Origin of the sequence: Sphingopyxis selenitireducens, from assembly GCF_051550705.1 — a bacterium.
GTDB lineage: Bacteria > Pseudomonadota > Alphaproteobacteria > Sphingomonadales > Sphingomonadaceae > Sphingopyxis.
This window is the reverse complement of record NZ_JBPULG010000003.1, coordinates 628,360-684,144: the sequence shown is the minus strand read 5'-3', so window position 1 is coordinate 684,144 and position 55,785 is coordinate 628,360. Positions and strand designations below refer to the sequence as shown.

Here is a 55,785-nt window from a genome sequence, read left to right as displayed (position 1 = left end):
TTGACCCGCTCCCCCGCCTTGACCCGCTCGATGATCGCGCTTTCCTCGTCGTGCCTGTCCTCGGGGATCAGTTTCAGGATCGACTGTCCGACGATCTCGCTGGCCGAGTAGCCGAACATCCTCTCGGCCGCCGGGTTCCAGCTGGTGATGATGCTATCAAGCCCTTTGCTGATGATCGCATCATCGGATCCTTCGACAAGCGCGGCGAGATGCGCACCGGTTTCGATCACTGCCACGGACGGGCCGCGATCTGGGTTTTCGGGCTCGATCACGACTTCATCCTGCATTGACAACAGCCCCTGCCCCACTATCCCGAATCGAGAATTTCGACTGTTCGAGAAACCCTTGAACTCTTGATGCGTTCCGCCGACACTGCCAAGCGCCCTGCCAGTTGCCGAGCGTCTGCTCCCATCCGATCCATGACACAGGGCCACCGCCATCACCGGACCGAACATAAATGCTCCCGCGCGCTGCACCGCCCTCGTCGCCGAGGATGAATGGCTCGTACGCATCAACATCGTCGAGGCGCTCGAAACGGCAGGATTTACGGTGCGCGAGGCGGAATCAGCCGAAGATGCGCTGCTGCTGATCGCCGAAGCGCTGCCGCAGGTGCTGGTGACGGATATCCGCCTCGCCGGAGCACTCGACGGCTGGTCGCTTGCCGAGGAATATCGGCGCGGCCACCCCGCCGGAGGCGTCGTCTATGCCTCGGCAAATGTGCCGCTGACGACGCGCCAGGTCGACGGCAGCTTTTTCTTCTCCAAGCCCGTCCTCATGACTGCGCTTGTCGATGCCTGTCTCGGCCTTTGCGGCGACCAGAACCATACGCCTTCCTGAAAGGACCGGACGGCGAGCCCGACGAATGACAATCCTCGCGCGTTCAACGAGGCAGCGGGGACCGGGTTCAGGCGGCTGCGGCGCCGGATGGCACGGGGGAAACCACTGGCCCGTGAGCCTTGGCGGGAGCGCCGTGAAGTTTCCAGAGATTAATCTCGGTCTTGCTCATCCGCACGAGCAGGCGGTCGCCATCCCAAAGCTCGACCTCGCAGCAGCTTCGCTCGTTCAGCGCCGCCTGGAACGCCTGATAGGGATCGTCGGCCTGGAAATCGACGCGGCGCGGCGCCGTGCTGTCGTGGGTGAACAACAGGAGATGAAAAGGACGCATAGATGCTCCTGTCGTGTCGGGAGCAGGCGCGACCCGGCTCTCGGTAAGGGATCGATCGGCAGGCCGTATGCAACGGATGGGACTACGGCATTATGCCGGAACCACGAGAAGCCGATCTGGGTGGAGCCGCAGCCGAGTCTTGATTAGCATATTTCCCCAGGTGCAAGCCGGTTAATCGCTATGATCGAGATCAACCCGAGGCCGCTCACCGTGGTCCGGAAGCGACAAACCGGAGCAGAGGGAGTGCACGCTGCCTCGCCAGCCATGCCGGCATGCGAATTCCCGCCCGGTCAATGCTGATCGGCCATTACATGGCCTTCGCGCGCGCGCAGCCAGTTGTGCAGCCGCGTCGCCGCCGCCGCGCCATGTCCCGTGGCGGTACTGATCTGGTCGAGTCCCGCGAGAACATCGCCGGCACCATAGACCCCGGGCATGAGCGGCTCGGCAAAGGCGTCGGCGGGAAGGCAGCGATTGGCGTCGCCTTCGAGCCCCAGCCTGGCCAGCAGTTCGCTCCGCGGCTGCGACCCAAGCGCGGGATAAAGCGTATCGAAGACGCGCGGCGCCTGCGCGCCCGCGAGCTGCACCTCGATCCGTCCGTCGCTGTGAACAAGGCGGAGCAGCTGCCGGTCCTCGATCCGGACGTCGCTTGCCTCGAGCTCGGCGCGCTGTCCTTCGGTCAGGGCGACCTGCCATTTGGGGATCAGCGTGACGTCGTCGGTATATTGGCGGAGGAACATCGCCTCGGCGGCACCGTGGAGATCGGATCCCAGCACCGCGATGCTGCGGCCGCGATGCTCATACCCGTCGCAGATCGGGCAGTAGCGGACCGCCCCGCTGCGCACCGCCGCGTCATGCTCTCCAGCCTCGACGACCGCCTCGTTTGTGACGACGCCCGTCGCGAGGATCAGGCCGCGCGCCGAGAGGCGGCGACCGTCCTCGACCTCGGCCGTGAACTTATCGCCGTCCCCGGCACCCGACAGACGCTCGACGCGCCCGACCTCGATCACCGCGCCATAGCGCTCGGCCTGAACGGTCAGGCGCGCCACGAGGTCCGCGCCCGATATGCCCTCGGGAAAGCCCGGCACGTTCCACGCCATGGGGGCGCCGAGCGCCCGCGAGCGGCCGTCGTGGAGCACGCGGACGCGGCGGCGATAGCGCGCCAGATAGAGCGCCGCGGTGAGCCCCGCGGGGCCTGCGCCCACGACGATTGCATCGCAATCGAGCGCATCCTCGCGCTCGCGCTCCGGCGCGCGCGCCGACCTCGACCCTGCCCCGCCTTTTCCGCCGCCTCCCGGCGCGCCGTCGCCGCCCGCCTTCATCGCTGCTGCGGCCTGATATCGTAAGAGGCGACGCGCACGTCGGCGGTGAGCGCGGCGGCGAGCGCGTCGGCACAATTCTCGTCATAGCCCGCAGCGATGGCGGTGAACCCCGGCGCGCCGCCGCTGCGGCGCTGTTCGACCGTGATCGCCTTCAGACCCTCGGCGGCGAGCAAGGCCGCCACCTCGCTCGCGGCGATTTGCGTCCCCGGTTCATATTCGAGCGTGATATGCGCAATGCGCCGCTGCGGCGCGTGGCGCTCGGTCCAGGTTACCGCGGCGAGCACGAAGAAGGTCGCGACGCCCCCGAAGATCGCGAGCTCGTAGAAACCGACCCCGAACAATATGCCGAGCGTCGCGGTCATCCAGAGTGACGCCGCGGTGGTGAGGCCGCGAACATTCAGCCCTTCGCGAAATATGACCCCGCCACACAGGAAGCCGATGCCGGTGAGCACGCCGTGCGCCATGCGGACGGGATCGATGCGGACGACCTCGGTGGGCGTATCGGTGAGCCACTCCATCTGGTGCACGGCCGAGAGCATCAGCAGGCAGCAGGACAAGGCGACGAGAATATGGGTGCGTAGCCCGGCGGGGCTTGCGCGATATTCGCGCTCGCCGCCGATGATCGCGCCAGCGATCACTGCGCCGAGGATCGGCCAGAGCAGGTCGGGATCGAGGAGGTCCAGCTCAGACACCGCGCATCAGTCCAGGGATTAGCGGCAAAAGTTCGCGCGCGAGATAGCCGAGCGGCCCCATGGTTTCGCCGAGGCGGCGCCCGGCCTCGCCGTGCAGCCAGATGCCCCATGCCGAGGCTTCGAGAGGCGTGAGCCCCTGCGCGCCGAGCCCCGCGATCAGCCCCGCCAGCACGTCACCCGACCCGCTGACCGCAAGCCCGAGACCGCCGCCAGCATAGGCAAGGCATTTGCCCTCGGCGATGAGATGGCTGGTCGCGCCTTTCACCATCACCGCGGCGCCGAACCGGTCTGCGGCCTTGGCGAGCGCCGCGAGGGGATCGGCCGCTACCAGATCCTTCTCGATGTCGAGCATCGCAGCGAGCTCGCCCTCGTGCGGGGTCAGGACCATGTGCCCGGCGCGCGCGCGGATCGCCTCGGTATGCGCCGCGGCAGCACGGAGCGCGAAGGCGTCGAGCAGCAGGAACATGTCTCCGGGCAGCTCCGGCAGCAACGCCTCGAGTAGCATCTGGACGATATCGGCATCGATCATCGCCGGCCCGAAGACGATCGCATCGTGCAGCGCCATTTCGGCGATCAGCAGCTTGGCCGCCTCGGGCGCGATCTCGCCGGCTTGGGTTTCGGGAAGCGCGGCGACCGCGCAGGAGGGAAAAGCGATGCCGATCGGGATCGCGGCCGAGGCGATCGTCGCGATGGTCACCTTCCCTGCCCCGGCCCGAAAGGCGGCCTCGGCGGTGAGCAGCATGCCGCCGGGTACGCGCCGGCTGCCACCGACCACCAGCACCCGGCCGCGCCCATTCTTGTCGACATTGTCACGATGATCTGGGAGCGGGTTCGCCTTGAGCCACGCGCTATCGAGCGGCACCACGTCAGCCACGCGCGGCCACCATCGCATCGGGCTCGCTAGTCACCGGAACCTCGCCCTCCATCGGCGCGGTCACATTATAGCGGGACAGTACGAGATTGCCGTCGCGGCCCGCTTCGGGATCGAAGCGATATTCGGTGGTCGCGCAGTTGGCGACGTCGCCCTGCTTGTCGATCGCCAGAATCTCGGCCTCGCCGAGATTCTCGATGATCGTGCGGAGGCAAAGCACGACGACTTGATGTGCGACGATCATCACCCGGCGCCCGCCATAATGGAGCGACACGGTATCGAGCAGCGAACGGAGGCGGAGGATCACGTCGCACCAGCTCTCGCCGCCCGGCGGGCGATGATAGAATTTGCCGAGCGCAAGCCGGAACTCCGCCTGCTCGGGGTGCGCCGCCTCGATGCCGAGCCGGGTCAGTCCGTCGAGAATGCCGAACTCCTTCTCGCGAAGACGCTCGTCGATGCAGATTTTCTCATCTGGGGCGCATCCGCCAGCGCCGCGAAATATCTCGGCGGTCTGCACGGCGCGAACATAGGGCGAGGCCAGCATGATCTCGGGACGGCCATCCTCTTCTCCTGAAGCGAACCATGAGCCAAGCGCCCGCGACTGCTCTTCGCCGAGCTTCGATAGCGGGACGTCGACGTCGCGATGGTCGAGCGCAATGCGAAGCTCGCCCGCGGCATCGGCAGCATCGCGCGCAACATTCCCGGCGCTCTGGCCGTGGCGTACCACCCAGAGGACCGAAGGCCAACGCGGCGTCATCGAAAATCCTTCCTCGTCATCGAGACGCTAACGCCTCCGGCGCCAAACTCGTTGCCTTGCGTTTGCGCCTCGTCCGCCGAGCGATCCCCGGGACCGCCGGGGCGCCCCTCCTTCCCGGCAACTGCGGAAGCTACTTGGACCGCGATGCCCGTCCGTGCCTGTCCGCGACCGGGAGCCGGGAGAAACGCGGCAAGGAACTTCGACCGCCGTCGGGCGATTTTGATGCTTGCCGGCCGCCGGCGACAGCCCGCAGAGGACAAAAGCATGAAGAAACTCGTCGCCTTCGATCTCGACGGAACCCTTGCGGAAAGCAAACAGCCGCTCCTCCCCGAGATGGGGGCTGCGCTCGCTAAGCTCCTGAGCGTTGCCGAGGTCGCCGTGATCTCCGGCGGCGACTGGCCGCAGTTCGACAAGCAGGTCGCGAGCCGCCTTCCGGCAGACGCCGATCGCGACAGGCTCTGGCTGATGCCGACGACGGGCACGAAGCTTTTCGTCCACCGCGCCGGCGCTTGGACGCCGCTGTACGCCGAGCTCTTCGAAGAGGAAGAGAAAGCGCGCATCCTCGCGGCCTTCGATGCATCCCTCGAGGCGACGGGTTTCGTGCCCGAGGAGGTCTGGGGCGAGCGTATCGAGGACCGCGGCAGCCAGATCACTTTCTCCGCGCTCGGCCAGCGGGCGCCGATCGAGGCCAAGGAAGTCTGGGACCCCGATTTCGCAAAGCGCCGGATGATCCAGGCGGATCTGCGCACGCGGCTTCCCGGCCTCTCGATCAATATGGGCGGCGCAACGTCGATCGACATCACCCGCGAAGGCGTCGACAAGGGCTATGGCCTCAAGAAGCTCAGCGCCGCGAGCGGCATCGCCCTCGGCGACATGATCTTCATCGGCGATGCCATCTTTCCCGGCGGCAATGACTATCCAGCAAAGCTGCTCGGGCTCGACACCGTGCGGGTGCGCGATCCGCAGGAAACGATCGCGGTGATCGAGGGTATCACCGCGTGCCTCGCCTGAGCGAGCCGCAGCGGCGCAGCGGCAGCCTAGGCCGATAGCGCGGACTTCGCCAGCCGCGCCGCGGGACCCGAGCGCGTCCACTGCTGGAGGCGAACCGCCAAAAGCGTATAACTTCGATCAACCCTTGGCCTCCGGGCGCAACAAGCAGGGGGAGCGCGGGGTTTCCGAAATGGCCCGTTCCGGGCCGCATGGAAAGGATGCGTCATGGCACAGAATGACAAGAAAGACGGCAAGCAGCAGGGCGGCTCGTCCGGCAAGGGCAGCCAGCAGCAGCAGGACGGCGGCAAGAGCCAGTCGGGCGCCGGCAAGCAGTCGGGAGCCAAGGACCAGGGCAAGCAGAGCCGCTGAACGCGGGTCCCCTCCCCGCGCGAAAGACCGGGCCGCGGCAGCTGCCGCGACCCGGTCTTTCGCGCGGTTCAGAAGGTGGCGCGTCCGACGACCCCCAAGACAGATCGAGGACAGATCGAGGAGAGACAAGATGAAGAATTGGATAGGAGCTGCGGCGCTTGCCGCGCTCGTCGCCGGATGCGGCGGCCCCGACACCAGCGAAGCGGACCAGACGGCCGCTCCGGCGGACACGGCCCTGTCCGCGCCCGACGCTGCGCCCCCCGCCGCCTCCCCGGCGGCGAGCACGGCCGACTATATCGCCAAGGCCGGTGCCGGCGATCTCTGGGAGATCGAATCCTCGAAGGCACTGCTCGCCAAGTCGAAGGATGCGAAGGTCAGGACCTTTGCCGAAATGATGATCGATCATCATGCCAAGTCGACCGCCAAGGTGAAGGCGGCGGCCGAGGCCGCCGGCGCCGAGGTCCCGGCGCCCAAGCTCGATTCCGACCAGGAGAAAATGCTCGCGGATATCAAGGCCGCCGATTCGGCGGGGATCGACAAAATCTATCTCGGCCATCAGAAGACGGCGCATGATGCCGCGCTTGCGCTGCATCAGGGCTATGCCGCGTCGGGCGAGGCGATAGCGCTCAAGCAAGCCGCCGCCGAGATCGTTCCCGTCGTCGAGGCGCACCGCACCGAGCTCGGCAAGCTCGCGCCCTGAGCGCCGACGCCATCATCATGACGACAAGACCGGGCGGGAAATCCGCCCGGTCGTTCGTCATACCATCCCAGATAAGGATCACCAATGACTCAACGGATCAGCCCCCGCAGCGGCGCCGCTTTCCCGCTTCCGCGAGGTGCCACCCTTTGTGTGATCGATCCCGAAGGCGGTCAGGTCAGTGATCTGCTGGCCTTCAGTGCGGCAGATCCGCGCGAGGCGATCTCGAACGGGCGGACCTTCGACTATGAGGAAAGCATCCGCCTGACGGAAGGCAACCGCCTCTGGTCGAACCGCTCGAACGCGCTGCTCGAGATCGTCGAAGACAGCTGCGGCGTGCATGATTTCCTGCTGACGCCGTGCAGCGAGGCGACCTTCCGTCATTTTTATGCCGACAAGCCCGTCCATCGCGGCTGCTTCGGCAATCTCGCCGAAGCGCTCGAACCCTATGGAATTGCCGCCGACGCCATCCCCGTCGCCTTCAACCTGTTCATGAATGTGCCGGTCGGCAGCGATGGCAAGATCCGCGTCCTCCCGCCGACGACGAAAGCCGGCGATTTCATCCGTCTTCGCGCGCTCGACGACCTCGTCATCGGGCTGACCGCCTGTTCGGCCTATGACAGCTGCGGCGGCAGCTTCAAACCGATAGACTACAGGATCGAATGAAACAGAGAGCGGTCGGTCGGCAGCAGGAGATTGCAGCGCGCCAGCCCGACCGCACCAGATCTTCGCGACCGCCTAGCGGCTTCCTCCAACCGGCGCATCCGCCCCCTTGCCAGGCGGCGGCGTCTCGGGCTCGGCGGCGCGCCCGCCGCCGCCCTGCGGATCGCTGTCATAATCCTCGGCATTGCCCTTGCCGCCGGCGCCCGCGCCGCTTCCGCTAACCGGACCGCTGCCGGTGCTGCGGCGCCGTCCGCGATTGGCGGCGCCCGAGACGTCGCCTGCCTCGCGTTCGGCTGCGGGATAGCGATCGGGCGTCGTCGTCCCGACATTCTCGCGGCGTTCGACGGGCTCTTGCGGCAGCGACCCGTCGCCGGCGGATGCACCGCGCTTGCTGTCATCGGTATCGGTCATGAACGTCTCCTCTTCGCGGCTTGGGGCCTCATAGGCCTGATCAGTCTTGATTTCCCGACCCCGGCTCGGCAAGCTTTCGGTGCATTTCGGCCGTGGTCGCTTCGCTGAGAACGCCCGACGCCAGAACCTGTGCCTTGTTCTTGAGGCCGTGGACGACAGCATGCTCGCCCGCGAGCAGGGCATCCCAGCCCGTTTTCGCGACATCGGCGGGATCGTCCTTCTCCGACTGGCCCACCTTGGTGTCGAGCATGCCGGCGCGCTCGAAGAACCGGGTGTCGGTCGCGCCCGGCTTGAGGCACGTGATGGTGACGCCGCTGTCTTTGAGTTCGTTGCCTATGGCGGCGGCGAAGCTGTCGACGAAGGCCTTGGTGCCATTATACACCGCCTGAAAGGAGCCGGCGAGATGACCGGCGATCGAACCGGTGATCAGCACCTTGCCTTCGCCGCGCGCAACCATCGCCTTCAGGACCGGCTGAATCAGCAGCAGCGTGCCGGTGATATTGGTGTCGATGACGTGCCGCCATTCGGCCACCGGCTGGTCAAGAAAACCGTGCCCGAGGCCATGGCCCGCATTCGCAACGAGAATGTCGATCGGCCGTCCACCCGCCGCGGCCACGAGCCGTTCGACCCCGGCAGGGGTCGCCAGATCGGCCTCGACCGCCTCGACCTCGACGCCCTGGGCGAGGAGGCCTGCGGCGGCATCGACGAGCGGCTCATCGGCCGCGACGATGAGGTCGTAGCCATCCTTTGCCGCGAGAATGGCAATCTGGCGGCCGATCCCGCTCGAAGCGCCGGTGATGAGGGCAAGTTTACGCTCAGGCATGTTCCATCTCCTGCCGGGCAGTAATGGCCCCCTTTTCGAGGCCGGGCTTGAGGACGATCTTGGTGTAGAGATTCTGCTCGTCGTGCCAGTGCCGGTACATGTCGGCGGCGTCCTCGAGCGGCGCATGGTGCGAGATGAGCGAGACGGTATCGAACTTGCCGCCCTGGATCATATCGAGAAGCTCGCCCGAATAGCGCTGGACGTGCGTCTGGCCGCTCTTGACGGTGAGACCCTTCTCCATGAGCTGACCGAGCGGAAATTTATCCGCGAAGCCGCCGTAAACTCCGGGGATCGAGAGCCTGCCACCCTTGCGGCACGCAAGGATCGCCTGGCGCAAGGCATGGATACGCTCGGTCGACGAGAGCATCTTGACCTTCACCTGGTCGAGGATGTTGTCGACTGTGAACCCGTGGCTTTCCATGCCGACGCAGTCGATGCAGGCGTCGGGTCCGATGCCGCCGGTCATCTCGGCGAGCGCCTCGCGAACGTCGACCTGGGTGTAATCGAGGATCTCGGCGCCATATTTCTTGGCGAGCGCAAGACGCGTCGGGAAATGATCGATCGCGATCACGCGACCGGCACCGAGCAGCAGCGCCGACTGGATCGTGAACAGGCCCACGGGTCCGCAGCCCCATACCGCGACGGTATCGCCGGGCTCGATGTCCGCGTTGACCGCCGCCTGCCAACCCGTCGGGAGGATGTCCGAAAGGAAGAGCACGTCATCGTCGGCCAGGTCGTCCGGAATGACAACCGGCCCGACGTCCGAATAAGGAATGCGGACATATTCGGCCTGCCCTCCGGCATAGCCGCCGGTCAGATGCGCGTAGCCGAAGGCCGCGCCCATCGCGTGACCCATCATCAGCTCGGAGGCATCGCGCGTTTCAGAGGGGTTGCTGTTGTCGCAGGCACTGTACTGCTGCTTCTCGCAGAAGAAGCACTGGCCGCAGCTGATCGTGAAGGGAATGACGACGCGCTGGCCGCGCTTCAGCGTCGAGGAAGCGCCCGTCTCGACGACTTCCCCCATGAACTCGTGTCCGACGATATCGCCGGCGCGCATGCCCGGGATATAGCCATCGTAGAGATGGAGGTCCGAGCCGCAGATCGCGGTCGAGGTCACGGCGATGATCGCATCGCGCGGGTTGACGATTTCGGGGTCGGGGACAGTCTCGACGCTGATCTTGTGGCGTCCCTGCCAGGTAACGGCGCGCATGGCCTTCTCCTTGAGATATGATTGTGCTGCGTGGTCGACGTTCAGATGTGCGGCCCGGCGGCGCTCTCGGAGCTTCGTGCAGACGGCGAGGCATTGCTCGTCACTTCGCCGGTTTCCATGAGTTGCTTGAAGCGATGAAGGTCGCGCCGCGCCTGCACCTCGGGCTCGCGCTGGAGGAGCTTGGTGGCGAGCCGCCCGACCTTGCCCGTAGGCGGATCATAAGCGAGGATCAGGCTCACATAAGTGCCGCGGCCGGCAGGTGCGTCGGTGAAGCGGACCTCGCCGCTGTTCGCAATGTCGGACGCCGGCGTGCTTTGCCAGTAGATCGACTGGTCCGGGACGCGTTCGGTGATGCGGTTCACCAGCGTCACCTCGCGCCCGGCGGGCGCCTTGATCGTCCACTGCGAGACATCGTCGCCAAGATCGTCGACCGCGACCACATTCTCCATGAATTCGGGAAAGCGCTCGGGTGTCCAGGCGGCGTAAAGCTCGGCGCGCGGGCGGTTGATGAGCAAGGATTTGCCGAACAGCGCGCGGTCCGAAGGCTTGTCCAATGTCCAGTGCGGGGCGTCGGTCGCGATCGGCTCGCCTTCGCCGGCCTGCCTCGCTTGCCGGCGGCGCTGCCAGAGCGCGGCGCCTGTCGCCAGCGCGGCGATGCCGGCGCCGGCGGCGGCGAGCAGCAAGGGATCGGTCAAGTCGGTCTTATGTCTGGACATGGATCATCTCCCGCCCGGGAGCAGCCCGGGCGTCATCTGGGGAACGCCGACCCAGCCGGCGTCTTTTCGGGAAGCGCGGCCCCGCGTGCGAGGCGACACTCGACTGACGCCCACCTCCTGCGATCGTTCCGGCGGGACCAGATAAAATCAGAAGTTCGGCGCATCGACGGACCGAGCCGACCAGCGGCGCCCGCAAAGGCGAGCGATGCATCGGGAACAGGAAGGCCGAACATCATGAGCCGGTCTCCGCGTGCGGTGCCGCGACCGGCTTGGATTCGGGCGACTCCTTCTGGCGAAGGAAGATCGACAGGAGCACGAGCACGGCAGTCGAAAGAAACTCGCTCTGCCAGTTCTGGAATGATTCGAACCAGAGACCGGGCTCGCCAAGATAAGCGAAGGTGGAAAGGGCAATCTCGCCATGTTCGCGCGCCTCCTCCGCGGCGCTGCGGGCGCTTTGCGTCCAGTGGAGGATGAAGGACACAAGAAAGAGGAGCGCGAGCACCAGACCCAGCGAGCGGGCGTACAGCGCGCGGGCGAGACGGCCCCTGCGCAGGACCGCCGGTGCACCTGGTTTGAGCGCTTGCGCTGCAAGATCGGCATCGCGCGGCGGGGCGTCCGGATCGCGCGATTCCGAAGAGCCGCGCTGGACGAGCATCGCCGTCAGCACGACATAGGCCGACATCTGGAGAAATTCGCTCTCCCAATTTTCGAAGACCGAGGAGAGGAACTGGGGGCTGCCGCTATAAGCCCAGAGCGACAGGCCGGGTTGATGGTGCCGCGCCGCGTCTTCAAGCGCGACGTGCCACCCGGTCACCCAATGGCCGACGATCGACCCCGCAAAAAGCAGGAGCAGTACGATGGTGAGGCCGTTATCCCTGAGCCGCGACATCGTCTGTCTCCTCATTGACGTCTCGGGGCCGCTCGCCAGCCGCCGCAGCCGAAGCTCCCGCCGAAACCCCCATGACCTCCCGTTCGCGTGGCGGACGCGCAGGCCAGGCCGCCCCGTCGAGCGCATCGCGCTTCTCATATTCGGCTGCGCTCATCAGCAGCACCAGCCCGTCCGCGTGACAGTCGAGCATCGCCGCGGGCACCGCGCGCAGCGTCTCGTCGATGCCCCCGAGCCCGCCGCTCGCAATGACGACATAGGAGAGGCATCCGCTTTCGCATTCGATCATCGCATCGACTGCCTGGCCGATCGCTTCGCCGCAGATATCGCTCACCGGAAGACCGCCGAAGGCGCTCGCTGCAAAGAGCGATGGCGAAGCCGCGGTCCGGCTCCCTTTCGCGGCCCGCCGCGCGCCGTCCTCATATTCGCGCTGGCGGCCGAGCCAGCGCCAGATGCCGACGAGATTGACGAGGGTAAGAAAGAGGTTCGTCGCGAGGAGATTGGTCTGGCCCGAACTGAACCCGACGACCGACCAGGCGAGCGAGCCCAGCGTGAACACGACGAAGCCCCAGCCGGTGATGCGCGCCCCGAGATTGGCCGCCGTCATCATCGCCGCGATCATCGTCGCGGCAGGCGCTATCAATCCGGCGGCCTCTTCCACGTCCGGCTATCTCCTCGATCCGCAGCGCCCCGTGGCGCTCGTTCAAGGAAAACCGCCGCCGCGCCGCCGCGTTCCCGCGCACGGCGGCGATACAACATCGATCAATGCGTTTACCGGCCACGCGCGTGCAGCCTCCGGCCTTGCCCGCCCCATCTGCTATCGGCCTATCGACGACTGCCCCGTCACCCCCTGCGCGCGCCGGAGCTGAGCGGCCGACCCTTCAGGACCGCTTGCGGGCGCCCTGTTCTTCAGCGCGTCCCGCCGCCTCGATCAGGCTTTCGCCGGTCCCGCGCGCCGCCGCAGCGGTCATCGTCACCGCGACACCGTCGGGACCGTCGAGAACAACCATGCCATCCTCGGCGGTGGCGACGCCGGCCCGGGTCTCGGGCGCCGGGGGCGAAGGCATTTCATCGGTCATCGGCGGGGCCTTTGGTCTGGGAGCGGCGGAGGTGCGGGATCGTCGATATAGAGATAGGAGGGATCGAACTGGCCGCGCCGTGCGAGCTTCGCCGCATCGAGGATCTCGACCTTGCCATTGCGGAAGATGCAGAGCCCTTCCTCGCGAAGATGACGCACGACGCGGTTCACATGGACCGTCGTCAGCCCGCAAATCTCGGCCACATCGGCCTGAGTCAACCCGAGATTGAACTGGCGTCCGTCGCTGAGCCCTGCCGAGAGAAGCCGGACGTTGGTCTCGCAGAAGAAATGCGCGACGCGCCCGATCGCATCGAGGCGGCCGAGCCGGAACAGCCAGGCGCGGTGGATCGCGGCATCGAGAAGCGTGGCGAACCAGAGTTTGCGCGTCAGCGCGGGCATTTGCTCGGTGATCGCATCGAGTTCGACGTGCGGGACGATCGCGATCGTCGTCGGGGTCATCGTGCCGACGTCATGATCGAGGCGCTTGAGCGGATAGGCGTGGAGGTCAACGAAATCGCCCGGAAGATGGATGGCGACGAGCTGGCGAAGGCCGTTCCGGTCGTCGAGGTAGCGCGACATGATACCCTTGACGAGGAGAGTACTCTGGTCGAGCCATTCGCCGGCACGTGCGATAATCTTGCGCGCGTCTACGGTCTTCGTTTCGCTGATGGCGGCCTCGAGGCGTGCGCGCTCGCCGGCTTCGAGGCTTACCCCGCGACGGTCTCTCAAAAAGCGATCGGTTAACATCACTGACGTTCCCTGTTTCGTCCGAAATGCGTGAGCGGGCCTGCCCAACTGCGGCCACCCCGAAAGCCCGCCGAACGTCCACAAGGGAAGCGGAATCGTGATGATCGAGGTTAATCGCAAACCCGTCGCTGCAACTTTCAAATCGCGAACTCGTTCCATCACCATGCTCGGAGGAGTGTTGGGACGCACGCGCCTCTCCCTCTCCCATCCTTCGCCTTCCGCCGCCTCCGCCCCCTTGCCGCGCCCTTCAGACAAAGCGAGATCCGACATGGCCAAAGCGCCCGCAGCCCCCGCCCCGACATCCCCCTCCAAGCCGAAACCCCGCGCCGGCCAAGGCGCTGCCGCGATTGCGGGCAAGGACATGGGCGGGGAGTCGCCGCGCAAGGCACCGCTCTTCCCGGCCGACGCACCGATCGCCGAAAGCTACGCCGAGAACCGCAGCGATGGCGGAGAAACGCATCAGGCGGGCGCCGGCCATGCGCCGCTCACCACCCAGCACGGGGTGCCGGTCTCCGATGACCAGAACAGCCTGAAGCAGGGCGCGCGCGGCCCGACATTGCTCGAGGACTTTCACTTCCGCGAGAAAATCTTCCATTTCGATCATGAGCGCATACCCGAGCGCGTCGTCCATGCGCGGGGCTATGGCGCGCACGGTTATTTCGAACTGACCGACAGCCTCACCGACGTCAGTCGTGCCGACATCTTCCAGCGCGTCGGCGAGCGTACACCCGCCTTCGTGCGTTTCTCGACAGTCGCGGGGTCAAAAGGCTCGTTCGATCTCGCGCGCGACGTACGCGGCTTCGCGGTCAAGCTCTACACCAAGGAAGGCAATTGGGATATCGTCGGGAACAATATCCCTGTCTTCTTCATCCAGGACGCAATGAAATTCCCCGATCTCGTCCATTCGGTGAAGCCCGAGCCCGACCGCGCCTTCCCGCAGGCCGCATCGGCGCACGATAATTTCTGGGATTTCATCAGCCTGATGCCCGAAAGCTTCCACATGATCATGTGGACGATGTCGGACCGCGCAATCCCGCGATCGTTCCGCACGATGGAAGGCTTCGGCGTTCACACGTTCCGGCTGATCGATGCCAAGGGCAAGTCGACCTTCGTCAAATTCCACTGGAAGCCCAAGCAGGGTCTGCAATCGGTGGTGTGGAACGAGGCTGTCAAGATCAACGGCGCCGACCCCGATTTTCATCGCCGCGATCTCTGGGATGCGATCAATTCCGGCGACTTTCCCGAATGGGAACTCGGCGTCCAGCTTTTCGACGATCGCTTCGCGGACGCATTCGAATTTGACGTCCTCGACGCGACCAAGCTTATTCCCGAAGAGCAGGTGCCGGTCCGCACGATCGGCCGGCTCGTCCTCGACCGCGTCGTCGACAATTTCTTCGCCGAGACCGAGCAGGTCGCCTTCTGCACCCAGAATATCGTGCCCGGCATCGATTTCTCGAACGACCCGCTGCTCCAGGGCCGCAACTTCTCCTATCTCGATACGCAGATCAAAAGGCTCGGTGGTCCCAACTTCACGCATATCCCGATCAACGCGCCGAAATGTCCGATGGCGCATTTCCAGCAGGACGGGCACATGGCGATGCGCAATCCCGTGGGCCGCGCCAATTACGAGCCGAACAGCTGGGGTCCGACCGATGGCGGCCCGCGCGAGGATCCTGCGCTCGGCTTCACCAGTTTCCCCGAAGAGGCCGACGGTGCAAAACGCCGCATCCGCCCCGAGAGCTTCGCCGATCATTACAGCCAGGCGCGGCAATTCTACATCAGCCAGGCCCCGATCGAGCAGAAGCATATCGGCGACGCGCTGGTGTTCGAGCTTTCCAAGGTCGAGCGCCCCGACATCCGATCGCGAACCGTATCGCATCTGATCAACATCGACCGCGGCCTCGCGGCAAATGTCGCGGATGGACTCGGCCTGCCGCTCCCGGCCCCCGCCAAGTCCGCGAAAAACCCCCTCCCCGATCTCCCCCCTTCCCGGCCGCTCAGCATCGTCCTCAACGGGCGCTCCAGTTTCGCCGGCCGCAAGCTGGGGATACTTGCGACCGACGGGTGTGATGCGAAACTGTTCAAGGCGCTGACCAAGGAGGTCGATGCCGCGGGCGCGGTCTGGGAGCTCGTGGCCCCGAAGATCGGCGGCATCACCTTGTCCGACGGAACGAGCGTCGCCGGCCGCCACAAGATCGATGGCGGCCCGTCGGTGCTTTTCGATGCGGTCGCGCTGCTTCCGGACAACGCTGGCGCGGCGTTTCTGGCCGGCGACGCCGCGACCAAGGATTTCGTCAGCGACGCTTTCGCTCATTGCAAGTTCATCGGCTACACCGCCGAAGCAGCGCCCCTCTTCGCGGCGGCCGGGATCGCCGACAAGCTCGACGAGGCATGCATCCCGCTTGCGAAGGCTGGCGACGTGACCTCCTTCCTCGACGCCTGCGCCGCCCTGCGTCACTGGCCACGCGAGGCCGAGGTCGATCACGACGCCAAGCAAAACCCGGACGAGCGGCCGGCGAAGGCTAAGGCCGGGAGCGACACGTCCTCGACAGAAACGGATCGGAAGGCGCAACGGTAGTCCTCATGCCGGAAAAGGAAGCGGACACAGAATTTGCGATCGACCGGCTCGTTTTCGGCCCCGACGACGTCGACCTGTCGCGCTCGCCGCTCGCGGGACAACTCGACCGCGACACCTATGTGCTCGGTGCGTTCAACCCCGGGCTGCTCCGCCTCCCCAATGGCAATCTGCTGATGATGGTCCGGGTCGCCGAAGCGCTCCGCGATCCCGTCAAGAACGGCCATGTCCATTCGATCCGGTGGGAAGCGGGGCGCTACAAGCTCGACGCCTGGCCGCTCGATCTTTGCGATACCGCAGATCCGAGAAAGTTCATGGTGCGCGGCGGCAGCTGGCGCGTCATGGCACTGACGTCGCTGTCCTGGCTGCTTCCCGTCGAGCTCACTCCCGACGGGCTCGAGATCGTCGCCATCCATTATGACAAGGCCGTCGATCCGGGCGCGGACTTCCAATGCTACGGCGTCGAGGATGCCCGCATCAGCAAGGTTGGCAAGCGTTGGCTCATGACGACCTGTTCGGTCAGTCCCGAGCGGCATTCGACAACGCTCTATAGTTCGCCCAACGGCCTCGACTGGATGTTCGAGGGCATCGTCCTCGATCATCAGAACAAGGACATGCTGATTTTCGAAGGACTCATCGACGGCCGCTACTGGGCCCAGACGCGCCCGCTCGGCGATCTCTATTTCGCCTATCCGCCTGGCTCCGAATGGCGCGCGGGCCCGTCGATCAACCTCGCCACCTCACCCGATGCGCTTCACTGGAAGCCCCATGAAGCGCCCGGTATCCGTCCCCATGCCCGGACGGCCGCCACCGCACGTATCGGTGGTGGCACTCCGCCCATCCATACCGACGCGGGCTGGCTGACGCTCTGGCACGGCGTCGAGCCGAAGGAGATCGTCGGTATCTACCGCACCTATTGGTCGCTGCTCGACGCCAACGACCCGTCCATCGTGCTCCGCACCGATCACCGGCCGCTCCTCGAAGCCAATCCCGAACTGACCCGGCCGCTCGAGGACAAGCTATATATCCGCGACGTCGTCTTCACGACCGGCATCGCCCATGCCGGCAATCATTATATCGTGGCGTCCGGGGAAGCCGATCTCGCCTGCCGGATCACCCATATTCCCAAAGCGCATTTCGAAACCTGACACGGCACGGCAAGCGGCCCTGTTGCCCCCGGCCCCCTGTTCATGGCGTGAAACCATCTGCACCACCGATTTTCCGGCACCACTAGGGGGTTGCCCCCGCCCCGTGACCGATCCGCATTGGTCCGCTGCGTCATAAAGCGCCCAACATTTGTTAAGCCGCCGCCATGCCGGGCAACTTTGAGCTCGCCGCCCCGTTGCCTTCCCATACACCGCGTTTCTTCGACCAAAAGGATTAAGCTTATGGCACGGACAATGACGGCGGATCGCCGCTCCTCGGGTTTCGGAAAGCTGCTCGGTATCGGCATTCTGGGTGCTCTTTTCTGGTTCACGCGCAAGCAGTCGCCCACCGACAGCAAGGATGACGGCCACTCTGCGGCGTTCGCCGATGGCGAGACGCATCCAGAGAATTTCGACCAGACGCGATCGGCAGGACCAGGGGGCATGCGCGATACGGTGCGCCGCGACTGGGACCGCGTCGACCAGGCCGCCGACGAGTCTTTTCCGAGCAGCGATCCGCCGGCTTATTGAGCCGAAGCAATGGAGAATATCTTCCCGAACCGCCTTGCTGCAACTCCGGCCGAAGACCTTGGGCCGAACGCGCTTGCGGTCACGCGCAAGCCTACGATCATGCTGCAGTATGGCGACGATACGCTCGGTCTCGAGAAGCGCCTCCTTTTCGAAGCGGCTGGCCCCGCCGCCGCGCTCGATGTCGCCGCTGGCGAAGCAGCGGGTCGCCACGCGCGGCTGTTCGTCGATGGCGAGCCCCTCTGCAGCCTGCTGAAGGCCGACGAAGACTTTCCCTACTGGATCGTCGGGGCCTCCTCTCCAGTTCCGAAGGAGCTGCCCGCGGCCGATAAGTCGGAGGACGAACCATGATCGACGAAGCCGACGCCCATACCGAGGCCCCCGACATCAAGGGGCGCCGCGCGATCGTGACCGGCGGCACGACGGGTATCGGCCGCGCGATTGCCGTCCTCCTCGCAAGCTGCGGCGTTAAAGTCTTCATCTGCGGGCGTACGCCCGAGCATCTCGACGATGCGCTGCAACGCATCGGCGAAGTCGGCGAAGGCGATGGTCTCAACGTCGATCTGTCGGTTCAGGAAGATATCGACCGCTTCTTCGAGGCCGCCACCGACTATCTCGGCGAAATCGATATCGCGGTGATCAATGCTGCCATTCCAGCCGAAGCGCTCGCCGATGCCGGCGAAACCGAGGCCCGCTATCAGCTGGAGACCGACTTTATCGCCTATCTGATCTGTGCGCAGGAGGCCGCACGCCGCATGTCGGCGGGTAGCGATATCATCATGATCGGCTCGATGAGCGCGGTCTCGCGGGGACCCGGCGGGTCGATCTACGTGGCCGCAAAGACCGGTATCCAGGGTTTCGTCCAGTCATTCCGCAAGGAAGTGGCCGAGCAGGATATCAAGGTCGGCCTGATCGAGCCCGGCTTCACCGGTGCAGATTTCCAATATCCCGAATTCCCGCCCGGAAAGCAGAAGGAGCTGATAGCCAAGCATCAGATGCTGCGCGCCGAGGATATAGCTGTCGCCGCACATTATATGCTCGTCCAGCCGCGCCGCACGGCGGTGTCCCTGATCCGCGTCGAGACTCGGCTCGATCATCCATGACCGTGGCTGATCTTCCCGTGCGCACAGCTTCATATTGCCTCCACCGGTCCCGCCGGGCGTGGCGCACGCTCGCACCTTTGCGCGAAACTGTCCGGTTGGCTCCGCAAAGACTTGATCTAGGTTATGACAAGACTGGATTTGAAGACGCCCGAGCGCCATAGGCGGGTATGAGGCTCGCCGGATCGCCATGTGTCGTGGTGCAGTGACGAAGGTGCGAGGGCCGGAACGAAACCCCAGGCAGACTTGTGAGTTGCCGAAGGTGGGAGAAGTTGGATGCCCCGTTATTATTTCCACAGCAGCAGCGGCCGCCGCGAGCTCGACGACGAGGGCGTCGAACTTCCCGATACGGCCGCAGCACGGGTCGAGGCGGCGCGCTATGCGGGCCACCTGCTCGGCGACAATCCCGATCTCATCAACGATATCGATACGCTCCGCATCGAAGTGACCGACGAGGATGGCTGCCTCTGTTGCGCTGTACTGATCGCTTCCGTCGATGCCCGGCGGAAGATCGAGCGTCCCGCGCCTCCGCAGTAAACCGCTCCGCCCTCTAGCTCATGCTCGCCAGCAGACGCTCGATCGGCGTCGTCGCAAAACCGATCGCACTGTCCGAAATGCCATAGGGAATGAACAGGTCGTCGCCCGCGCGCATCGCGCCGCAGGTGTAGACGACGTTGGGCACATAGCCCTCACGGTCGCTCTCGGCAGCCGAGAGGATCGGGCATTCGGTGCGCGCGATGAGCCTGGTCGGATCCTCACGGTCGAGCAAGGCCGCGCCGAGGCTGTATTTGCGCATCGCGCCGACCCCGTGGGTCAGGAGGATCCAGCCCTCGTCGCATTCGATCGGACTGCCGCAATTGCCCATCTGGACGAGCTCCCAGGCGAAGGCGGGCCTCATGAGGATCTGACCCTCATCGTCCCAATCGGTGAGACTGTCCGAGGCGATGATCGTGATATTCTTGCCGTCCTGCCGCGCGATCATGAGATAGCGGCCGCCGACCTTGCGCGGAAACAGCGCCATTCCCTTGTGGCGCGCGGCGCGGCCCGAAAGCGGTTCGAGCGAAAAGCCCGAGAAATCGGTCGTGCGCAGGAGCTCGGAACGGATCGCCTGCCCCGAATAAGCGGTATAGGTTCCGATATATTCGGTGCGGCCGTCATCGTGCACGAAGGGCACGAGGCGCAAATCCTCGATGCCGCCGCGCTGCGCCTCGGTCATAGGAAAGAGAACGCTGTTCGAGATCGCACTGTCGGGCTGCCGGTGCACATTCACCCGGCCGTCCTCGCCGAGCCGGTGGCGGTCGTCGGCGACCGCCGCCATCGCGGGACCCGACTGCGGCCACAGCGTGAAGTCGCCGCCTTCGCCGATGATCCCTTCGCGAAAGGCGACCGAGCTGATATGGCCCTCGCCGACCGCGCGCATCGACATGATGAAGCGCTGCTGATCGGGTGCGAGCCCGCTCTGGTCGGGATGCGGGACGACGCTCGGGTTCATGAGCGCCGCGGCGGCATAGCTGTATTCGTGGCAGAAATAGGCGCCGATCAGCCGCCGTTTGACCGGCGAGACAATCGAAGGGTCGAGCGCGAGATCCTCGGACACCTCGGCGAAGCGTTCGTCGAAGATGCGTCCGATCTGCCAGTGCCGCTCGGAAAAATCCTTCCAGACGAGGCCGAGCTGCGCCTCGGCTTCCTCCTCGTCCATCGCCAATATGTCAGCCGCGAGCTGGGCCGCGCGCGAGGGCTCGGAGACATTGGATTGCCAGGCGAGGTGGAAAGGCCGCAGCACGACCCGCGCGGGGTCGGCAGCGAGCTTCTCATGAAGAATGTGGAGCGGCGTGTGGCTGGGATTGCAGATCAACATCGGTGGCGCTGGTGTCCTTCGCTGTCCCCCGCGTCCAGAATGTATCGGCCATCGCGCGGTGCGCAAGGTGAAAAGCCAGCGCGGACTCGGCTCCCACATTCGAATTGACCCCGTGACGGGTCAGCCCGTCGCAGCAGCGCCCCGTCGCCGAGTTCGCGATCACCGCGCCGCGGTCGTTCGCGCCGAGGAACCAGCCATAGGCTCGCTCGGCGCGGTCATGCCAGCGCAGCTTGCCCGTGAGCCGGTAAGCGGTGGCGGCGGCATCGACCGTCGCCCATGCTTCGAGCGGCTGCTGGTCGAACGGAAAAAGCTCGCCCTCGGCCCCGAAGCCCTCGCAGCCCATCGGGCGAAAATGCCCCTCCTGGCTCGTCTGGATGTCGCAGAGCCAGTCGAGCGCAGCGATGCCGGCTTCCGCGAGCGGCACGGAGCCGAGCCTGCGGCCCGCGCGCAGGAGTGCCTCGGCGAGCCGGGCATTGTCATAGGCGAGCACCGGTTCGAACCAGTCCCAGCCGCTCCGCCGCGCGCCCTTCCAGAGCGCATGGAGAAAGGCGCCGCCGCGCTCGACGATCTCGCCTGCCACGGAATGATCCGGTTCGCGAGCGAGAAGCTCGTCAGCCCCGAGCAGCGCGAAGGCGATCGCCCGCGGGCTCTTGAGCTCAATGGCGAGCGGCGCTGTGCGCGTGAAGAGTTTTGCGCACCAGGCCCGGAGCTCCTGCGAGCGCGCGTGCGCCGCGCCGTGCCCGAGCGCCCAGAGCGTCCGGCCGTTGCTGTCTTCGGACCCTTCTTCTTCGAGCCAGCGCCGGTCATAGCCCATGAAATTGCGGAAGCGTCCGCGATCAGCGTTCCAGCCATGGTGGAGGAAGCCGGCATAGCGCGCGAAGAGCAGGCCATATTCCTCTTCGCCGAGCGAAGGACTCACGTTGACGAGCATTAGCGCGCGCGCATTGTCGTCGATGCAATAGCCATGGTTCCGGTCGGGGATCAGTCCCGCTCCATGCTGCAAGATCCCGACATCGTCCGACAGCGCGCGGATCGCGGCAAAGGAGGGAAACATCCGCCGCGGCTCGCGTCGCGCCGGCGTGGCCACCACCTCTTCGATAAGCATTCCGAAGCGCGCCGCGATCACCGGCCAGACGGTAAGCCGCCCGCGTGCATAAGCGCGCTCCTGCAAGGCGCGCCGTTCGGCGGGGTGCGCGAGCAGAAGAAGCACGGCCTCGGCAATGGCGTCGCTGTCGGTGCCGGCGAGCAGGATGCCGACTTCTTCGGCGAGCAGCTCGCGGGCATGGACGAAGGGCGTCGAGACGACCGCGCGGCCGAGCGCCACGGCATATGCCAGCGTGCCCGAGGTGATCTGCGCGAGATTGGGATAGGGTGCGAGATAGATGTCGCAAAGCTCGATCTGTTCGAGGAGTTCGGGCAGGTCGAGGAAACTGTTCTCCCAAGCGATATTGTCTGCGACGCCGAGCTCCTCGGCGAGATCGGCAAGGCTCTGCCGATAGGCCTCGCCCTCGGCGGCGACGAGATTGGGATGGGTCGCGCCGACGATGCGGTAAAGGATGTCCGGATATTGCGCGGCGATCGCCGGCAGCGCGCGGATTGCGGTTTCAAGTCCCTTGCCCGGTCCCAAGAGGCCGAATGTCGAGACGATCGGACGCTCGCCAAGACGTAGCCGCTCGCGAAGCGGCGAACTTTCCGCAAAGGCCCGGTCGGGTGTTCCATGCTCGATGAGCTCGATGCGTTCCGCCTTCGCGCCATAGACGCCGATCAGCGTCTCGCGGCCGAACGCACTCATCACGACGAGCTTCGCCGCCTTCGCGACGAGATGCTCCATCACGCGCCGTTGGTCGGCGCCGGGTTCGGCGAGGATGGTGTGAAAGGTGACAATCAGAGGCGCCGCCACGCGGTCGACGAGCCCCAGCACCATATCGCCCGCGGGCCCGCCGAAGATGCCGAACTCATGCTGGAGCCAGACCGCGTCCGCCCCGCTCGCATTGATCGCTTCGGCGGCGGCGCGGTAGCCGTCGGCATCACGTTCCTCGATACCGGCAACGGCGGCGGCATCGCTCGCATCGCCTGCCCGCACTGCCATCGCATAGATGTCAATTGCCATATCGGGACGTGCCGCTTTCAGATGATCGTATACGTCGGCGGTGAAGGTCGCGATCCCGCACTGGCGCGGGCGGAAGCAGCCGATAAGCGCGAGCCGGCGGGCGCGCGTGGCGATCCCGGCGATGGCCTCGCCATGGCGGCCCTCTTGATTGTCGAATGCGGTAAGGAAGCTGGTCTCGCTGTCAAATTTCATCGTCGTACCTTCTGTCCGATCCCCCCGAATGAAGAACAGGCGCGCGCATCGACCTTGCCTTCCTCCCGCTCGAAACTGATCGATCAGGGGAAAGGCCGCCCCCGAAGGGCGCGCCCGGTCCGGCAGGATAAGCGTGTCGCCTGCAAACCCAACGCGTCCCTCCGCCGGCAGTTGCCGACCCCTCGGCAACAATCGCCATGATCCAGGTTAACCCGGGCAACCGCGCGCCAGCCACTCGCGTTGGCAACAGCAGGACCCGAGCCAAGGACAAACATGCCGCGCGCCCTCCTCTTCCCTTCCGGCCTCTCCCCTTCCGGCCCCATCACGCCCCGGCGCGCCGCGCGATCCGGGTCCGTTGTCCGGGACGTGCGGCCGACGCACGCAGGGCCCAGGCATTGACCTCCGCCGTGCTGCGGGTTGTCGAACGCTCGGTTTATGCGGGTCCCAACCTTTACAGCCGCCGTCCGATGATCCGGATCCGCGCCGATCTCGGGATGCTCGACCGCTATCCCAGCGATCGCCTCCCGGGCTTCGGCAAAGCCCTGCAATCGCTGCTTCCAGGCCTCGCCAACCATGGCTGCAGCTATGGCGAACCCGGTGGCTTCCTCCGCCGGCTGGCCGAAGGCACATGGCTCGGCCATATCATAGAGCATGTGGCGATCGAGCTGCAGACGAGGGCCGGGGCGGCAGTTACCAGGGGAAAAACGCGCCGGGTGCGCGGCAAGCCCGGCCAATATGACATCCTCTACTGCTATGCCGATGCGGCGAGCGGCCTTGCCGCCGGGCGCGCCGCGATCGAACTGGTGGACGCGCTGCTCCCGTCCGCCATGCAGGGCGCGGCAGATCTCGACCGTATCGCCCCGGCGCTGGACGGCTCCGCCACCGACATGGAGACGCGGCTGAGCGCACTTCGAACGCTCGTGCGCAAGAATGGGCTCGGCCCCAGCACCTCGGCGCTCGTCGCCGAAGCGCGGCGGCGTCATATCCCGGCCTTCAGGCTCGACAAGGCAAGCCTTATTCAGCTCGGCACGGGCCACCGCCAGCGCCGTATCCGCGCGAGCGTGACCGGTGCGACCTCGCTGATCGGCGCAGAGCTGGCCGCGAACAAGCAAGCAGCGAAGGAAATGCTCGCGAGCATCGGCATCCCGGTGCCTTCGGGTGACCTCGTGCGGACGGTGTCCGAAGCGGAACGCGCCGCCGCGAAGCTCGGCTGGCCGGTCGTCGTCAAGCCGCTCGACGGCAATCAGGGCCGCGGCGTCACCACCGGCATCGCCGACGGCGGCGCGCTTCGCGAAGCCTTCGAACGCGCGCAGGCGATCGCACCGCGTGTCATCGTCGAGCACCAGCTCAGCGGCGCCGATCACCGTATTCTTGTCGTTGGCAGGTCGGTGGTCGCGGTCGCCGAGCGCGTCGCCGCGCATGTGACCGGCGACGGCAGGAACAGCATCGCGGCGCTGATCGAGGCGGTGAATAGCGATCCGCGCCGCGGCGTAGGCCATGAAGCGGTGCTTACCCGGATCCGTATCGACGCCGCGCTCGAGACATTCCTCGCCGATGTGAACCTCACGCTCGCCAGCGTGCCATCCGCGGGCGAGACCGTCATGCTCCGTGGTGCGGCCAACCTCTCGACCGGCGGGAGCGCGATCGACCGGACTGATGTCATCCACCCCGACAATGAAGCGATCGCGGTCGATGCCGCCGCTGCGCTGGGTCTCGACGTCGCCGGTATCGACATGATCGTCCCCGATATCGCGAAGAGCGTTCGTGCGACGGGAGGCGGCATCGTCGAAGTCAACGCGGCGCCCGGGCTTCGCATGCATCTTGCGCCGTCATGGGGGGCAGCACGCGACGTCGCGCAGCCAATCATCGCCTCGCTCTTTCCGAAGGGCCGCAAAAGCCGCATACCCGTCTTCGCGGTTACCGGCACCAACGGCAAGACGACGACGGTCCGCATGCTCGCGCGGATTCTCGAACGGCATGGCCTCACCACCGGCTTCACCTGCACCTCGGGCGTCTATGTCGGCGAGACCCGCAGCGCCGCGGGCGACGCAAGCGGCCCCAAGAGCGCGCGCATGGTGCTTCGCCATCCCCGCGTCGAAGCGGCGGTCCTCGAGACCGCGCGCGGCGGAATGCTGCGCGAGGGCCTTGCCTTCGACGCCTGCGACGTGGGCGCGGTCCTGAATGTCACGCCCGACCATCTCGGTCTCAAAGGCATCGACACGCTCGCCGATCTCGCGCGCGTGAAAGCGATCGTCGCCCGAAACGTCAAGAAGAGCGGCGCCTGCGTCCTCAACGCCGCCGACCCGCTCACCGTCCGCATGGCGCGCCGCGCACGCGGCCGGATCGTCTGGTTCACCGGCGGCGCAGCCGCCGACGCTCTGGCACCGATCGACGCGCATCGGGCAGGCGGCGGGCTGGCGGTAAGCTGCGAGCGCGGCACGCTGATGCTCCACCGGGACGGCGAAACCATGCCGATCGTCGCGATTGCTGCAATCCCAGCGACGCTGAACGGCGCAGCCCTCTTCAATATCGAGAACGCCGCCGCCGCGGCCGCGATGGCGGCCGCTTACGGGATTGCTCCCGGCACGATCGCCGCCGGCCTTACATCCTTTCGACCGAGCTTCGAGGATTCGCCGGGGCGTCTCAGCCTTACCGAAGCGCATGGGGTGCGGATCGTCGTCGATTACGCCCATAACCGCGCCGCGCTCACCGCGCTCGCCGCCCTGCTTGCATCGATGCGCGGCGACAGCGATGCCCGGGTGATCGGCATGATCGGCATTCCGGGCGACCGGCGCGACTGCGATCTGGTCGATATCGGTGCCCTCTCGGGCCGGATGTTCGACGTCCTGATGCTGCGCGAGAATGTTGACTTGCGCGGGCGTCCGCCCGGCCAAGCCAATGCCCTGATGCGCAGCGGCGCCCTCGAGGCGGGGCTCGATGCGGACGCGATCGGAATGCACGACGGCGAGTATGACGCGGCCTCGGCCTGTCTCGCGGCCGCGCGCCCCGGCGACATCGTGGTGCTCACTCCGACCGACGTCGACGGAATATGGAGGCTCGTCGAAGCCTGGGCGGCACGCCCTTGTCCCGAAGACGCCCAATCATGGCAGATTGCACATGGCTGACGGGCGCTGGGCGATCGCCGTCCATGGCGGCGCGTGCAATATCCCTTTGAACCTGCAGGCGTCGCGACGTGAAGGATGCGCGGCGGCCGCGGAGGCCGGAAGTGCGATATTGAAGCGCGGGGGCAGCGCGCTCGATGCGGTCAAGATCGCGGTCTGCCTCCTCGAGGACGATCCGGTCTTCAACGCCGGCCGGGGATCGGTGGCGAACGCCGAGGGCAAGGTCGAGATGGACTCCGGGATCATGGACGGTGCCACGCTCGATGTGGGCGCGGTCGCGTGCGTGCGCTTTCTCTTCAATCCCGTCGAAGCGGCGCATGCCATGCTTCGAGAGCCGCCCGTCTTGCTGGTGGGAGCCGGCGCCGAGGCGTTCGCAAGATCGCGCGGGATCGCGGAGGCGCGAGAGGGCATCCGTCCAACTGCCCATCCTGCGCGCGATCATGACACTGTCGGCTGCGTGGCGCTCGACCGCGAGGGTCATGTCGCCGCGGCTACTTCGACCGGGGGGCTGGAAGCCACGCTTGCCGGCCGCGTCGGCGACGCACCGCTTCCCGGTTGTGGCTTTTACGCCGAGGACGGCATCGGCGCAGTCTCGCTATCGGGTGACGGCGAGGCGATTGCGCGGACGCTGCTCGCCGCTCGTGTGATGCGCGCGCTCGAGACGACGGGCGCAAGCACGGCGGCTACGACGATTTTCGCCCCTATGGCGCGCCTGGGAGCGGAGGCGGGCGTCATCCTCCTCGACCGCGAAGGCGCGATCGGCATCGCGCACAACAGTCCGCATTTCGCCGCCGCCTACATGCGCGAAGGCATGGTGCCCGTTTCGAATATAGTCTGGAAGGAACATGATGCCCGATAGCCGCGGCCCCCTTTTCGTGATCGGCGGCCATGAAGACAAGGACGGCAGCCGCGAGATACTCGGCGCAATCGCTGCAGAACTCGGCGAAGGCACGCTCGTCATTGCGACGATCGCGAGCGCGAAGCGCGAAGGATATTTCGAGGCATATTGCGAGGGCTTCGCGCCTCTCGGTATAGGCCGTCTCGTCGAGCTTTATCTTGACGATCGGGGTCAAGCCCGGGACCCGGCCCGTGCTCGGATGATCGATCAGGCCGACGGCATCTTCTTCACCGGCGGCGACCAGTCGCGCCTCATGAACCTCATTGAGGATACGCCGCTTGAGGGGGCTGTTCGCGCGCTCCACGAACGCGGCGGGCTTGTTGCGGGAACGTCCGCGGGTGCCTCCGCGCAAGGCAAGACGATGCTCGTCGTCGGCGGCGGCGAAGAGACACCGCGCATCGGCGACATCGAACTGGCGCCAGGGCTTGGGCTGATCCCCGACAGCATCATCGACCAGCATTTCGCCGAGCGCGGGCGCATCGGGCGGCTGCTCGGCGCGGTCGGGCGTCGTCCCGATTGCCTCGGGATCGGGATCGACGAGGACACGGCGCTCCGGATCGAGGCGGGAAGCGCGCGGGTGATCGGAAGCGGCGGCGTCACGATCGTCGACGCCTCGCGTGCAAGCCATTCCAACGCGGCGGATGCCAACCCCGGCGACATTTTGTCGCTTCACGGCGCGACGCTTCATGCGCTTGGCAACGGCGACTGCTTCGACCTCCGCTCGCGCCGCCCCGCAAAATAGGTTGCGCCGAAGGCTCAGGGCGCCGTGCTGCGCCCCGAGAACGGACAACGCCAATCGGGACCCACGGCCCGCCCCGAATATTGCCGTGCCTCCGACACATCGCCGTGATGCGCCAGCATCGGGTTCGCGCTGCCCGCAAGAGCGACGTCTCGCGCGATGATTTTGCCGCGCATTGTCTCGTAGACGTTGGACTCGCGCAGCTTCTCGAACTGGTCGTGAAGATTGAACACGAGTGCGGGGCGTTCGAATCGGCGCGCGGGTCGGCTCGCCCGGGGGTGGAGACCGACGACGAAGAAGGCCTCGCCGCCGAAGCTCAGCGAGAAATGCGGATCCTCGGGGCTGTGGCTGACGCGCGGATCGGGCGGCTGGCCCGCCCAGTCGTCTTTGCGGCTCAGCGATTCGAGCCGGTCCCACAGGCATGTCTCGAACGCTTCCTCGTCGAGCCCGCCATCCTCCTCGAAGATCACCACCAGCGAATGGAAGAGGCTGGGCGAACGCGCATAACTCCAGGCGAGATCGAGGAGGTTGGGGTAGATGCGAAGATCGTCCCAGGCCGAGCGCATATCGCGGCCTACAACGAAGCGAATCTGGCGCCGTGCCAGCGCAGATTTCGCTCCGACACAGGGAAACTCCGTGGCCCGGATGAAGGCCTGGAAGCGCTGCGCTAGCGGATGGAGACTGTCGTCGGTTGGCGGTAGCATCCTGCTGAAACCGACCCGTCTCGCGGCGGTTGCAGCAAGTTAACCTGGGTTGCGTCGATTCCGCGGCCGCTGCCCGTCGCACGTTCCTGCAGTCGGTACGCGGCCGGCGAAGAGATCGATTCATATTGGACGAAGTTCAGCGACACAGGCTTGCTCTGACGCTACGGCAAGCTATGCTCGCCCTGCATCGGGCACGAAGGCGCACGGTGCCGGAGCGTAAGAACTTCGATCGGAGCCTTGTGATATTCCCATCCGTTGCCGGGTGGCCGACGCGTATGTCCAGGCCTTCGGGCTAAAGGCGGCGGCGCATATTTCCGAATATGTTCTTACCATCCCGGCATCCCCGCCCTCCGGTCCGACCGGTAGGCGAGATGGAATGGATTATGACGACGCCCCTTCGGCAGGCCGCGGCCTGCCGTCAGGCACTCCGCTTCCCCCCGAGGACTGGGCCGGTCACGGCCACGAAGCGCGGATGGAAGATCTCTATGCTTCGCACCATGCCCGGGTCGCAGGAATCTTCCGGCGCAATGTGCCGCCGCAGGAAGTGCCCGATCTCGTCCAGGAGACCTTCCGGAGGCTGATGTCGGCCAAGGGCTATGGGGCGGGCTTTCTCGAGGCGCCCGCCGCCTATCTCGCGTCCGCAGCGCGCAGCATCCTCAAAAACCGGTCGCGCTCGGGAGTGCGCAGTCACGTCCAGTCGCATCAGAGTTTCGAAGACCAGCTGCATCCGGGCCCCGATCCACACGCCGTTCTGGAGCAGCGCGACCTGCTGCGCCGCGCGGAGGACGCGATCGCTGCGCTCGATCCAGCCACAAGGGATGTTTTCCTGATGCACAGGCTCGATGATCTCAGCTACTCCGAGATTAGTCGAATCAAGGGCATGAGTCTGAAACGGGTGGAAAAACATATCGCCAAGGCCCTCAAAGCGATCCGCAGGGCACGAGACACGCGGCCGTGAGGCGCGCAGACAGCGAGGCGGCGGACTGGGCCGCAACGATGCACGGCGCACCCACCGACAAGGAGCGTGCGGCCTTCGACGCGTGGTATGCGCGGCCGGGACATGCCGAAGCCTATGCGATGGCAGAGGAACATTATATGCTGGGAGCCAGAATGTCGCGCGAGCGGATCGGCGCCAGGTCTCGCGGACCCCGTAGCGCGCCCGGCAGGCTCCGCTGGGCCGTCGCCGGAATCGCGGCGGTGGGCATTGCCCTCGGCTTTGCCTGGCATGTCCATAAGGGCGGCGATGTCCAACAGATTGTCGCCGGACCGATGTTGCCCGGCCAGCTCCGCCTCGCCGATGGCTCGACGGTCACGCTGATGGATGGTGCATGGGCCGAACCTCAGTTCACGACGACTGAGCGGCGCGTGCGGCTTCACGGCGGGCGCGCCCGCTTCGAGGTCGCCCGTGACACCGGCCGACCGTTCGTCGTCGTCGCAGGGCGGTCGGAGACCGTCGCACTTGGCACGGTGTTCGAGATCGATGCCCGCGAGGCCAGCACGAAGGTGAAGCTGTTCCATGGCTCGGTCGAGGTTCGCCTCACCGGCACCGCAAAGGCACTCCGCCTCGCTCCGGGCGAGCGTGCGGAGGTCCCCGATACCGGGCCGCGTCTCTTGCCCGAGATGGCAAGCCCCGTGCCGGCGGCGATGCTCGCGGCAAATAATCTGCCGCTCGGGGCGGTTCTCGACGCGGCGAACAAGACCGGCGGAAGGACGATCCGCCTCTCAGACCAGACGCTCGCCTCTCTCCCGGTTGCCGGGCGATTTGACGTGTCCGACGGCGAGAGCCTCGCTCGAAAACTTGCCGCCGCGCTAGGTCTCGTCGCCGAGATCAATGGCGAAGACATCATCCTCAGGAAAAAATAATTCCCACCAGGAGGGGGGATATCCCCCGGCCGGTGTTTTGCACCCCCAGACGGCCAACAGCGGCCGCTTGGGGAGATATGATGAAGACCAGTTTATTCGCGGCGATGCTCGCATCGGGCACCGCAGCCATCGCGATTCAGGCACCCGCGGCGCAGGCCAAGACGCAGGCGGGGCAGCAAGATTACAATGTCGCCGCCCAGAATCTCGACACCGCACTGCAGCGCTATTCGGAAATTTCCGGCCTTGAGGTGATCGCGTCCGGGACGCTCATCAGCGGGAAGCGCAGCGGCCGCGTCACAGGCAGGTTCCACCCGGATGTCGCGCTCTTCCGCCTCCTTTCGGGCACCGGGCTTGTCGCCGAACTCGTAGAGGGCACGTTGGTCCTCCGCGAGGAAAGCGGCGATGCCGGAGCAGCGGGATCGACGGGCGGCGCCGAAACCTCGCCCGAGGCAATAATCGTCACCGGCTCTCGCATCCGGGGTGCCGGACCGACGGGTTCGCCCGTCGTCACCATCGATCGTGAAGCGATCGAGAAGAGCGGATATGGCACGGTCCAGCAGATGCTCCAGTCTTTGCCGCAGGCTTTCATGGGCGGATCGAACGAAACGACGACCGGCGCGACGACGCGCAATGGCACCGGCACCGATCCGACGCTCGGTTCCAGCATCAACCTGCGGGGTCTCGGCACCAATTCGACCCTCGTACTCATTGACGGTGCTCGCCCCGCTCTCGGCGGGACGGGCGGCGTATTCGCCGACATATCGTTGATCCCGATGACGGCCGTTGAGCGCATCGAAGTCCTGACCGACGGAGCGTCGGCGATCTACGGCGCCGACGCCGTTGCGGGTGTCGTGAATCTCCGCCTTCGAAATAACTTTGAGGGCGCCGAGACGGTCATGCGTGCGGGAACTGCAGACGGCGATATGACCGAAATTCTCTTCAGCCAGCTGTTCGGCAAAAAGTGGAGTGGCGGACATCTTGTGCTCGCCTATCAATATTCGGATCGCGGCGCGCTTGCCGCCCGCGAACGGGGCTTCGTGCGCGAAGACCTCCGGCCGTTCGGCGGACCCGACTATCGCTCGATCTATGCCAGCCCCGGCACGATTCGCGCGGCGAACGGTCAGCTCTTCGGCATTCCTGCCGGACAAGATGGCCGTGAGTTGACCTCGGCCCAGCTGCTTCCGGGCGTCCAGAACCGCCGCGACAACCGGATCGACACCGACATCCTGCCCCGTCAGCGCGTACATAGCTTCTATGCCGCAGCGGAGTTCGAGATCAGCGACAGCCTGACGTTTCGTGCGACAGCGCTCGCGGCGCAGCGGAAATATCACCGCATCAGCAATGTGACAGCGCTGCGAACCGCCCGCGTGCCCGTCACCAACCCCTTCTATGTCGACCCCATCGGCACCACCCAGCCGGTTCAGGTCACCTATGATTTCGTGAATGACGTCGGGCCTCAGATCAATGAGGGCCGCGTCCGCGCGATCACGACCACGGCAGGTCTGGAGCAGACCTTCGGCGATTGGCGGGTTCAGTTCGGCGGCGCCTTCGGAATGCAGAAGGGCAAGTCTTACACGCGCAACATCGTCAACAGTGCGAGGCTTGCCGTCGCACTCGCCGACACCGATCCCGAGACGTCGTTCAACGTCTTCGGCAACGGTTCGGCAAACAGCCCCGCGACGATCGACTTCATCCGCGGTAGCAACCAGACGATCGACGATTTCCGCAATTGGTCCGCCGCACTTCGTGCCGACGGCCCCCTGTTCCATTTGCCCGCAGGGAACGTGCGCCTTGCCGCCGGCGCGGAATACCGACGTGAACGCTACAACTATTACCGCATCCAGGATCTCAGCACACTAGCCCCCGTCGCAGCGCCCTATCCGGGTTTCCCGGGACCTCGCCACGTCAAGTCCGCCTATGCCGAATTGCTCGTTCCCGTCTTCGGGCCCGACAATGCGGCGCCGGGCTTCCGGAAACTCGACCTGACACTCGCTGGCCGCATCGAGGACTATAATCAGTTCGGCCGAACCGAGAACCCGAAGTTCAGCATCCGCTGGGAACCCGTCGACGGTCTTGCCTTTCGCGGATCCTACGGCACCTCGTTTCGGGCACCCCAGTTCGACGAACTGGTCGATCTATCGTTGTTCACGACGCTTTCGGTACCGGATCCGGCATCGCCGACCGGGTTCTCGAACGTGCTCGGTCTCTTTGGCTATGCGCCCGGAATCCAGCCCGAGAAAGCGACGACTTGGACCGCAGGCATCGACGTCGCACCCGCGTCAATTCCGGGCTTCAGGGCGTCGCTTACCTATTATAATGTCGACTACCGCGACCGCATAGGTACGCTCACCGAAGATTATCTGCGCTTTCTCACGGACCGGAACGTGTTCGGCGGCGTCGTGATCGACAATCCGCCGCTCGATCTGGTGCAATCCTATTTCAATCATCCGAGCTTCACCAACCCGATCGCGATCGCGCCGGGACAAGTCGTTGCGATCCTCGACGGGCAGACACGCAACCTCGCCCGCGAGCAACAGAAGGGCGTCGACTTCGACGTCGGTTACTCGCCGTATCTGGCGGGGGGAACGCTTGATCTCGGGGTTAGCGGCACGCACATTTTCTCGATCAGGAAGCAACTTTCTCCGGGAGCGGCGAGCAGCGAGTTCGTTGGTCTTTATGCGAGCCCGGTCAAATGGCGTCTTCGCGGCCGCCTCGGCTGGACAAGGGGCGATTTCAGCGCCAACGCCTTCGTCAATTACACCGACGGATATCGCAACCAGGTCGTGGTGCCCGACGAGTTCGTCACGTCATACACAACGGTCGATCTTACGTTGTCGCAGCGGATCGGCCCCAGCGCCGATAGTGGCGACGGACGCGGGTTACAGCTGAGCCTCGCGATCCAGAATCTCTTCGACCGGGACCCGCCCTATGTGAACAACAAGAGCCAGACCTCCGCCCTCGGCTATGACCCCGAAAAGGCCAGTCCGCTCGGCCGCATGATCTCGCTGCAGGCGGTCGTCCGGTGGTAAGTCATGCTGCGCTGCTCTCCGCTCTGGTGGCCTCGGCGCTGCCCGCAGCCGGCCTGGTGACGTCACGCGAAATCGCCGAGACTGCGGATATTTCGGGGATCACGGCGTCGCCCGATGGCCGCTGGATCGCCTATCGTATCGAGCGCCCCTCGACGATCACCAACCGGATCGATGTGGATTGGTATCTGGTGGCCTCCGATGGCAAATCGCGGCCGCGCGGGCTCGGGCGCACCGGGACCGCGATGTGGAACGACGCCGGGGTCGTCGAGCCGGGCGACGCGAAATGGTCTCCCGACAGCAAGGCGCTCGTGGTCCGCGCGCTCGTCGACGGCCGGGTCGCGCTCTGGTCTAGCTCGGTCAACGGTTCGGGATTTCGCGCGATCGCGGAAAGCCAAGGCGACATAGAGGCTTTCGCGTTTCAAGAAGACGGTTCACTCGTGACAAGGGAAGGACCAACGCGCGACCTCGTCGCCCGCACCGAGGAAGCCGAACGCGAAAGCGGCATTCTCGTCGATGGCCGAACCGACCTCGCCCAGCCCCTGTTCCGGGGCGCCCTGATCAACGGTCGAGCCGCCAGCCAGCGCTTCTCGAACGACTGGTTCGATCGCGGGCCGCTGCTTTCATCGAACCCCCGGACCTTCACGGTGCGGCGCGAAGGCGACGAACCGCGCCCGGCCGATGAGCGCGAGAGGGGATTGCTCGCACCGCTGCCAAATCCGGTTCGGCTTCTCACGAGCGATCTGCCGCCCGATCTTCGAAGCGCACTCGAAGGGCAGAATGTCTGCAAGGAAAAGGTTGGCTGCGCAGCCGAGCTTCGCCGGCTCTCCTGGTGGATCGAATTGCCGGATGACGACGCAATCGTCGCGACCCACGATGCCGACTACCGACAATCTCTGCAGCGTTGGTCGCAGAACGCGCGCACGCTTACGAAGCTGACCTCATCCGAGGGGCAGTTATCGGCGGACCAGCGGTACTTCGCTCCGTGCACGGCAGCGGCTTATGCCATCTTCTGCGTCGAGGCGGCGGCGGCTCTCCCGCCGCGCCTCGTCCGCATCGACCGCCACGGCCGCAAGCAGATCATCGATTCCCCGAACCCCAATCCTGACCACGATGGGCTCCTTGCCGAGAGGATCGTGTGGCAGGCGGGCGGCAGCCGCGCGTCGGGCATTTTGTTCCGCCCGAAGATCCCCGGGCGGCTGCCGCTCTTCGTCACCTACTACAGCTGTTCGGGCCACCTGCGTGGCGGCGTCGGTAATGAATGGCCGCTACGCGCCTTGGCCGCGAACGGGATCGCAGCGCTCTGCATCAATGCCGTTCCCGGACCCAACGACCGGGCATCGCGATATGCAAAGGGTCTCGAAGCAGTGGAGAGCGTCACGAAATTGCTGTCCGAGCAAGGAATCATCGACTCATCTCATGTTGGTATGGGGGGACTGAGCTTCGGAAGCGAGGTCACCATGGTCACTGCGACCCGGAGCGATCTGCTGAAGGCGGCCTCGATCGCTTCGGTCCAGATCGAACCGAGTTACTATTGGTTCAACGCACGCCCCGGCCGCGAGACGTTTACGGACAACCTTCGTGAGACCTGGCATCTCGGGACGCCCGACGAAACGCCAGCCGAATGGAAGCTTTTGTCACCGGCACTTCGGACAGACGCAATCACCGCGCCGGTCCTGATGCAACTTCCGGAACAGGAGATGCGGCTGTCGATCGAACTCGTCAGCAGGCTCGCAACCGCGCGCAAGGGAGAGACGCACGTATTTCCCTATGCCCCGCATATCAAGGTCGAGCCGCGACAAAAGCTCGCGGCCTATGAACGCAACCTCGACTGGTTCCGTTACTGGCTCAAGGGCGAGACCGACCCGGATCCTGCGAAGGAAGAGCAGTATCAGCGCTGGGCAAAGCTACTCGCGAACGGCACTCCAGACTCGACTGCCCGGACCCAGCGTTCGACATCACCGATCTCGATCAACCGGAAATAGTCGAATTCGCCGTCGGTGAGATCACGCTTCAGATAATCCTCTATGGCCGGAGCGTCGAGCATCTTTCGCTCGGCGAGCCGGCCACCGAGGAGCAGGTCTCGCAGTTCCGACCTTTGCCGAAGATAGGCTGAGGCGCAGAGCGCCTCCATCCGTCCCTTTCCTTGCCGCCAGGCGATTTGTGGAGGCAAGTGGTCTGCGAAAGCGGCGCGTGCCACCGCGCGGTTACGGCCTCCGGCGAACCAATAGTCGCTCGGCACCGACAGACAATATTCCACGACGGGTGCCGACAGAAGCGGCGCGAAGACATCCCTCCCGTGCCATCGGCCGGGACGGTCGAGAAAGTCGAGAATGCGGCGAATGGATTCAACATGGTTGCGTTCTGCCTGGCTGAAACATTCGGCCCCCGCGTCCCACGGATGGGCAGGCGGCCTTTCGGGCATCGCCGCCTCGCAAATATAGCTCAAGTCGCGGCGCCAGCCGACGCGCGGCCCGGCGCGGTGCGCGCGCCGGCTCAGCCGCGCCGCCTCCCAGATCGTGGCACCGCTCGCTCGAGCCACATCGCGCATTATCGCGAAGGTACGACGCGACAGCCCGAATCTCGCATAGCTTTCCAAAATGGGAGCGACCGTGGTGTCAAACTGGAAGACACTGTCTCCGCCGATGCCGCCAAAGATCGGGATAGCCGGATCGGTCACATTTGCGTTGAAAGCGCGATCGAGCCCGCTCAGTACGCTATAGGCACCGGGCCTCGCCGTTATTGCCTCCGGAAGAGCGATCAGGTCGATACAGCGATCGTCATGCTCGACTTCAGCCAACGCGATTGCGCAATGCGATGCGACCGCCCGCGCGAAGATGCGTTCATCGCCCTCGGCATCACGCGTTGCGAAGTTAATAGCCGTGAAATCGGCGCCGACTGCCTTCAGCGCTGCCGTCACGATCGAGCTGTCGAGACCGCCCGAGAGTTCGACAAGAATGTCGCGCCGCGTGGCGTTCCAAGCGGCGACAGTCTCGACGATCCGGCCGTAAAGACCGGCAGCGGCCTCGGCAAAGCTTCCCGCGAAGCGATTTGCAACAAAGTCCCAAGGAGTCCATGTCGGACTGACGACAACCTCGCGCCCGTCGAACGCCAACTGCGTCCCCGGCATCAACTCATGCACATCTGACAGCCCCGTCCGGGCGCTTCGGAGATTGACGAAGGCAAGCGATGCCGCGACGAAGTCCCAGTCGATTTCCCGCGGCCCCGTCAAACGCTGAACTGCGCCTGCTTCCGATCCAACAACCACCCCGCCACCACGCCTGCTCCAATAGACAGGCATTCCCGTCAGAGCTGCGCGATCAACATTTGGCCCGGAGCTATGCGTCCCGAACGCCACAAAACTCCCCCAATGTCCGGCCGATCGGGCCTCCGCCGTTGAGATCGGGAAGCAGTCACCGACAAGGATGTCGCCTCCCCCTTGCCGCCGGACGGTGAGGTTCTTGCTAGCGAAGAGCATCCGCCCTGGCGACAGATCGATAGCGCTGAGCCCGCCCTGCCTGGCAGCGTCCGCGATATCCCCGGCGCTCTCGACATCCCCAAAAAAGCCAAGGAACCCGCCTCTCATGCTACCACCAATATCGGCGTGTAGCTGCGTGCCTCTGCTGCCGTGCCGGTCAGAACGAACGATGAGTTCTGGAGCCAGCAATGCGCTCTGAAGGGGGCAAGCCTGACGCCGAAGACGAGGGTCGAGCGAAGACCGCGCGACAGGAGAATATGGTCGAGAGCGAGGGCGTCGATGAGGCAGCGCTGAGGGACCGGGTTAACCCACCGGCAGGCAGAATAACTCGCAGCCAGCTTCTCGGCGGCCCCATCGCCCGGACCGGCTGCGATCGCGGCGCGGCGGGCACGACAAGACTCGATCGTTCGCGCGATCCGATCGGGTTCCATGGCGCGCCGCGCCCGCCGCAGCGCCAGCACCGAAGCGAGCGCCATAGGCAAGCTGAAGCCACCGCCTGTCGCCGCAAGGTCGCGGCCAGGAATATGAACTGCTGCCGGAGACAGGAGGTGCGGACCTTTGCAACTCGATAGTAGTCCGGTCGCGATGAGCCGGGTCATGGCCTCGCTGTCATTTGGCGCGCCAGCGCGCAACCGCTCGAAAGTCGATCGATTCTCGCCCTCAAGCGCGATATATTTGTCGCGGCGGAGATCGAGGAAGACACGCTCGCGTCCCACCTCGCAAAAGCCCGTCCCGGGTGCCAGCGTCCAGCCCATCTCGAGAGCTCCAGTATAATCGGGAGCCTGGCCACTCGGCCGGCTCCCGACATGTCGATCAGTCCTGAGTCAGACCCGCCCAGTCTTCCCGGCCACCCATTTCCAGCGGCAAGCCGTGTTCGCCAGCGGTATCGGCCGTGACGGTGCCGAGATCGACGAAGCTGTTGGTTTCGACGTCCATGGTTCATTTCCTTTGAATGAGATCGGAACAGCAGCCGGGAGCCGGCACCGCCGGCCCCCGACCGGGAGTGTCAGTCCTGGCGGAGTCCGGTGACGAGCTCCCTACCGCCCGGCTCGGCGCCGAATTCGATGCCGCCGGCGGTGTCGGCCGAGACGCTGCCGAGTTCGATCAGCTCATTGTCGTGACGATCCATGATCATATCCTTTTCAAATGGCCGCGGGATTGCGGCACAGAAAAGGCTACGCCCCTCCCCTCATATAGGAATTTTATACGGCCCATATTTTCCGAACATTATCTGAGCGGCTCCGTCCGCCGCGTCATCTCGGCCGCGACCCTCCCAGCAAGCCGGGCTCGCCGGCCGTGGAAGCGGGTGATTTTGCTGCGCAAAGCGCTCCATCTTCCGAAGCGATAATCCTCGACCATCGCCTTCAGCGCATCATGGGCCCCCTCGTCGACACGGACCTCGACTTTGCGAAAGATGGCACTTCGCTCGACGACATTGATGATAGCAAAGCGCAATTCGGCGTTCGGATGACCCGAAGCAATCGTGCGGAAGAGCGCATCGATCGAGTCGGAATATTCGGGGCGAGTCTCGATCTCGATGAGCCCGCCCGGCTGGTCCGGGCGCGGCACCCTGCCACGGAGCGCAAGCGCGAGAAGGTCGCCCGCCCAGCGATAGAGTGCAACGAGATCGGCTTCGGTCAGCTGCGGCTGCCGGAATCCCTCCAGGTGCCAGCTCTCGATGATGCGCTCGCCGGATAGCCGGTAGAGCGCGTCGCGCACCGGGGTTGCGCTTGCAGCCAGCGTTCGCGCGAGATTGGCTGCATCGAGACGGGTGCCAGGCGGATAGGCGCCCGCCAAGATGCGCGCCTTGAGGTCGAGATAGACGCGCTGCATCGTCGCGCCCGGACTCATGCCGCCAGCGGCCCGCCGACGGCCGCCTCCCCGACTTCACGGCGCTGAGCCGCGACATGCTGTGCAAGCAAAGCCTGCTGGTCCGGACGCAGGGCATCGACCGCAGCGATCGGATCCTCGGGATAGCCGTCAAACAGCACCGAAGGACATTGGCCCTCGAAGTTCCCGAGATTGGGGCGGTGTTGCGCATAGCCGGCGAGCGCCGCCAGCTCGGGAGAGAAATCCCGCGCGACCTCGGGTGGATAGGCCAGCCACTGGTTCTCATAAGGTTTGAGCCAGCCAAGACAGTAGCTGACGATGATGCCGCGCCGCACGCCGGAACTCAGGTTCGGCCCTGCCCCGTGGAGCGTCGAGCCCAGGAAGACAATCGCATCGCCGGGCTCGGACTCGGCGACAATCGGCGCTTCCTTGGGCTCCTCGACGAGCGCTTCGACGCCGTGACTGCGTGGCCAGATGATCGTTCCGCCATTCTCCGCCGTGAATGGGCTCAACGGCCACATGACATTGACGAGATATTCGACGTCGCCGAGCGCCCCCTGCCACATATCCTGATCCCTGTGAGGAAATTGGGGCAGCGCGCCTGGATGCAGCTCGATCGCCTGCGCGAGATTGAGCTGGATCCGCTCGCACCAGTTGCCGAGCGCGAGCTCTGCGAGCCCGAGAATTGCCGCGTTCATCACGAGATCTGCCATCCTGGGCGACCGGATCAGGAGACGCCCGAACCGCTTGGTCCGCTCGCCGTAAAAGCCACCTTCGCAAAAAGGCGTTGCGGCGTAGCGCGGAGCGAGGTCCGCGGCGATCGCGCCGATCAGGTCGCGCGGCGCTGCGCCGCGCAAGACAGTGTAGCCATTGCCCATGAGGGCAGGACCAGCAGCGCTGCAGTGCGCGGCCGGGCCGGGGAATTGCGGGTTGATGATCATGTCCGCCTCCTCATGCCGCGCGCGCAGCGGATGCCGCCGCCGTGCTGCCGACGATGCCCGCATCCGCGAGCTTCCGCGGCGTGCTCTCGTCGATATCGATGCGAAGCGCGACGAGCGCCTGTCCGCGGTAAAGCACTGGCTCACCGAGCGCCCGGCAATCCCAGCCGAAGGTCTCGACCTGCCGGAACCAAGAGAGTTCGGCGACCCCTGTGTAAACGGCTATGCCATTTGCGAGCGCATAGTCGGCAAGGCCTACCAGCAGTGCGTCGCGTGCGGTGCGTCGCTGCCGCGCCCCGATGCCCGGCGAAAGGCAGAAGCGCGTGATCTCCAATATGTCCGTCCCTTGCGGCACTGCGCCGTCGACCAGCTCGGAAAAGAGCGTGTCGAGAAGCGCCGGACGGGTCGTCAGCAGCAGCCGGGCCGATGCCAGATGATTGCCCTCGGGGTCGGAGATGATCAGATATGTCGCATCTTCATCGTCGAAATGATCAAGCTCGAACCGTCCGGCCAGCGCCGGCAGGTCCCATTTCAGGAGATCGATGAAGACACGCTTGCGCGCCTCGAACATCGAGCGGAGCATCAGATGCTCGCGCGTACGGTTCCGGTGATCGACTATATGCAGCATGGATTCGCCTCCGTTGGAAAAGAGGCGTTCCAATTGAACCGCTTTTTGCGCCGCCACCATAGCATGATCGGGGGGTGTCGGTCGATTTTCCCGAGGCGGCTTGTCAGGCTGCTTTTCGAGCGCCCCCGGCGCGCCCGGTCAGTGCTTCGCGATGTCGGCAAAGCTGATATCGCCGTCGTAGAGCGCGCGTACGGTGAGCACGATCCCCCCATTCGCGTCGTAGCGCTGCCGTGCGTTTCTGAGATGCTCGCGCACGGTGTCGGGGCTGAGGTCGAGAATCCGCCCGATCCGCCAGATCGGGTTGCCGCGCGCCGCATGAATGAGGCAATCGCGCTGGCGGTCGGTGAGCCTCGGGCCGAGGCGCGACAGACCGGGGTTTCCGAGCCGCCGCGCCGCCTCGAACGCCGGTCCGCCGATCGAGCGGGCGAATTCGAGCGCGAGCGGGCTGGGCGTGCGGTCCGGCGCTGCTGCGAAGGATACCGAACCAAAAGCTTCGCCCGGGATGTGCGCCGGCACCGTCAGACCATCGCCAATGCCGTGCCGGTTCGCTTCCTCCAGGATGACATCGTCGCCCGCGCGCGGCGGATCGACATTTTTCATGTCGTGCCAGAGAAAGCCCGCCATGCTGCGCTGGCTCGCCCGGTGAACCGGATCCGACACCCCGAGCCGCTGCTCGTCGAACCAGCGAGCCCAGTCCGGGGGATAGTTATGGACACGAACGCCCTTGTCAGGCGCGGCGAGAAAATCGACATGATGGCTGAGGGCGAACCAGGAGCATCCCATGCGTGCGCATGCTTCTTCCAGCAGGTCAGCAAGCCCGGCTTCGTCCTTCACGCGCGTGAGGTCGAGCGCAAAAGCATGCGCAGCGTCCATCGTCGGCATAGCGACCCATGGCGCGCAGATCGACGTTTCCGACCGTCCGGACCGCGAGCCCCTCGTCTGTGCCGACGGGCCGCGCCCTCTTACAAGGCCACCCGATGGCGACGCCTCGATCGCTGCTGGTCGGGGCGATCGTGTGGAAATGTGAAAGTGCGGGCCAAATCCATATTTTTCAAATATATTCGGGAGATATCACCAGATTGAGGATATCTCCCGAGATACGCGGGTGCTGGTCATTTTACGCTTCCCGCTTGCGGAAATCCCAGACCGAAATGCCGAGCTTGCGCGCCTTATCGGCAAAATTGTCCTGTATGCCGTTTCCGGGAAAAGCGATGACTCCCACGGGAAGTGCTTCGAGTATCCGGTCGTTGCGTTTGAATGGCGCCGCCTTGCCGTGTTTGGTCCAGTCGGGCCGAAATGCGACCTGAGCCACCTGCCGCCTCTCGGCCCAGCAGGCAGCAGCCCGCTCTGCACCCGCCGCGCCGGCGCCGTGGAGCAGCACCATGTCCGGATGGCGCACCAGCGCCTTGTCGAGCGTGTCCCAGATGAGACGATGATCGCCAAAGTCATTGCCTCCCGTCAGCGCAATTCGCGTGCCGGCAGGCAGCAGCGCCGCGGCGCGGGCACGCAGCCGGGCGTCAAGAAAATCGCGGCTGTCGATCACTGCCGCGGTCAACGACCTGTGACTGGAGCGGGATCCGGTGCGCGGCATCCACGCCTTGCGGACATGCTGGCGGAACTGGTCAGCTGCGGCCTCACGGAAGAATTCCATCGTGTCGCGGCGCTCGATGAGGGTAATACCCTGAGCGGTCGCCCCTTCGAGTTCGACCGAGCGGATTTCGCTGCCGTCCTGCTCCCGCTGGAGCTTGCGTTGAAGTTGCTCATTGTCGTCGAGACTGCGCTCGATCCGTTCGCCGGCGCGGTGGAAGACATGGACAAGGTTCCAGAGCAGGTCCTCGAGATCGGGCTCGATCCGCGTGTCCTCAAGGCAGCCCGCGATGGCATCGAACATGTCGGCGACGGCTCCGCCGGCGAGATGCGGATCGGGCAGCGGCCGCGGGTCGGGCTCGTCTTCGAAGGGTCGGTGTCCGTAGAGCTGCATTTCCTGGAGAAGATAGGCGGTCGAACCGGGTTCGGGATCGCTCGGTCGGTCGGGGGCGGGATCGCATGTCATCATTGTTCTCCGTCTGCCGGCCGCGCCTTTCGCGGCCTTCGTGGCGACGCCCCGCGCCCGCGCGGTGGCCGCTGCACCGCGGCCCTTGCCGCGGCCGAAGCGCAGCGAAGGATTGCGGGCCGAGGCTATTTTGTTTCGCGATGCAAAGGGGCCAGGGGCCCCGGCGGAAAATAGTCGAGGCCAAGCCATTGCGGCGGCCACCGCGCGGGCGCAGTCGCCCTCTCACGAAGGCCGAATGCGCGGGTGCCCGGGGAAATAGCCGTGGCGCGACCCGCCCCGCCGCTGTTCGCCCCTGCCTTCCGGCCGCCCGCCTAGCTGCGAAGCAGATCCCGGTCGCCTCGGGAGAGCTGGGTCCGCAAAGACGCGCCGATCCGCTCGCGGCCGAGGCTCTGGAGATCATGATTGAAATCCTCGTGATGCGGCTCGAGTGACAGCAGTTCGATACCGGCGACGGCGGCGCGCTCGGCGAGCGCGTCGAAGGCGTGCGCGCCGGCAGGATCGCGGTCGCGGGCGACATAGAGACGCGACAAAGAAGGCGGGAAGCCGATGGCAGCGAGATGGGCAGACGACAGGCCCGCGATCGCGGACATGGACGGCAGGAGTTCACGGACCGACAGCAAGGTCTCGATGCCTTCCCCCGCCACCATCACCGGAGCGGCGCTGCCGAAACGCACGCCATGACCGAGAAGAGAACCCATCGCGCGGCGCGGATAGGCGATCGGCGCCTTGCTCGGCGCGGCGACGTCGAGCCAGGTGCGGTGCACGCCCGTCAGCTTGCCGTTGTCGTCGGTGACCGCGGCAATCATCGCCGGCCATGCCTTCCGGCAGTCCGGCGCATCGTCTGCGGAGGGGCGGTAATAGCAGCGCGGATGATAGCGCAGCGCTCCCCACTCGTGACCACCCATGATGCCTCGCTCAGCAAGATAGGTGGCCGCGCGCGTCGACGGGATCGGGCTCGCGGCGGTCCAGAGACGCTCGGCCGCCGCGATCGACCCCGTCGCCGCCTTTCGCCGCGGCCGATGGCCGGCCGCGGGCAGGTCGTCGGCCGCAGGCAGGCTCAGGAAGAGGCGCGCCTCGGCGAGCGTGTCGCGAAAGCTCGCATGGCCGCACGCGGCGGCGATGACGTCGAGCAGGTCGCCATGGTCTCCGCTCGCGGCGTCGGTCCATTTGCCTGACGCACGTGCGAGGTCGCCACCTTCCAGCCGGACATAGAGGCTGCGCCCCGGCGTGTTGCGGACGTCCCCAACAAGCCAATAATGGCCCTCGCGCCGCCCGTTCGACAGATAGCGACGGCACACGGCCTCGGCATTCTCGCCGAGCCGGCGCGCGATGTCTGATGCTGGACTTTCCATGCGAGGCTCCTTCAGGCGGCCTTGCGGTCGGCGACCCGCTGGATCGGAAACCGATCCACCAGCCGCGCGAACACATCGGCGCCAGCAGCCCCTGCCGGCACATAGAGCTTCAATTTCCACGAAACGATCTCGGAGATCAAGCCCATCGCCTTCAGCCGCGCGACCCCGAGGTCGGTGAACCCGGAGAGCTCGATACGCCAGTCGTTCATCGCGCGGACCCGTGCGACACGCTGGCCCTCGGCGAGGTGGAGAATGACGTCGCCCGCAGTCAGCAGCGACCAGGCATCGCTGGCAGTGAGTGTCGGCGGACCATCGTCGACGATCCGCGTAACCCATGCGGGCGACACCCTGCGACCAATCACGCGCTCCCCCGCATCGGTCTGGAGACGATAGACGCGCGTCGACTCGTTCGGGAGGCTCTTCCAGATCGGCAGGAGCAGCCCCGCCACCATGTGGAGCGTGCCCGTCTCAAACTCCGGAAGCTCAGCAAGTTCGGCGTTCCAAGCGGCGGCGAAGGTCTCGGCATCGACATCGTTCCAGTGGCTTGTGAAGAGCTGATCGGTGAAGATCTTGATCGTCTCCATCGGGCGGATCAGGCGGAAGCGGCGGTGCACGGCGCCTTCGTCGTCGACCACGCTCCGCGCCCGCAGCCGCACCGCTGCGCGGCCCGACCGTCCGTTCACGAGCAGCGCCGCCTCTTCGGCTTCGGCGAGATCGAGCGCCTTGCCCAGCGCAAGCGGCGCGAGCCGGTCCTTGCGCACGATCGTCAGCAGCTGGGTTTCGGCGCCGGTGCCCGGGTGCGTGTAGATCGTTCGCCGATCCGAGATGACAAAGCTCTCGGCACGCAGCGTCTCGAGGCCGACTTCGTAAGTCCCCGCAGCCATCGCCGCCTCGATACGCGCCGAAAGCAAGCCCTCGAACGCCTCGAACAATATGTTCTGGAGTTCGATGACAAGCGCGAGCATGCGGTTCAGGAAGGTCGTGATCGGCGGCAGTTCGTCGCGAAGTCCGCCATCGCTGTCGAGCAGCGAGAGCCCGGTCGCCCCTTCGAAGGTCAGCAGGGAACAGCCTTCGACCTTGCCATTCGCGATCAGGTAATAGAGCTGCCGCAGCGCATCGCGCGCGTAGAAGCTCTCGAGATTGTCCTCAGGCCGGAACATATTCTGACCGCCAGTCTGGCGCTGACCGCGCGTGATGGCGCCCATGGAGTCCAGCCGCCGCGCGATCGTCGAGATGAAGCGCTTCTGCGCCTTCACGTCGGTCGACACCGGCCTGAACATCGGAGGCTGCTTCTGGTTCGTCCGGTTCGTGCGCCCGAAACCCTGGATCGCGGCGTCGGCCTTCCAGCCGGCCTCCAGCAGATAGTGGATGCGCCGGCGCTGGTTCTTCGCCCCGAGGTCGGCATGGTAGGATCGCCCCGTGCCGCCGGCTTCGGAGAAAATGAGGATGCGCTTCGCATCGTCCATAAACGCATGAGTTTCGCCGACGCTCGCACTTCCGGTCCGGTTCTGGACGGCGAAGCGAAGCTCGCCATCCTCGCCGGTCTTCGGAACGATGCGGCGCGAGCGCCCCGTCACCTCAGCCACCGCGTCTGCCCCGAAGTGCTGGACGATCTGGTCGAGCGCGCCCGGAACCGGCGGAAGCGCGGCGAGCTTCTCGATCATCGCGTTGCGGCGGCGGAAAGCCTCGCGGCTGACGATCGGATTGCCCTCCCCGTCATAGGCCGGGCGCGACGAGAGATTGCCCTCGCTGTCGGTGCAGGGCTCGAATAGCTGGACCGGGAAACCGTGCGCGAGATAGTCGAGGACATATTCGCGCGGCGTGATGTCGACCGACACGTCGCCCCATTCCTCGGCAGGGATTTCGGCCAGCCTTCTCTCCTGCAGCGCCTCCCCGGTGGAGACGATCTGCACGACCGCGGCATGGCCCGCATCGAGATCGGCCGCGATGCTCGCGATCGCGCACGGGGTCTGCATCGCGGTGATCAGATGGTTGAAGAAGCGCTGCTTCGTACTCTCGAACGCCGAGCGCGCCGCCGATTTCGCCTGCCCGTTGAGGGTGCCATGTTCGGCGCTCGTCACCCCTGCCGCCTCCATCGCGGCATCGAGATTGTTGTGGATCACCTGGAAGGCGCCGGCATAGCTGTCGTAGATGCGCCGCTGCTCGTCGGTCAGCCTATGTTCGAGCAGCTCATATTCCACCCCGTCGAACGAGAGTGAGCGCGCCGCATAGAGGCCGAGCGCCTTGAGGTCGCGCGCGAGCACCTCCATCGCAGCGACCCCGCCCTCCTCGATCGCTGCCACGAAATCGGCTCGCCCCGCGAAGGGGAAGTCGGTCCCACCCCAGAGCCCGAGGCGCTGCGCATAGGCGAGGTTCTGGACGGTCGTCGCGCCTGTCGCCGAGACATAGACGACCCGCGCGTCGGGCAGCATGTGCTGAAGCCTCAGTCCCGCGCGGCCCTGTTGCGACGGCTTCTGGTCGCCGCGCTCGGCCTTCCCGCCCGCGGCGTTCGCCATAGCATGCGCCTCGTCGAAGATGATCGCGCCATCGAAGTCGGCGCCGAGCCATTCGGCGATCTGGTCGATCCGGCTCGCTTTGCCATCGCGCGCTTGCGAGCGGAGCGTCGCATAGGTGGTAAAGATGATGCCCTCGGCGAGCTTTACCGGCTTGCCCTGCCGGAAGCGCGACAGCGGGGTAACAAGCAGCCGCTCCTGACCGAGTGCCGACCAGTCGCGCTGCGCATCTTCGAGCAGCTTGTCCGACTTCGATATCCAGAGCGCGCGGCGGCGGCCTTTCAGCCAGTTGTCGAGGATGATGCCAGCGACCTGCCGGCCCTTGCCCGCACCGGTCCCGTCGCCGAGAAACCAGCCGCGGCGAAACGTTAGCGACCCCTCGCCATCGTCGCTCGCGGCGGCGACGACGTCGGCGGTTTCGTCGACGCTCCATGCACCGCTCAGATAGCCGCTATGTGCCTCCCCCGCATATATGACCGACTCGAGCTGGGCGTCCGACAGGAGACCTTCCACCACAAGCCGCTTGGGCAGATTCGGGCGATAGGAGGGTTTCGGAGGCGCCACCGACGCCATCGCGGCGGACTGCACCAGCGCCGTCGGGTGCGGAAGGGCCCCGGCAATACGCAACGACTGGAGGACATAAGGCTCGTAAATCGCCTCTTCGAGCAGCCCGGCCGGTGGGATCCAGTCGGCCGTTTCATAGTCGAGTAAAGGTGCAGGATCCCGATGTTCATCGACGACAGCAGGATCGACGTCGATCCTGCTCGCTCGAGCGGCCGTGCGGAGCGTGCTCGCGATCGGAAGTGCCGCACGGGGCGATCCCGGCGGTACGGGCGGAATATCCGTCGCGCCGCGCGGCGGCACATGCGCGAGAACCCATTGCAGCAGCGTCGCAAGGTCGGGCGCCAGGCCGACGGATCCTCTCAATGTCTGCGGATCGGGCGCCGCGATCTTGTCGAAGATCGTGAGGCGGGTTTCGATCGTCGTTCCGTGCTTCGCGAAGGCCTTGCCGGAGACCGCTGCTGAAAACACCAGAGTCGCCGATTCCTGGAGGCGTGCGAACTTCGAGCGCCATGCCGGAGCATCGGGCGATAGGCCCGCGCCGGTAATCGCGACGAGACGCCCGCCTGGCGCAAGGCGCGCCAGAGCCGAGGATACATGGCGGAGAGCAGCATCCTTCATTTTCGCCTCGACATGAGCGAGCGCAGAAAAGGGCGGGTTCATCAGGATGACGTTAGGCGCGCTGCCGCCAGCAAGCCGGTCGTCGATCGTCGCCGCGTCGTGACGGCTCACCGGTACGCCCGGAAACAGCTGATCGAGGAGCGCCGCGCGCCATGGATCGAGTTCATTGAGCATCAGCATCGCGCCTCCAAGCTCTGCATGGACCGCGAGCATGCCCGTGCCAGCCGACGGTTCGAGCAGCAGCTCGCCCTTGCCGATCCCGGCGGCGAAGGCGGCAACGAAGGCGTAAGGCAGCGGTGTCGAGAATTGCTGCAGAGCCTGCCCCGCCTCGGAACGGCGCGTCTGCGTCGGGACGCGCGCCGCGATCCGCTCGAGCGCCAGCAACATTTTCAGCGGCGCCGGGTTGCGGCTCACAAGCGCGCGCCCGTAACGGCGAAGCAACATGATGCTCGCCGCCTCGCAGGCCTCATATGCCGCCTTCCAGTCCCATCCGCCCTCGGCATCACTGGCGCCGAACGCATCCGTCATAGCTCGGCGCAATATGCTGGTGTCGAAGGGCTTGCCGCTTTCGAAGACAGGGAGGAGTGCCTCGGCGGCGCCGAGCAGGCGCGCCGCGCGCTGGGCCGGGTTGATGTCGAACGAAGGGGTGGCGGCGCAGCGTGCCGCAGTAGGAAACAGGGTCATGAGCAATCTCCGGTGCTTGAGGGAAAGTGCCGGCCGCCTCTCTCTCGGCGGGCCCCGGCACCCCTTCCGGCCACCTCTCGCTCCCGCGCAGCGGCTATGGGCCGTTCGCAAGAAAAGGGTGCGCAACGACCCTCGTTGAAGCGCACCCCTGGTTCAGCTCTGTTGAAGCTCCTCGTGTCGATCGAGGTCGATGACGAAGCCGTGGCGGCCCGGCGCATATTCCTCGTCAGGAACGAGGAAACTTCGCGTCGCGCTAACGTCGCGAACGCCGCCAAGCGTCGCACCGACTTCGATCATGTGCTGATGATCCTTTGAGCGGGCCGCGGATATGACGAGCCAGTCGGCAGCGTGATCGGCGAGGAACTGGCGGCGTTCCTTCTCGAACGATTCCGCGGGATCGAGCATATAGCCATAATAGGCCTCCCACGCGTCGGGCAGCGAGTTGCGCAACGTCTTCTCGGCGAGACGGCGCTCATAGGCAGTGAAGAGCTCCATGAAGACGGTGGCAACTTTCGACCATTCGCAGTCTTCCTCATACCAGCCATCGTCATTGCGAAGCGCCATGTGCATCGTGCGATTACGCTCCGGGTCGAGAAAGAAGCCGCCGTGGCTCGCGGTCGAATGAAAGACCACGCCTTCCGAATAATTCTCGCTCGATTGCGCAGGGCCCCACGGTGTGGCGATGTCGCCCTTCTCCGACCACCGCCCAAGATCCCGGAGTTCTCGCCGATGCTGAGCGGTCTCCTCTACATGCGCGCGGAATTCTGCTTCGTCCGCGACGATGCCGTCCGCGCCGGAGAAATCAGCATTGGTCCATGCGGCCATCGCGGCGCGAAGTCGCCAGCCCGTCAGGATGCGCAGCCCGGCCTCCACCGGAACCGCGAGAAAGGCGAGATCCTGCACGCGGCCTGCCTGGAGGCCTGCCCGCGTTTCCGCGAACTCGGCTTCGATGATCGCCTCGCCGATCATGCCGCCAGCTCCCCGGCGAGGCCCGAAACGGTTTCGAGCCTTACCTTCGCAAGATGATTGCGCGCGAGCCAGACATCGGCCCCCGCCGCATCGAGTGCCAGATATTCGAGCTCTTCGCTGTCACCATAAGGGCGGAGGATGCGAATGCTGCCCGGAGGCGGCAATTCCTCGATCTCGAATTCGAGGCCGCTCGTCGCCTGGAAGAAGCGGTGGAACTTGATCAGGATGATCCCGTTCGAGCCGAAGTCGCCGATATGAAGCAGGAAACCGCCGGGCCGCGGCCCGCTCGGCGCTTCGGTAGGAAGCTCCTTGCGCACGAGCCTCCCCCTGTCGTTGCGCGTCGTCCATGCGGACAACTTGCGCTTGAACCTGCCGGGCGGTCGCGGCGTGCCGTCCGAGAAGCGGATGACGGCGCCGAGCGGCGCTTCGTCGATAATGCGATAGGCTGACATTTCAAATCTCCTGAAACGCCGAAGCCCCGCACGATGGCGGAGCTTCGGGAGGCTGAACGATGTTCGATTGTTACGTTTTTGCAGGAAGGCGCCGGTCACTCGGCGGCGACGGCCAAGCCCTCATCGTCCTCGTTGAGGAACGGCGGCACCTCGGCGTCGATAGCGGCGGGTTCCGTCCCGTTGCTCTGGGCATATCCGGTCATCTCGCCCTCAACGACCGAAGTGCGCAGCGGTTCGGGGAGCCAGTCGCACTCCTCGAGCAGCCGCTCGGCTTCGCGCGCCATGTCCGCCTTTTTCAGATGGTCGATCATCTGGGCGAAATTCTCGCCACGCGCCTCGGCGACGTCGGCGAGAATGCGAGGCTTCGTGACAGCCCCGAAATAGCCGGCAGCGGTCGCCTTCCAGCCGGCCTGTCCGACATCGAGCCCGACCGCCCGCGCGAGCACATCGCTGTGCGCGATGCGCCGTTCGACCTTCCGCTTCGAGATACGGCCGTTGTCATATTTGGGGACGATCTCGGCCTGCGCGTTGACCGCAACCGAAGCGCAGTGCGCGAAAAGCTGCGACTGCGCGTCGGGATCGAGGCCAAGCAAGAAGTCCCAGACCTCCTTGTCCGACTTGGGCAGCCGTTCGCGCCACATCGCAGCACGTTCGGCAATCGCCTGCGCGGGCGCGCAATCGCGCAGCTTCGGCGGTTCGTTGCTGAAGTAGACCGCATTCGACGAGACCTGCACGCAGTTGTCTTCGCTGAGGCGGAAGAAGCAGTCGAGGACGAACGCGTGGAGCACGGAGCGGAACGCGAGCGCTGGATCGCCCGCGATTGCGTTCTGAAGCGCCAGCGTTCGCCACGCCGTCAGATCCGAGACGAGTCGGTCCGACAGCGGCTTCAGTACCTCACCCTCATCCTCCTCTCCGGACGGCGGCGCAGTGCTCGCGGAGCCGGGTTCCGTACCCCCGCCGACTGTGGCTGCGCCGGTCGCGGCAATCGGCCCACTATCGTCGCCGGAGCGCTCGATCTCGCCCTCGTCAGCAGCGGGCTCGTCTTCGGGCCGGACGAAGCCACGTTCGACGTTGGTCGTGCCATTGAGGTCGATCGACACGAAGGCGCCGCCGATCGCCACCTCGGCCGGGTCGAAGACAAGCGGCCGATCGCTGATCGCGCCGATCTCGATTTCGATCGTATCGAGCCGGTCGTGCACCTCCTCGGGTACGTCGCGCTCCTCGGCCCAGCGCTTGTTGAGATCGTCGGCCTCGGCCTCGAGCGCAGCAAGCGCCGCATCGTCGGCCTCGGTCATCGCGACCTCTTCGCTCGCGAGCCGGCGCAGCCCCGACGTGGCGCTCCACGGAAGATCGATCGCGGTCACGACCCATTTCCAACCCTCGCCCGCGATGCGCTCGCCCTCGACAGTCAGCTTCTCGTCGACGAGCCGATCGAGCAGCGCAGGATCGGTGAGCCAGCCGCCGGCGTCGGCCTCGAACAAGTCGCGGACGATGCCGCCGCCAGCCGCCAGATAGGCCTCGACGCCGACGAAACGCGCCCGCTTGTCCGCCACCCGCACGCTATTCTCGGTGAGGCGCTGGCGAATATAGGACGGCGACTTGTTGAAGCTGTGCTCGAGCTGGTCCCACACCTCGCCCTGTCGCTGATGATCGTCCGAGACAGTGAATGCCATCAGCACGTCGAGGCTCATTTCATCCTCGCCGTAGAGATCGAGCAGCCGCGGCGAGACGGTCGCGAGCTTAAGGCGCTGGCGCACCACCGCAGGCGTCGTGTGGAAATGCGCCGCGATCGCCTCGGCGCCATTGCCCTTGTCGACCATCGCCTGCATCGCGCGAAACTCGTCGAGCGGGTGGAGATTCTCGCGGAAGGCATTTTCGGCGTAACTGTCTTCCTCGGCGAGGATGTCGCTGATCGCCGGACGGACGATGCAGGGAATCGGCGCGTCCTTCGCGAGCAGCTTTTGCTTCACAAGCAGTTCGAGCGCTCGGTAGCGGCGGCCGCCGAATGGCACCTCGTAGCGGCCGGTTTCTTGGCCGGCCCCGTCGAGCATGGGCCGAACGCCGAGGCTCTGCAGCAGCCCCCGCCGGGCGATGTCGGCCGCGAGCGTGTCTATAGACACGCCCGCCTTCACTCGCCTGACGTTGGACTGGGAGAGCTCAAGCCGGTCGAGCGGGATCTCGCGCGACGGATTGAGGGTGAGTTTCGGAACCGGTTTTGCCATGATGTTTCTCCATGGCGGTCGCCGCGAGACTCTCTCTCGGCTGCCTGACCGCCACGAAGGCGGTCACCCTCCTCTCCCTCCAGCGATCGGGTGGGCGCAGCCCGGCCGATGTCCAAAGCTTCGCAGCACGCGCTCCAGGGTGATGCCTGGAGCCGGCCCGCATCCTTTTACGGATGGTTCTCCATTCTTTGGGAAGAGAGGCGATCAAATTTCCGCTGCGCAGTACGCAGACCACGCCGCCATCAGCTCGCGGCGCTTTTCGAGAAGCGGGCCTCGCCGGTAGGCGGCCTCCGTCTTCTCCTTCACCGCATGGGCAAGCGCCGCCTCGGCGACCCGATCGGGAAAGTCGGTAGTCTCGCTCGTCCAGTCTCGGAACGATGATCGGAACCCGTGCGGCGTGACGTCGAGGGCCATGTCGCGCAGCACCTTGATGATCGTCATGTCTGACAGAGGACCTCCCCGCCCAGTGCCTGGGAACACGATATCGGTACAGCTTCGCCGGTAGAGTTCGCAGCGGTCGAGAATGCGGCATGCATGGTCGCTGAGCGGGACGACATGCTCGCGCGCCGCCTTCATCCGTTCGGGGGGAATGGTCCAGAGCCGTGCATCGAGATCGAATTCCGACCAGGTAGCGCCGCGGATCTCACCCGACCGCCCTGCGGTCGCGATCACGAACTCGAGCGCTAGGCGCCCGATAGTTTCCGTCACGCGAAGCTTTTTTAAGAACGCGGGCACGTCTGCATATGGCATTGCCGCGTGGTGCTCGATTCCCTTCGGCTGCCGCGGCAAGCCGCGCGTCACCGATTGCATCGTCAGCTCGTGCTCGCGATATCCTTTGGAAAAGGACCAATCGAGGATCACCCCGATTCGTTGGCGTACCCGGCGAGCGGTCTCGGGCTTGGTCAGCCAGATCTCGCCGAGCAACTCGTGAACCATCGGACCCGTGATGTCGCTCACCCGTTTGTCGCCGATATGAGGAAAGGCAAACATTTCCAGCGTGCGCATCCACTGCCAATTATGCTTCGCGTTTCGCCAGCTCTTGCTGTGGGTCGCGAACACCGATGCTGCAGCCTCGCGAAAGGTCGGTATGCCTTCAGCCTTTCGGCGCTCGTGGCGGGGATCGAGCCCGGCTTCAGTCCAAGCTCTAACTTGCCGGTTCAACTCGCGTGCCCGCGCGAGGCTCACCTTCCCAGTTCCGCCCAGACCGAAGTCTCTGCGCCTTCCGTCCTTCTGGACCCGCGATACCCAGCTCTTGGAACCGCAAGGCCAGACCACCAGATAGAGGCCATCACCATCGGGGTGGCGACCTTCTTGGCACTCGGATTTTACACGGGCTGCAGTGAGGCTCGACATGCGCCTATTCTCCCACATTTTCTCCCACGGGAGAAATTGGCTACGGGTGAACTGGCGTGGACGCCCTTGGACGCGAATCACGTCGCAAGCCTCGGTTTAACTTGGCTTTTTCGACGCGAGCTCGCGCTGCGGATTTTGGAGTTTGGTGGACAGGGCTGGATTCGAACCAGCGTACGGAAACCCGGGCAGATTTACAGTCTGCTGCCTTTAACCACTCGGCCACCTGTCCATTGGGGCCCGCTTTGGGAAGCGGTCCAATGGCGAAACGAGGCTTGCCTGTCAATGCCAGTCATGGGAAAGGCGCCCTCATGAGACAAATTTCCCGTCATCGCCGCCCTGCGGGCCAAAGTCCGCGTGGTCAGGCCATCCGTTTTTGGGGCCGTCACGCCGTTTTTGCAGCACTCGACAACCCCGAGCGCACGGTAAAACGAATCTGGGGCACCCGCGAGGCACTGGGTCAGCTCGACCTGCCCACGAATCTTCCCGTATCCTTTGCCGAAGTCACCGACCTTGCGCGACTCGTCGCCCGGGACGCGCCGCATCAGGGGCTGGTGATCGAGGTCGATCCGCTCGAGGGCGTCTATCTGGGCGACGTGCTGCAGGCGGAGATCGATGCGAACAGCAAACGTCCGCTCGTGATTCTCGATCAGGTCACCGATCCGCACAATATCGGCGCCGTCCTGCGCTCGGCCGCCGCCTTCGATGCCGCCGCGATCGTGACGCAGGACCGACATAGCCCGCCCGAAAGCGGCGTGATCGCGCGTTCGGCGTCGGGTGCGCTTGAAACCGTGCCGTGGGTGCGCGTCGTCAACCTTTCGCGCGCGCTGGAAGAAATCGCCGAGGCGCAATATTGGCGTATCGGGCTGATGGGCGATACCGAAACGACGCTCGCGGAAACGCTCGACGGCAACAGGGTCGCGCTGGTTCTCGGCTCTGAAGGCGACGGCATCCGTCACAATGTGATGGAGCATTGCGATGTGATGGCAAAGCTGCCCATCTCGCCGCGCATGGAAAGCCTGAATATCTCGAACGCCGCGGCGATCGCACTTTATGCGGTGGCGATGGCAGGCAAGGGCTGACACACAATATCGGCATCGCGAACACAGCGAAGCAATCCAGGGCTGCGTAAAAGACGCTGGATTGCTTCGCTGGGTTCGCGATGACGTAAAATATGCCTGAGGATCAATCCTCGGCGGCGATCCGTACCTTCAGACCGTCGAGCGCTTCGCTGAACGGAAGCTGGCACGACAGGCGCGAATTGTCGTCGCGGTCGGTCGTCGAATCGAGCAGATCATTCTCGTCCTCGCTCATCGCGGGCAGCTGATCCTTTGCCCCCGCCTCGACATGGACGTGGCAAGTGGCGCACGAACAGCAACCGCCGCACAGCGCGAGCAGCTCGTCAAAGCCCGCATCGCGGATATTTTCCATCACGGTCAGGCTGGTGTCGCCCTCGATCTCATGCTCGGTACCATCACGCGTCACCACAATAAGCTTGGCCATGCTCAATCCCATATCTGTTTCTCGCGGTCGCTATGTCGCGCGTTGCAACGCAAATCAAGCGTTGCTATTAGCAACCAAAGGAACAAAAGGAGAATATGGGATGGGCCTGAGCCAGAAGCAGCTGAACGACGGAATCGACGCGCTGGCCGCGATCGATACGAACTTCGCGCGCGCGCTCGGCCATGCAGGCTATCCCGAACCGCGAATCCGCGAACCCGGCTATACCACCCTGCTGCGCACGATCGTCGGCCAGCAGGTCAGCGTCGCCGCCGCGACCTCGATCTGGAACAAGCTGGAAGCGGCGTTCGGCGAAGGCTGCCCCGCCGAGGTGATGGCGGCTGCCGAGTTCGATGCATTGCGCGCCTGCGGGCTGTCGGGGCAGAAACAGGGCTATGCCAAAAGCCTCGCGCAACTGATCCTCGACGGCGAACTCGACGTCACCGCCCTCCCCTCCGATGATGAGGAAGCGATCGCGCTGCTGACCAAGGTGAAGGGCATCGGGCGCTGGTCGGCCGAAATCTATCTGCTCTTTGCCGAGGGACGCCCCGACATCTGGCCCGCTGGCGACCTCGCTGTGCAGGAGGCCGTTGGCCGCATATTGCAACTCGACGCACGACCCAGCGAAAAGCAGGTGCGGGTTCTGGCCGAATCCTGGCGCCCCCACCGCGGCGCAGCAGCGATCTTCAGCTGGCACTGCTATAATATGGCGGTGATCTGAGGGGGCCGCTGTCTCGCCCCTTTCTTCGAGGGGGACGATGTTGGAAAATAAAAAGGCCGGGTGGAGCATCCTCCACCCGGCCTTTTGATATCGTGTCAGCCGAGGCTTATTTCTTTTCCGCAGCCTTTTTGGCCGGAGCCTTCTTCGCAGCGGGCTTGTCCTCGGCAGCCTTCGCCGGAGCAGCCTTCTTCGCAGCCGGCTTTTCCTCGGCAGCGGCTTCAGCCTTCTTGGCCGGCGCCTTTTTCGCGGGAGCTTCGGCAGCTTCCTCGGTCACGTCGGCCTTTTTGGCTGCCGGCTTTTTCGCCGCGGTCTTCTTGGCGGGCTTGTGGTCGTGATCATGGTCGTGACCACAACCCGGCCCGTGGACGTGGCCGCCATCGTCTTCGGCTTCGATCGCCGCTTCGATTTCTTCGCGGGTCACTTCGCGATCGGTAATCTCTGCCTTTTCGAACAGGAAGTCGACCACCTTGTCCTCATAGAGCGGAGCGCGCAGCTGGGCTGCGGCGAGCGCATCCTGCTGGACATATTCGACGAAACGCTGGCGATCTTCGGGACGATATTGCTGTGCAGCCTGAGCGACGAGGCGCTGCATTTCCTGACCCGAGACCTGAACGCCATGTGCCTGACCGATTTCGGAGAGGAGCAGGCCCAGACGGACG

Annotated in this window: 54 protein-coding genes and 1 tRNA gene (2 of these 55 cut by a window edge); 20 read left to right on the top strand and 35 right to left on the bottom strand. The window is 65.3% G+C overall.

Features of this window, described 5'->3' with window-relative positions:
• Window positions 1-287, bottom strand: partial view of a PAS domain-containing sensor histidine kinase gene (locus ACSYDV_RS13210; RefSeq protein ID WP_438324273.1) — the start only. 1,291 nt of this gene lie to the left of the window's left edge; the window shows 287 of its 1,578 coding nt (coding positions 1-287); its start codon is at window positions 285-287; its stop codon lies off the left edge, out of view.
• A 151-nt stretch (window positions 288-438) separates the two neighbouring features.
• On the opposite strand from ACSYDV_RS13210, the gene ACSYDV_RS13205 reads away from it, so the two are divergent.
• Window positions 439-837 carry a response regulator gene (locus tag ACSYDV_RS13205; protein WP_438324298.1) on the top strand — a complete coding sequence of 133 codons (399 nt, stop codon included), beginning with the start codon at window positions 439-441 and terminating at the stop codon, window positions 835-837.
• A 67-nt stretch (window positions 838-904) separates the two neighbouring features.
• Here the strand turns inward: ACSYDV_RS13205 and ACSYDV_RS13200 are convergent, their stop codons facing one another.
• The 5 genes from ACSYDV_RS13200 to ACSYDV_RS13180 all read right to left on the bottom strand — a co-directional run bounded on the left by ACSYDV_RS13200 (window position 905) and on the right by ACSYDV_RS13180 (window position 4,804).
• On the bottom strand, window positions 905-1,165 hold the full coding sequence (locus tag ACSYDV_RS13200) for a hypothetical protein (protein ID WP_438324272.1): 261 nt from the start codon (window positions 1,163-1,165) through the stop codon (window positions 905-907).
• Window positions 1,166-1,455: 290 nt separating this feature from the next.
• A complete protein-coding gene (locus ACSYDV_RS13195; protein WP_438324271.1) occupies window positions 1,456-2,484 on the bottom strand; it encodes an NAD(P)/FAD-dependent oxidoreductase in 1,029 nt (342 codons plus the stop codon).
• Entirely contained in the window at window positions 2,481-3,176 is a 696-nt protein-coding gene (locus tag ACSYDV_RS13190) for an MgtC/SapB family protein (RefSeq protein WP_438324270.1), read from the bottom strand. The genes ACSYDV_RS13195 and ACSYDV_RS13190 overlap by 4 nt, the downstream gene beginning before the upstream one ends.
• Complete coding sequence (locus ACSYDV_RS13185) at window positions 3,169-4,050, bottom strand: NAD(P)H-hydrate dehydratase (RefSeq protein WP_438324269.1); 882 nt, start codon at window positions 4,048-4,050, stop codon at window positions 3,169-3,171. The genes ACSYDV_RS13190 and ACSYDV_RS13185 overlap by 8 nt, the downstream gene beginning before the upstream one ends.
• Window positions 4,043-4,804 carry a histidine phosphatase family protein gene (locus tag ACSYDV_RS13180; RefSeq protein ID WP_438324268.1) on the bottom strand — a complete coding sequence of 254 codons (762 nt, stop codon included), beginning with the start codon at window positions 4,802-4,804 and terminating at the stop codon, window positions 4,043-4,045. The genes ACSYDV_RS13185 and ACSYDV_RS13180 overlap by 8 nt, the downstream gene beginning before the upstream one ends.
• A gap of 264 nt (window positions 4,805-5,068) precedes the next feature.
• Between ACSYDV_RS13180 and ACSYDV_RS13175 the strand changes: the two genes are divergently transcribed.
• From ACSYDV_RS13175 to ACSYDV_RS13160, 4 genes are all read left to right on the top strand, one after another.
• Window positions 5,069-5,815, top strand: a complete 747-nt coding sequence (locus ACSYDV_RS13175) for an HAD-IIB family hydrolase (protein ID WP_438324267.1) — start codon at window positions 5,069-5,071, stop codon at window positions 5,813-5,815.
• Window positions 5,816-6,019: 204 nt separating this feature from the next.
• On the top strand, window positions 6,020-6,163 hold the full coding sequence (locus ACSYDV_RS13170; protein ID WP_438324266.1) for a hypothetical protein: 144 nt from the start codon (window positions 6,020-6,022) through the stop codon (window positions 6,161-6,163).
• Between the two features lie 130 nt (window positions 6,164-6,293).
• The gene (locus tag ACSYDV_RS13165) at window positions 6,294-6,863 is read left to right on the top strand and encodes a DUF4142 domain-containing protein (protein ID WP_438324265.1); all 570 of its coding nucleotides are present in this window, start codon (window positions 6,294-6,296) and stop codon (window positions 6,861-6,863) included.
• Between the two features lie 84 nt (window positions 6,864-6,947).
• Window positions 6,948-7,526 (top strand): DUF1989 domain-containing protein, encoded by a 579-nt coding sequence (locus ACSYDV_RS13160; RefSeq protein ID WP_438324264.1) that lies wholly within the window; start codon window positions 6,948-6,950, stop codon window positions 7,524-7,526.
• Between the two features lie 72 nt (window positions 7,527-7,598).
• Here ACSYDV_RS13160 and ACSYDV_RS13155 read toward each other — a convergent pair whose 3' ends face one another.
• The 8 genes from ACSYDV_RS13155 to ACSYDV_RS13120 all read right to left on the bottom strand — a co-directional run bounded on the left by ACSYDV_RS13155 (window position 7,599) and on the right by ACSYDV_RS13120 (window position 13,394).
• A complete protein-coding gene (locus tag ACSYDV_RS13155; RefSeq protein WP_438324263.1) occupies window positions 7,599-7,934 on the bottom strand; it encodes a hypothetical protein in 336 nt (111 codons plus the stop codon).
• Window positions 7,935-7,974: 40 nt separating this feature from the next.
• Window positions 7,975-8,757 carry an SDR family NAD(P)-dependent oxidoreductase gene (locus ACSYDV_RS13150; protein WP_438324262.1) on the bottom strand — a complete coding sequence of 261 codons (783 nt, stop codon included), beginning with the start codon at window positions 8,755-8,757 and terminating at the stop codon, window positions 7,975-7,977.
• A complete protein-coding gene (locus ACSYDV_RS13145; RefSeq protein ID WP_438324261.1) occupies window positions 8,750-9,967 on the bottom strand; it encodes a zinc-dependent alcohol dehydrogenase in 1,218 nt (405 codons plus the stop codon). The genes ACSYDV_RS13150 and ACSYDV_RS13145 overlap by 8 nt, the downstream gene beginning before the upstream one ends.
• Before the next feature lie 41 nt (window positions 9,968-10,008).
• A complete protein-coding gene (locus ACSYDV_RS13140) occupies window positions 10,009-10,683 on the bottom strand; it encodes an SRPBCC family protein (RefSeq protein ID WP_438324260.1) in 675 nt (224 codons plus the stop codon).
• Between the two features lie 232 nt (window positions 10,684-10,915).
• Window positions 10,916-11,572, bottom strand: coding sequence for a DUF6766 family protein (locus tag ACSYDV_RS13135; protein WP_438324259.1), 657 nt, complete (start codon window positions 11,570-11,572; stop codon window positions 10,916-10,918).
• A complete protein-coding gene (locus tag ACSYDV_RS13130; RefSeq protein WP_438324258.1) occupies window positions 11,553-12,230 on the bottom strand; it encodes a PRC-barrel domain-containing protein in 678 nt (225 codons plus the stop codon). Before ACSYDV_RS13130 ends, ACSYDV_RS13135 begins: the two co-directional genes overlap by 20 nt.
• A 220-nt stretch (window positions 12,231-12,450) precedes the next feature.
• Window positions 12,451-12,648, bottom strand: a complete 198-nt coding sequence (locus ACSYDV_RS13125) for a hypothetical protein (RefSeq protein WP_438324257.1) — start codon at window positions 12,646-12,648, stop codon at window positions 12,451-12,453.
• Window positions 12,645-13,394, bottom strand: coding sequence for a Crp/Fnr family transcriptional regulator (locus ACSYDV_RS13120; protein WP_438324256.1), 750 nt, complete (start codon window positions 13,392-13,394; stop codon window positions 12,645-12,647). Before ACSYDV_RS13120 ends, ACSYDV_RS13125 begins: the two co-directional genes overlap by 4 nt.
• Window positions 13,395-13,662: 268 nt before the next feature.
• Here ACSYDV_RS13120 and ACSYDV_RS13115 point away from each other — a divergent pair, with 268 nt between their 5' ends.
• The 6 genes from ACSYDV_RS13115 to ACSYDV_RS13090 all read left to right on the top strand — a co-directional run bounded on the left by ACSYDV_RS13115 (window position 13,663) and on the right by ACSYDV_RS13090 (window position 19,279).
• Window positions 13,663-15,972, top strand: coding sequence for a catalase (locus tag ACSYDV_RS13115; protein WP_438324255.1), 2,310 nt, complete (start codon window positions 13,663-13,665; stop codon window positions 15,970-15,972).
• Between the two features lie 5 nt (window positions 15,973-15,977).
• Window positions 15,978-17,117 (top strand): glycoside hydrolase family 130 protein, encoded by a 1,140-nt coding sequence (locus ACSYDV_RS13110; RefSeq protein ID WP_438324254.1) that lies wholly within the window; start codon window positions 15,978-15,980, stop codon window positions 17,115-17,117.
• Window positions 17,118-17,357: 240 nt separating this feature from the next.
• Window positions 17,358-17,645 (top strand): hypothetical protein, encoded by a 288-nt coding sequence (locus ACSYDV_RS13105; protein ID WP_438324253.1) that lies wholly within the window; start codon window positions 17,358-17,360, stop codon window positions 17,643-17,645.
• Between the two features lie 9 nt (window positions 17,646-17,654).
• Window positions 17,655-17,993 carry a hypothetical protein gene (locus tag ACSYDV_RS13100; RefSeq protein ID WP_438324252.1) on the top strand — a complete coding sequence of 113 codons (339 nt, stop codon included), beginning with the start codon at window positions 17,655-17,657 and terminating at the stop codon, window positions 17,991-17,993.
• Window positions 17,990-18,745, top strand: a complete 756-nt coding sequence (locus tag ACSYDV_RS13095) for an SDR family oxidoreductase (RefSeq protein WP_438324251.1) — start codon at window positions 17,990-17,992, stop codon at window positions 18,743-18,745. The genes ACSYDV_RS13100 and ACSYDV_RS13095 overlap by 4 nt, the downstream gene beginning before the upstream one ends.
• A gap of 273 nt (window positions 18,746-19,018) precedes the next feature.
• Window positions 19,019-19,279, top strand: a complete 261-nt coding sequence (locus ACSYDV_RS13090) for a DUF6894 family protein (protein WP_438324250.1) — start codon at window positions 19,019-19,021, stop codon at window positions 19,277-19,279.
• A 13-nt stretch (window positions 19,280-19,292) separates the two neighbouring features.
• On the opposite strand, the gene ACSYDV_RS13085 is transcribed toward ACSYDV_RS13090, so the two are convergent.
• Complete coding sequence (locus tag ACSYDV_RS13085; protein ID WP_438324249.1) at window positions 19,293-20,600, bottom strand: glycoside hydrolase family 130 protein; 1,308 nt, start codon at window positions 20,598-20,600, stop codon at window positions 19,293-19,295.
• Window positions 20,554-22,902 (bottom strand): glycosyltransferase, encoded by a 2,349-nt coding sequence (locus tag ACSYDV_RS13080; protein WP_438324248.1) that lies wholly within the window; start codon window positions 22,900-22,902, stop codon window positions 20,554-20,556. The genes ACSYDV_RS13085 and ACSYDV_RS13080 overlap by 47 nt, the downstream gene beginning before the upstream one ends.
• Window positions 22,903-23,297: 395 nt before the next feature.
• Between ACSYDV_RS13080 and cphA the strand changes: the two genes are divergently transcribed.
• From cphA to ACSYDV_RS13065, 3 genes are read left to right on the top strand one after another with little or no spacing between them, the layout of a single operon-like run.
• On the top strand, window positions 23,298-26,027 hold the full coding sequence (cphA, locus tag ACSYDV_RS13075; RefSeq protein ID WP_438324247.1) for a cyanophycin synthetase: 2,730 nt from the start codon (window positions 23,298-23,300) through the stop codon (window positions 26,025-26,027).
• Entirely contained in the window at window positions 26,020-26,883 is an 864-nt protein-coding gene (locus tag ACSYDV_RS13070) for an isoaspartyl peptidase/L-asparaginase family protein (RefSeq protein WP_438324246.1), read from the top strand. The genes cphA and ACSYDV_RS13070 overlap by 8 nt, the downstream gene beginning before the upstream one ends.
• Window positions 26,873-27,664: a cyanophycinase gene (locus ACSYDV_RS13065; protein ID WP_438324245.1), complete on the top strand. Its 792-nt coding sequence runs from the start codon at window positions 26,873-26,875 to the stop codon at window positions 27,662-27,664. The genes ACSYDV_RS13070 and ACSYDV_RS13065 overlap by 11 nt, the downstream gene beginning before the upstream one ends.
• Window positions 27,665-27,678: 14 nt before the next feature.
• On the opposite strand, the gene gntA is transcribed toward ACSYDV_RS13065, so the two are convergent.
• Window positions 27,679-28,365, bottom strand: coding sequence for a guanitoxin biosynthesis heme-dependent pre-guanitoxin N-hydroxylase GntA (gntA, locus tag ACSYDV_RS13060; protein ID WP_438324244.1), 687 nt, complete (start codon window positions 28,363-28,365; stop codon window positions 27,679-27,681).
• Between the two features lie 376 nt (window positions 28,366-28,741).
• Between gntA and ACSYDV_RS13055 the strand changes: the two genes are divergently transcribed.
• From ACSYDV_RS13055 to ACSYDV_RS13040, 4 genes are all read left to right on the top strand, one after another.
• Window positions 28,742-29,323, top strand: coding sequence for an RNA polymerase sigma factor (locus ACSYDV_RS13055; RefSeq protein WP_438324243.1), 582 nt, complete (start codon window positions 28,742-28,744; stop codon window positions 29,321-29,323).
• Entirely contained in the window at window positions 29,320-30,228 is a 909-nt protein-coding gene (locus ACSYDV_RS13050) for a FecR family protein (protein ID WP_438324242.1), read from the top strand. Before ACSYDV_RS13055 ends, ACSYDV_RS13050 begins: the two co-directional genes overlap by 4 nt.
• An 80-nt stretch (window positions 30,229-30,308) precedes the next feature.
• Complete coding sequence (locus ACSYDV_RS13045; protein WP_438324241.1) at window positions 30,309-33,257, top strand: TonB-dependent receptor plug domain-containing protein; 2,949 nt, start codon at window positions 30,309-30,311, stop codon at window positions 33,255-33,257.
• Window positions 33,251-35,239 carry an Atxe2 family lasso peptide isopeptidase gene (locus tag ACSYDV_RS13040; protein WP_438324240.1) on the top strand — a complete coding sequence of 663 codons (1,989 nt, stop codon included), beginning with the start codon at window positions 33,251-33,253 and terminating at the stop codon, window positions 35,237-35,239. The genes ACSYDV_RS13045 and ACSYDV_RS13040 overlap by 7 nt, the downstream gene beginning before the upstream one ends.
• Here ACSYDV_RS13040 and ACSYDV_RS13035 read toward each other — a convergent pair.
• The 16 genes from ACSYDV_RS13035 to ACSYDV_RS12960 form a co-directional block, all read right to left on the bottom strand.
• Window positions 35,146-36,486 (bottom strand): asparagine synthase-related protein, encoded by a 1,341-nt coding sequence (locus ACSYDV_RS13035; RefSeq protein ID WP_438324239.1) that lies wholly within the window; start codon window positions 36,484-36,486, stop codon window positions 35,146-35,148. The two genes, ACSYDV_RS13040 and ACSYDV_RS13035, sit on opposite strands and share 94 nt — an antisense overlap.
• A 350-nt stretch (window positions 36,487-36,836) precedes the next feature.
• Window positions 36,837-37,487 (bottom strand): lasso peptide biosynthesis B2 protein, encoded by a 651-nt coding sequence (locus ACSYDV_RS13030; protein WP_438324238.1) that lies wholly within the window; start codon window positions 37,485-37,487, stop codon window positions 36,837-36,839.
• Window positions 37,488-37,545: 58 nt separating this feature from the next.
• Entirely contained in the window at window positions 37,546-37,668 is a 123-nt protein-coding gene (locus ACSYDV_RS13025) for a hypothetical protein (RefSeq protein ID WP_438324237.1), read from the bottom strand.
• A gap of 70 nt (window positions 37,669-37,738) precedes the next feature.
• Window positions 37,739-37,861, bottom strand: coding sequence for a benenodin family lasso peptide (locus ACSYDV_RS13020; RefSeq protein WP_438324236.1), 123 nt, complete (start codon window positions 37,859-37,861; stop codon window positions 37,739-37,741).
• Window positions 37,862-37,959: 98 nt separating this feature from the next.
• Window positions 37,960-38,583 carry a GntR family transcriptional regulator gene (locus tag ACSYDV_RS13015; RefSeq protein WP_438324235.1) on the bottom strand — a complete coding sequence of 208 codons (624 nt, stop codon included), beginning with the start codon at window positions 38,581-38,583 and terminating at the stop codon, window positions 37,960-37,962.
• Window positions 38,580-39,503 (bottom strand): phytanoyl-CoA dioxygenase family protein, encoded by a 924-nt coding sequence (locus tag ACSYDV_RS13010; protein ID WP_438324234.1) that lies wholly within the window; start codon window positions 39,501-39,503, stop codon window positions 38,580-38,582. The genes ACSYDV_RS13015 and ACSYDV_RS13010 overlap by 4 nt, the downstream gene beginning before the upstream one ends.
• 10 nt (window positions 39,504-39,513) lie before the next feature.
• Window positions 39,514-40,128, bottom strand: a complete 615-nt coding sequence (locus ACSYDV_RS13005; RefSeq protein WP_438324233.1) for an acyl-homoserine-lactone synthase — start codon at window positions 40,126-40,128, stop codon at window positions 39,514-39,516.
• Window positions 40,129-40,266: 138 nt separating this feature from the next.
• Window positions 40,267-41,010: a helix-turn-helix transcriptional regulator gene (locus ACSYDV_RS13000; RefSeq protein WP_438324232.1), complete on the bottom strand. Its 744-nt coding sequence runs from the start codon at window positions 41,008-41,010 to the stop codon at window positions 40,267-40,269.
• A 235-nt stretch (window positions 41,011-41,245) separates the two neighbouring features.
• Window positions 41,246-42,181: a DUF2493 domain-containing protein gene (locus tag ACSYDV_RS12995; protein WP_438324231.1), complete on the bottom strand. Its 936-nt coding sequence runs from the start codon at window positions 42,179-42,181 to the stop codon at window positions 41,246-41,248.
• 311 nt (window positions 42,182-42,492) lie between these two features.
• Window positions 42,493-43,533 (bottom strand): DUF7146 domain-containing protein, encoded by a 1,041-nt coding sequence (locus tag ACSYDV_RS12990; protein WP_438324230.1) that lies wholly within the window; start codon window positions 43,531-43,533, stop codon window positions 42,493-42,495.
• An 11-nt stretch (window positions 43,534-43,544) separates the two neighbouring features.
• A complete protein-coding gene (locus tag ACSYDV_RS12985) occupies window positions 43,545-47,912 on the bottom strand; it encodes a strawberry notch-like NTP hydrolase domain-containing protein (protein ID WP_438324229.1) in 4,368 nt (1,455 codons plus the stop codon).
• 153 nt (window positions 47,913-48,065) lie between these two features.
• Window positions 48,066-48,881: a DUF7007 domain-containing protein gene (locus ACSYDV_RS12980; protein WP_438324228.1), complete on the bottom strand. Its 816-nt coding sequence runs from the start codon at window positions 48,879-48,881 to the stop codon at window positions 48,066-48,068.
• A complete protein-coding gene (locus tag ACSYDV_RS12975) occupies window positions 48,878-49,333 on the bottom strand; it encodes a UCP036055 family protein (protein WP_438324227.1) in 456 nt (151 codons plus the stop codon). Before ACSYDV_RS12975 ends, ACSYDV_RS12980 begins: the two co-directional genes overlap by 4 nt.
• A gap of 95 nt (window positions 49,334-49,428) precedes the next feature.
• A complete protein-coding gene (locus ACSYDV_RS12970; protein ID WP_438324226.1) occupies window positions 49,429-51,555 on the bottom strand; it encodes a ParB/RepB/Spo0J family partition protein in 2,127 nt (708 codons plus the stop codon).
• Between the two features lie 204 nt (window positions 51,556-51,759).
• Window positions 51,760-52,908 (bottom strand): tyrosine-type recombinase/integrase, encoded by a 1,149-nt coding sequence (locus tag ACSYDV_RS12965; protein ID WP_438324225.1) that lies wholly within the window; start codon window positions 52,906-52,908, stop codon window positions 51,760-51,762.
• A 143-nt stretch (window positions 52,909-53,051) separates the two neighbouring features.
• Window positions 53,052-53,137, bottom strand: a tRNA-Tyr gene (locus ACSYDV_RS12960).
• A gap of 79 nt (window positions 53,138-53,216) precedes the next feature.
• On the opposite strand from ACSYDV_RS12960, the gene rlmB reads away from it, so the two are divergent.
• Window positions 53,217-53,987, top strand: a complete 771-nt coding sequence (gene rlmB / locus ACSYDV_RS12955) for a 23S rRNA (guanosine(2251)-2'-O)-methyltransferase RlmB (RefSeq protein ID WP_438324224.1) — start codon at window positions 53,217-53,219, stop codon at window positions 53,985-53,987.
• Window positions 53,988-54,090: 103 nt separating this feature from the next.
• Here the strand turns inward: rlmB and ACSYDV_RS12950 are convergent, their stop codons facing one another.
• A complete protein-coding gene (locus tag ACSYDV_RS12950) occupies window positions 54,091-54,408 on the bottom strand; it encodes a 2Fe-2S iron-sulfur cluster-binding protein (protein ID WP_438324223.1) in 318 nt (105 codons plus the stop codon).
• 100 nt (window positions 54,409-54,508) lie between these two features.
• On the opposite strand from ACSYDV_RS12950, the gene ACSYDV_RS12945 reads away from it, so the two are divergent.
• Entirely contained in the window at window positions 54,509-55,126 is a 618-nt protein-coding gene (locus tag ACSYDV_RS12945) for a DNA-3-methyladenine glycosylase family protein (protein ID WP_438324222.1), read from the top strand.
• 106 nt (window positions 55,127-55,232) lie between these two features.
• On the opposite strand, the gene tig is transcribed toward ACSYDV_RS12945, so the two are convergent.
• Window positions 55,233-55,785, bottom strand: partial view of a trigger factor gene (tig, locus tag ACSYDV_RS12940; RefSeq protein WP_438324221.1) — the final stretch only. Its footprint extends 1,049 nt past the window's final position; the window shows 553 of its 1,602 coding nt (coding positions 1,050-1,602); the start codon falls outside the window, past its right edge — the gene reads right to left on this strand; it ends in the stop codon at window positions 55,233-55,235.

What these genes read in the sequence shown, in the direction of transcription:
- ACSYDV_RS13200 (WP_438324272.1), bottom strand. Translation starts at nt 1,165, where the DNA reads ATGCGTCCTTTTCATCTCCTGTTGTTCACCCACGACAGCACGGCGCCG.
- ACSYDV_RS13195 (WP_438324271.1), bottom strand. Translation starts at nt 2,484, where the DNA reads ATGAAGGCGGGCGGCGACGGCGCGCCGGGAGGCGGCGGAAAAGGCGGG.
- ACSYDV_RS13180 (WP_438324268.1), bottom strand. Translation starts at nt 4,804, where the DNA reads ATGACGCCGCGTTGGCCTTCGGTCCTCTGGGTGGTACGCCACGGCCAG.
- ACSYDV_RS13175 (WP_438324267.1), top strand. Translation starts at nt 5,069, where the DNA reads ATGAAGAAACTCGTCGCCTTCGATCTCGACGGAACCCTTGCGGAAAGC.
- ACSYDV_RS13170 (WP_438324266.1), top strand. Translation starts at nt 6,020, where the DNA reads ATGGCACAGAATGACAAGAAAGACGGCAAGCAGCAGGGCGGCTCGTCC.
- ACSYDV_RS13165 (WP_438324265.1), top strand. Translation starts at nt 6,294, where the DNA reads ATGAAGAATTGGATAGGAGCTGCGGCGCTTGCCGCGCTCGTCGCCGGA.
- ACSYDV_RS13160 (WP_438324264.1), top strand. Translation starts at nt 6,948, where the DNA reads ATGACTCAACGGATCAGCCCCCGCAGCGGCGCCGCTTTCCCGCTTCCG.
- ACSYDV_RS13155 (WP_438324263.1), bottom strand. Translation starts at nt 7,934, where the DNA reads ATGACCGATACCGATGACAGCAAGCGCGGTGCATCCGCCGGCGACGGG.
- ACSYDV_RS13150 (WP_438324262.1), bottom strand. Translation starts at nt 8,757, where the DNA reads ATGCCTGAGCGTAAACTTGCCCTCATCACCGGCGCTTCGAGCGGGATC.
- ACSYDV_RS13145 (WP_438324261.1), bottom strand. Translation starts at nt 9,967, where the DNA reads ATGCGCGCCGTTACCTGGCAGGGACGCCACAAGATCAGCGTCGAGACT.
- ACSYDV_RS13140 (WP_438324260.1), bottom strand. Translation starts at nt 10,683, where the DNA reads ATGTCCAGACATAAGACCGACTTGACCGATCCCTTGCTGCTCGCCGCC.
- ACSYDV_RS13135 (WP_438324259.1), bottom strand. Translation starts at nt 11,572, where the DNA reads ATGTCGCGGCTCAGGGATAACGGCCTCACCATCGTACTGCTCCTGCTT.
- ACSYDV_RS13125 (WP_438324257.1), bottom strand. Translation starts at nt 12,648, where the DNA reads ATGACCGATGAAATGCCTTCGCCCCCGGCGCCCGAGACCCGGGCCGGC.
- ACSYDV_RS13120 (WP_438324256.1), bottom strand. Translation starts at nt 13,394, where the DNA reads ATGTTAACCGATCGCTTTTTGAGAGACCGTCGCGGGGTAAGCCTCGAA.
- ACSYDV_RS13115 (WP_438324255.1), top strand. Translation starts at nt 13,663, where the DNA reads ATGGCCAAAGCGCCCGCAGCCCCCGCCCCGACATCCCCCTCCAAGCCG.
- ACSYDV_RS13110 (WP_438324254.1), top strand. Translation starts at nt 15,978, where the DNA reads ATGCCGGAAAAGGAAGCGGACACAGAATTTGCGATCGACCGGCTCGTT.
- ACSYDV_RS13105 (WP_438324253.1), top strand. Translation starts at nt 17,358, where the DNA reads ATGGCACGGACAATGACGGCGGATCGCCGCTCCTCGGGTTTCGGAAAG.
- ACSYDV_RS13100 (WP_438324252.1), top strand. Translation starts at nt 17,655, where the DNA reads ATGGAGAATATCTTCCCGAACCGCCTTGCTGCAACTCCGGCCGAAGAC.
- ACSYDV_RS13095 (WP_438324251.1), top strand. Translation starts at nt 17,990, where the DNA reads ATGATCGACGAAGCCGACGCCCATACCGAGGCCCCCGACATCAAGGGG.
- ACSYDV_RS13090 (WP_438324250.1), top strand. Translation starts at nt 19,019, where the DNA reads ATGCCCCGTTATTATTTCCACAGCAGCAGCGGCCGCCGCGAGCTCGAC.
- ACSYDV_RS13085 (WP_438324249.1), bottom strand. Translation starts at nt 20,600, where the DNA reads ATGTTGATCTGCAATCCCAGCCACACGCCGCTCCACATTCTTCATGAG.
- ACSYDV_RS13080 (WP_438324248.1), bottom strand. Translation starts at nt 22,902, where the DNA reads ATGAAATTTGACAGCGAGACCAGCTTCCTTACCGCATTCGACAATCAA.
- ACSYDV_RS13070 (WP_438324246.1), top strand. Translation starts at nt 26,020, where the DNA reads ATGGCTGACGGGCGCTGGGCGATCGCCGTCCATGGCGGCGCGTGCAAT.
- ACSYDV_RS13065 (WP_438324245.1), top strand. Translation starts at nt 26,873, where the DNA reads ATGCCCGATAGCCGCGGCCCCCTTTTCGTGATCGGCGGCCATGAAGAC.
- gntA (WP_438324244.1), bottom strand. Translation starts at nt 28,365, where the DNA reads ATGCTACCGCCAACCGACGACAGTCTCCATCCGCTAGCGCAGCGCTTC.
- ACSYDV_RS13055 (WP_438324243.1), top strand. Translation starts at nt 28,742, where the DNA reads ATGGATTATGACGACGCCCCTTCGGCAGGCCGCGGCCTGCCGTCAGGC.
- ACSYDV_RS13045 (WP_438324241.1), top strand. Translation starts at nt 30,309, where the DNA reads ATGAAGACCAGTTTATTCGCGGCGATGCTCGCATCGGGCACCGCAGCC.
- ACSYDV_RS13030 (WP_438324238.1), bottom strand. Translation starts at nt 37,487, where the DNA reads ATGGGCTGGACGCTGGCACCCGGGACGGGCTTTTGCGAGGTGGGACGC.
- ACSYDV_RS13025 (WP_438324237.1), bottom strand. Translation starts at nt 37,668, where the DNA reads ATGGACGTCGAAACCAACAGCTTCGTCGATCTCGGCACCGTCACGGCC.
- ACSYDV_RS13020 (WP_438324236.1), bottom strand. Translation starts at nt 37,861, where the DNA reads ATGGATCGTCACGACAATGAGCTGATCGAACTCGGCAGCGTCTCGGCC.
- ACSYDV_RS13015 (WP_438324235.1), bottom strand. Translation starts at nt 38,583, where the DNA reads ATGAGTCCGGGCGCGACGATGCAGCGCGTCTATCTCGACCTCAAGGCG.
- ACSYDV_RS13010 (WP_438324234.1), bottom strand. Translation starts at nt 39,503, where the DNA reads ATGATCATCAACCCGCAATTCCCCGGCCCGGCCGCGCACTGCAGCGCT.
- ACSYDV_RS13005 (WP_438324233.1), bottom strand. Translation starts at nt 40,128, where the DNA reads ATGCTGCATATAGTCGATCACCGGAACCGTACGCGCGAGCATCTGATG.
- ACSYDV_RS13000 (WP_438324232.1), bottom strand. Translation starts at nt 41,010, where the DNA reads ATGCCGACGATGGACGCTGCGCATGCTTTTGCGCTCGACCTCACGCGC.
- ACSYDV_RS12995 (WP_438324231.1), bottom strand. Translation starts at nt 42,181, where the DNA reads ATGACATGCGATCCCGCCCCCGACCGACCGAGCGATCCCGAACCCGGT.
- ACSYDV_RS12990 (WP_438324230.1), bottom strand. Translation starts at nt 43,533, where the DNA reads ATGGAAAGTCCAGCATCAGACATCGCGCGCCGGCTCGGCGAGAATGCC.
- ACSYDV_RS12985 (WP_438324229.1), bottom strand. Translation starts at nt 47,912, where the DNA reads ATGACCCTGTTTCCTACTGCGGCACGCTGCGCCGCCACCCCTTCGTTC.
- ACSYDV_RS12980 (WP_438324228.1), bottom strand. Translation starts at nt 48,881, where the DNA reads ATGATCGGCGAGGCGATCATCGAAGCCGAGTTCGCGGAAACGCGGGCA.
- ACSYDV_RS12975 (WP_438324227.1), bottom strand. Translation starts at nt 49,333, where the DNA reads ATGTCAGCCTATCGCATTATCGACGAAGCGCCGCTCGGCGCCGTCATC.
- ACSYDV_RS12970 (WP_438324226.1), bottom strand. Translation starts at nt 51,555, where the DNA reads ATGGCAAAACCGGTTCCGAAACTCACCCTCAATCCGTCGCGCGAGATC.
- ACSYDV_RS12965 (WP_438324225.1), bottom strand. Translation starts at nt 52,908, where the DNA reads ATGTCGAGCCTCACTGCAGCCCGTGTAAAATCCGAGTGCCAAGAAGGT.
- rlmB (WP_438324224.1), top strand. Translation starts at nt 53,217, where the DNA reads ATGAGACAAATTTCCCGTCATCGCCGCCCTGCGGGCCAAAGTCCGCGT.
- ACSYDV_RS12950 (WP_438324223.1), bottom strand. Translation starts at nt 54,408, where the DNA reads ATGGCCAAGCTTATTGTGGTGACGCGTGATGGTACCGAGCATGAGATC.
- ACSYDV_RS12945 (WP_438324222.1), top strand. Translation starts at nt 54,509, where the DNA reads ATGGGCCTGAGCCAGAAGCAGCTGAACGACGGAATCGACGCGCTGGCC.